55 protein-coding genes (2 of these 55 only partly in view) are annotated in these 55,824 nt (G+C 62.7%); 30 read left to right on the plus strand and 25 right to left on the minus strand.

The window, feature by feature from the left end; genetic code table 11:
- A protein-coding gene (gene yidD / locus I3J27_RS23640; protein ID WP_270160794.1) for a membrane protein insertion efficiency factor YidD crosses the window boundary here: on the plus strand, positions 1-217 show its 3' portion. Its footprint begins 119 nt before the window's first position; the window shows 217 of its 336 coding nt (coding positions 120-336); its start codon lies beyond the left edge, outside the window; it ends in the stop codon at positions 215-217.
- A 98-nt stretch (positions 218-315) separates the two neighbouring features.
- On the plus strand, positions 316-528 hold the full coding sequence (locus I3J27_RS23645) for a hypothetical protein (RefSeq protein ID WP_270160795.1): 213 nt from the start codon (positions 316-318) through the stop codon (positions 526-528).
- On the opposite strand, the gene I3J27_RS23650 is transcribed toward I3J27_RS23645, so the two are convergent.
- Together I3J27_RS23650 and I3J27_RS23655 are read right to left on the minus strand one after the other, a co-directional pair.
- On the minus strand, positions 529-1,743 hold the full coding sequence (locus tag I3J27_RS23650; protein WP_270160796.1) for a hypothetical protein: 1,215 nt from the start codon (positions 1,741-1,743) through the stop codon (positions 529-531).
- Positions 1,744-1,745: 2 nt separating this feature from the next.
- Positions 1,746-3,113 carry an APC family permease gene (locus tag I3J27_RS23655; protein WP_270160797.1) on the minus strand — a complete coding sequence of 456 codons (1,368 nt, stop codon included), beginning with the start codon at positions 3,111-3,113 and terminating at the stop codon, positions 1,746-1,748.
- Positions 3,114-3,450: 337 nt separating this feature from the next.
- Between I3J27_RS23655 and I3J27_RS23660 the strand changes: the two genes are divergently transcribed.
- Entirely contained in the window at positions 3,451-4,776 is a 1,326-nt protein-coding gene (locus I3J27_RS23660) for an alpha/beta hydrolase (protein ID WP_270160798.1), read from the plus strand.
- Between the two features lie 37 nt (positions 4,777-4,813).
- On the opposite strand, the gene I3J27_RS23665 is transcribed toward I3J27_RS23660, so the two are convergent.
- Together I3J27_RS23665 and I3J27_RS23670 are read right to left on the minus strand one after the other, a co-directional pair.
- Positions 4,814-5,191, minus strand: a complete 378-nt coding sequence (locus I3J27_RS23665; RefSeq protein ID WP_270160799.1) for a hypothetical protein — start codon at positions 5,189-5,191, stop codon at positions 4,814-4,816.
- A 90-nt stretch (positions 5,192-5,281) separates the two neighbouring features.
- The gene (locus I3J27_RS23670) at positions 5,282-6,451 is read right to left on the minus strand and encodes an MFS transporter (protein ID WP_270160800.1); all 1,170 of its coding nucleotides are present in this window, start codon (positions 6,449-6,451) and stop codon (positions 5,282-5,284) included.
- Between the two features lie 186 nt (positions 6,452-6,637).
- On the opposite strand from I3J27_RS23670, the gene thrS reads away from it, so the two are divergent.
- From thrS to I3J27_RS23685, 3 genes are all read left to right on the plus strand, one after another.
- Positions 6,638-8,680: a threonine--tRNA ligase gene (gene thrS, locus I3J27_RS23675; protein WP_270160801.1), complete on the plus strand. Its 2,043-nt coding sequence runs from the start codon at positions 6,638-6,640 to the stop codon at positions 8,678-8,680.
- 93 nt (positions 8,681-8,773) lie between these two features.
- Positions 8,774-9,337: a nitroreductase family protein gene (locus I3J27_RS23680; RefSeq protein ID WP_270160802.1), complete on the plus strand. Its 564-nt coding sequence runs from the start codon at positions 8,774-8,776 to the stop codon at positions 9,335-9,337.
- Between the two features lie 63 nt (positions 9,338-9,400).
- Positions 9,401-10,669 (plus strand): serine hydrolase domain-containing protein, encoded by a 1,269-nt coding sequence (locus I3J27_RS23685; protein ID WP_270160803.1) that lies wholly within the window; start codon positions 9,401-9,403, stop codon positions 10,667-10,669.
- Here I3J27_RS23685 and I3J27_RS23690 read toward each other — a convergent pair.
- Complete coding sequence (locus tag I3J27_RS23690) at positions 10,655-13,117, minus strand: putative bifunctional diguanylate cyclase/phosphodiesterase (protein WP_270160804.1); 2,463 nt, start codon at positions 13,115-13,117, stop codon at positions 10,655-10,657. The two genes, I3J27_RS23685 and I3J27_RS23690, sit on opposite strands and share 15 nt — an antisense overlap.
- A 695-nt stretch (positions 13,118-13,812) precedes the next feature.
- On the opposite strand from I3J27_RS23690, the gene I3J27_RS23695 reads away from it, so the two are divergent.
- The 8 genes from I3J27_RS23695 to I3J27_RS23730 all read left to right on the plus strand — a co-directional run bounded on the left by I3J27_RS23695 (position 13,813) and on the right by I3J27_RS23730 (position 21,461).
- Positions 13,813-15,057 (plus strand): site-specific integrase, encoded by a 1,245-nt coding sequence (locus I3J27_RS23695; protein ID WP_270160805.1) that lies wholly within the window; start codon positions 13,813-13,815, stop codon positions 15,055-15,057.
- A 202-nt stretch (positions 15,058-15,259) separates the two neighbouring features.
- The gene (locus tag I3J27_RS23700) at positions 15,260-15,496 is read left to right on the plus strand and encodes a hypothetical protein (RefSeq protein ID WP_270160806.1); all 237 of its coding nucleotides are present in this window, start codon (positions 15,260-15,262) and stop codon (positions 15,494-15,496) included.
- Between the two features lie 122 nt (positions 15,497-15,618).
- On the plus strand, positions 15,619-17,946 hold the full coding sequence (locus I3J27_RS23705; protein ID WP_270160807.1) for a phage/plasmid primase, P4 family: 2,328 nt from the start codon (positions 15,619-15,621) through the stop codon (positions 17,944-17,946).
- A 270-nt stretch (positions 17,947-18,216) separates the two neighbouring features.
- Positions 18,217-18,519: a hypothetical protein gene (locus I3J27_RS23710; protein WP_270160808.1), complete on the plus strand. Its 303-nt coding sequence runs from the start codon at positions 18,217-18,219 to the stop codon at positions 18,517-18,519.
- Between the two features lie 127 nt (positions 18,520-18,646).
- Positions 18,647-19,381 (plus strand): response regulator, encoded by a 735-nt coding sequence (locus tag I3J27_RS23715; protein WP_270160809.1) that lies wholly within the window; start codon positions 18,647-18,649, stop codon positions 19,379-19,381.
- Between the two features lie 403 nt (positions 19,382-19,784).
- Positions 19,785-20,435, plus strand: a complete 651-nt coding sequence (locus tag I3J27_RS23720; RefSeq protein ID WP_270160810.1) for a hypothetical protein — start codon at positions 19,785-19,787, stop codon at positions 20,433-20,435.
- A gap of 14 nt (positions 20,436-20,449) precedes the next feature.
- Complete coding sequence (locus I3J27_RS23725) at positions 20,450-20,656, plus strand: hypothetical protein (RefSeq protein WP_270160811.1); 207 nt, start codon at positions 20,450-20,452, stop codon at positions 20,654-20,656.
- Positions 20,649-21,461 (plus strand): ATP-dependent metallopeptidase FtsH/Yme1/Tma family protein, encoded by an 813-nt coding sequence (locus I3J27_RS23730; protein WP_270160812.1) that lies wholly within the window; start codon positions 20,649-20,651, stop codon positions 21,459-21,461. Before I3J27_RS23725 ends, I3J27_RS23730 begins: the two co-directional genes overlap by 8 nt.
- Positions 21,462-21,711: 250 nt before the next feature.
- Here I3J27_RS23730 and I3J27_RS23735 read toward each other — a convergent pair whose 3' ends face one another.
- Together I3J27_RS23735 and I3J27_RS23740 are read right to left on the minus strand one after the other, a co-directional pair.
- The gene (locus I3J27_RS23735) at positions 21,712-22,086 is read right to left on the minus strand and encodes a hypothetical protein (RefSeq protein ID WP_270160813.1); all 375 of its coding nucleotides are present in this window, start codon (positions 22,084-22,086) and stop codon (positions 21,712-21,714) included.
- A 540-nt stretch (positions 22,087-22,626) separates the two neighbouring features.
- Positions 22,627-22,797, minus strand: coding sequence for a hypothetical protein (locus tag I3J27_RS23740; RefSeq protein ID WP_270160814.1), 171 nt, complete (start codon positions 22,795-22,797; stop codon positions 22,627-22,629).
- A 169-nt stretch (positions 22,798-22,966) separates the two neighbouring features.
- Here I3J27_RS23740 and I3J27_RS23745 point away from each other — a divergent pair, with 169 nt between their 5' ends.
- Positions 22,967-23,254, plus strand: coding sequence for a hypothetical protein (locus I3J27_RS23745; protein WP_370691859.1), 288 nt, complete (start codon positions 22,967-22,969; stop codon positions 23,252-23,254).
- 48 nt (positions 23,255-23,302) lie between these two features.
- Here the strand turns inward: I3J27_RS23745 and I3J27_RS23750 are convergent, their stop codons facing one another.
- Complete coding sequence (locus I3J27_RS23750; RefSeq protein ID WP_270160815.1) at positions 23,303-23,467, minus strand: hypothetical protein; 165 nt, start codon at positions 23,465-23,467, stop codon at positions 23,303-23,305.
- 223 nt (positions 23,468-23,690) lie between these two features.
- On the opposite strand from I3J27_RS23750, the gene I3J27_RS23755 reads away from it, so the two are divergent.
- The 3 genes from I3J27_RS23755 to I3J27_RS23765 all read left to right on the plus strand — a co-directional run bounded on the left by I3J27_RS23755 (position 23,691) and on the right by I3J27_RS23765 (position 25,133).
- Positions 23,691-24,197, plus strand: coding sequence for a hypothetical protein (locus I3J27_RS23755; protein WP_270160816.1), 507 nt, complete (start codon positions 23,691-23,693; stop codon positions 24,195-24,197).
- Positions 24,198-24,229: 32 nt separating this feature from the next.
- A complete protein-coding gene (locus tag I3J27_RS23760) occupies positions 24,230-24,694 on the plus strand; it encodes a GIY-YIG nuclease family protein (protein WP_270160817.1) in 465 nt (154 codons plus the stop codon).
- A gap of 304 nt (positions 24,695-24,998) precedes the next feature.
- Positions 24,999-25,133, plus strand: a complete 135-nt coding sequence (locus I3J27_RS23765) for an excalibur calcium-binding domain-containing protein (protein ID WP_270172870.1) — start codon at positions 24,999-25,001, stop codon at positions 25,131-25,133.
- A gap of 852 nt (positions 25,134-25,985) precedes the next feature.
- Here I3J27_RS23765 and I3J27_RS23775 read toward each other — a convergent pair.
- Together I3J27_RS23775 and I3J27_RS23780 are read right to left on the minus strand one after the other, a co-directional pair.
- Positions 25,986-26,480, minus strand: a complete 495-nt coding sequence (locus I3J27_RS23775; protein WP_270160819.1) for a hypothetical protein — start codon at positions 26,478-26,480, stop codon at positions 25,986-25,988.
- Positions 26,481-26,527: 47 nt separating this feature from the next.
- Entirely contained in the window at positions 26,528-27,193 is a 666-nt protein-coding gene (locus tag I3J27_RS23780; RefSeq protein ID WP_270160820.1) for a hypothetical protein, read from the minus strand.
- Positions 27,194-27,563: 370 nt separating this feature from the next.
- On the opposite strand from I3J27_RS23780, the gene I3J27_RS23785 reads away from it, so the two are divergent.
- Positions 27,564-27,812, plus strand: a complete 249-nt coding sequence (locus I3J27_RS23785) for a hypothetical protein (RefSeq protein ID WP_270160821.1) — start codon at positions 27,564-27,566, stop codon at positions 27,810-27,812.
- Positions 27,813-28,736: 924 nt separating this feature from the next.
- On the opposite strand, the gene I3J27_RS23790 is transcribed toward I3J27_RS23785, so the two are convergent.
- Complete coding sequence (locus tag I3J27_RS23790; RefSeq protein ID WP_270160822.1) at positions 28,737-29,597, minus strand: LysR family transcriptional regulator; 861 nt, start codon at positions 29,595-29,597, stop codon at positions 28,737-28,739.
- Positions 29,598-29,699: 102 nt separating this feature from the next.
- Between I3J27_RS23790 and I3J27_RS23795 the strand changes: the two genes are divergently transcribed.
- A complete protein-coding gene (locus tag I3J27_RS23795) occupies positions 29,700-30,692 on the plus strand; it encodes a zinc-dependent alcohol dehydrogenase family protein (RefSeq protein ID WP_270160823.1) in 993 nt (330 codons plus the stop codon).
- Positions 30,693-30,729: 37 nt separating this feature from the next.
- On the opposite strand, the gene I3J27_RS23800 is transcribed toward I3J27_RS23795, so the two are convergent.
- Complete coding sequence (locus I3J27_RS23800; RefSeq protein WP_270160824.1) at positions 30,730-30,924, minus strand: hypothetical protein; 195 nt, start codon at positions 30,922-30,924, stop codon at positions 30,730-30,732.
- A gap of 403 nt (positions 30,925-31,327) precedes the next feature.
- Entirely contained in the window at positions 31,328-32,398 is a 1,071-nt protein-coding gene (locus I3J27_RS23805; RefSeq protein WP_270160825.1) for an RgsD C-terminal domain-containing protein, read from the minus strand.
- 246 nt (positions 32,399-32,644) lie between these two features.
- Between I3J27_RS23805 and I3J27_RS23810 the strand changes: the two genes are divergently transcribed.
- Positions 32,645-33,688, plus strand: coding sequence for a patatin-like phospholipase family protein (locus I3J27_RS23810; protein WP_270160826.1), 1,044 nt, complete (start codon positions 32,645-32,647; stop codon positions 33,686-33,688).
- Between the two features lie 5 nt (positions 33,689-33,693).
- On the opposite strand, the gene I3J27_RS23815 is transcribed toward I3J27_RS23810, so the two are convergent.
- Together I3J27_RS23815 and I3J27_RS23820 are read right to left on the minus strand one after the other, a co-directional pair.
- The gene (locus I3J27_RS23815; protein ID WP_270160827.1) at positions 33,694-34,122 is read right to left on the minus strand and encodes a CBS domain-containing protein; all 429 of its coding nucleotides are present in this window, start codon (positions 34,120-34,122) and stop codon (positions 33,694-33,696) included.
- Between the two features lie 189 nt (positions 34,123-34,311).
- Positions 34,312-35,136: a rhomboid family intramembrane serine protease gene (locus I3J27_RS23820; RefSeq protein WP_270160828.1), complete on the minus strand. Its 825-nt coding sequence runs from the start codon at positions 35,134-35,136 to the stop codon at positions 34,312-34,314.
- A 479-nt stretch (positions 35,137-35,615) separates the two neighbouring features.
- On the opposite strand from I3J27_RS23820, the gene I3J27_RS23825 reads away from it, so the two are divergent.
- Complete coding sequence (locus I3J27_RS23825; RefSeq protein WP_270160829.1) at positions 35,616-36,170, plus strand: PAS domain-containing protein; 555 nt, start codon at positions 35,616-35,618, stop codon at positions 36,168-36,170.
- A gap of 227 nt (positions 36,171-36,397) precedes the next feature.
- Positions 36,398-37,192 carry a Crp/Fnr family transcriptional regulator gene (locus tag I3J27_RS23830; RefSeq protein ID WP_370691860.1) on the plus strand — a complete coding sequence of 265 codons (795 nt, stop codon included), beginning with the start codon at positions 36,398-36,400 and terminating at the stop codon, positions 37,190-37,192.
- A gap of 272 nt (positions 37,193-37,464) precedes the next feature.
- On the opposite strand, the gene I3J27_RS23840 is transcribed toward I3J27_RS23830, so the two are convergent.
- Together I3J27_RS23840 and I3J27_RS23845 are read right to left on the minus strand one after the other, a co-directional pair.
- On the minus strand, positions 37,465-37,950 hold the full coding sequence (locus I3J27_RS23840; protein ID WP_270160832.1) for a phasin: 486 nt from the start codon (positions 37,948-37,950) through the stop codon (positions 37,465-37,467).
- A 530-nt stretch (positions 37,951-38,480) separates the two neighbouring features.
- Positions 38,481-38,867: a COG4315 family predicted lipoprotein gene (locus I3J27_RS23845; protein WP_270160833.1), complete on the minus strand. Its 387-nt coding sequence runs from the start codon at positions 38,865-38,867 to the stop codon at positions 38,481-38,483.
- 147 nt (positions 38,868-39,014) lie between these two features.
- Here I3J27_RS23845 and I3J27_RS23850 point away from each other — a divergent pair, with 147 nt between their 5' ends.
- Positions 39,015-39,521: a GNAT family N-acetyltransferase gene (locus I3J27_RS23850; protein WP_270172871.1), complete on the plus strand. Its 507-nt coding sequence runs from the start codon at positions 39,015-39,017 to the stop codon at positions 39,519-39,521.
- A gap of 109 nt (positions 39,522-39,630) precedes the next feature.
- Here the strand turns inward: I3J27_RS23850 and I3J27_RS23855 are convergent, their stop codons facing one another.
- Complete coding sequence (locus tag I3J27_RS23855) at positions 39,631-41,589, minus strand: DEAD/DEAH box helicase (RefSeq protein WP_270160834.1); 1,959 nt, start codon at positions 41,587-41,589, stop codon at positions 39,631-39,633.
- A gap of 336 nt (positions 41,590-41,925) precedes the next feature.
- On the opposite strand from I3J27_RS23855, the gene I3J27_RS23860 reads away from it, so the two are divergent.
- A complete protein-coding gene (locus tag I3J27_RS23860; protein ID WP_270160835.1) occupies positions 41,926-42,279 on the plus strand; it encodes a cupin domain-containing protein in 354 nt (117 codons plus the stop codon).
- Positions 42,280-42,296: 17 nt separating this feature from the next.
- Here the strand turns inward: I3J27_RS23860 and I3J27_RS23865 are convergent, their stop codons facing one another.
- From I3J27_RS23865 to I3J27_RS23885, 5 genes are all read right to left on the minus strand, one after another.
- Positions 42,297-42,809: a hypothetical protein gene (locus tag I3J27_RS23865; protein ID WP_270160836.1), complete on the minus strand. Its 513-nt coding sequence runs from the start codon at positions 42,807-42,809 to the stop codon at positions 42,297-42,299.
- Positions 42,810-42,920: 111 nt separating this feature from the next.
- Positions 42,921-43,334, minus strand: a complete 414-nt coding sequence (locus I3J27_RS23870; protein ID WP_270160837.1) for a VOC family protein — start codon at positions 43,332-43,334, stop codon at positions 42,921-42,923.
- Complete coding sequence (locus I3J27_RS23875) at positions 43,315-45,084, minus strand: serine hydrolase (protein ID WP_270160838.1); 1,770 nt, start codon at positions 45,082-45,084, stop codon at positions 43,315-43,317. Before I3J27_RS23875 ends, I3J27_RS23870 begins: the two co-directional genes overlap by 20 nt.
- A 114-nt stretch (positions 45,085-45,198) precedes the next feature.
- Positions 45,199-45,681: a DUF5680 domain-containing protein gene (locus I3J27_RS23880; RefSeq protein ID WP_270160839.1), complete on the minus strand. Its 483-nt coding sequence runs from the start codon at positions 45,679-45,681 to the stop codon at positions 45,199-45,201.
- 3 nt (positions 45,682-45,684) lie between these two features.
- Positions 45,685-46,836, minus strand: coding sequence for a zinc-binding dehydrogenase (locus I3J27_RS23885; protein WP_270160840.1), 1,152 nt, complete (start codon positions 46,834-46,836; stop codon positions 45,685-45,687).
- A 159-nt stretch (positions 46,837-46,995) separates the two neighbouring features.
- Between I3J27_RS23885 and I3J27_RS23890 the strand changes: the two genes are divergently transcribed.
- From I3J27_RS23890 to I3J27_RS23910, 5 genes are all read left to right on the plus strand, one after another.
- The gene (locus I3J27_RS23890) at positions 46,996-47,811 is read left to right on the plus strand and encodes an alpha/beta fold hydrolase (RefSeq protein WP_270160841.1); all 816 of its coding nucleotides are present in this window, start codon (positions 46,996-46,998) and stop codon (positions 47,809-47,811) included.
- 102 nt (positions 47,812-47,913) lie between these two features.
- Positions 47,914-49,110 (plus strand): MFS transporter, encoded by a 1,197-nt coding sequence (locus tag I3J27_RS23895; RefSeq protein WP_270160842.1) that lies wholly within the window; start codon positions 47,914-47,916, stop codon positions 49,108-49,110.
- Between the two features lie 52 nt (positions 49,111-49,162).
- On the plus strand, positions 49,163-50,329 hold the full coding sequence (locus I3J27_RS23900) for an MFS transporter (protein ID WP_270160843.1): 1,167 nt from the start codon (positions 49,163-49,165) through the stop codon (positions 50,327-50,329).
- Between the two features lie 68 nt (positions 50,330-50,397).
- Complete coding sequence (locus I3J27_RS23905; protein WP_094895511.1) at positions 50,398-51,009, plus strand: PilZ domain-containing protein; 612 nt, start codon at positions 50,398-50,400, stop codon at positions 51,007-51,009.
- A gap of 330 nt (positions 51,010-51,339) precedes the next feature.
- Positions 51,340-51,963, plus strand: a complete 624-nt coding sequence (locus I3J27_RS23910; RefSeq protein WP_270160844.1) for a transglutaminase-like cysteine peptidase — start codon at positions 51,340-51,342, stop codon at positions 51,961-51,963.
- Positions 51,964-52,086: 123 nt separating this feature from the next.
- Here I3J27_RS23910 and I3J27_RS23915 read toward each other — a convergent pair whose 3' ends face one another.
- Together I3J27_RS23915 and I3J27_RS23920 are read right to left on the minus strand one after the other, a co-directional pair.
- Positions 52,087-53,847 (minus strand): CYTH and CHAD domain-containing protein, encoded by a 1,761-nt coding sequence (locus I3J27_RS23915; RefSeq protein ID WP_270160845.1) that lies wholly within the window; start codon positions 53,845-53,847, stop codon positions 52,087-52,089.
- A gap of 456 nt (positions 53,848-54,303) precedes the next feature.
- Positions 54,304-55,824, minus strand: partial view of an efflux RND transporter permease subunit gene (locus tag I3J27_RS23920; protein WP_270160846.1) — the 3' portion only. It continues 1,563 nt past the right edge of the window; only the last 1,521 of its 3,084 coding nucleotides appear in the window; its start codon lies off the right edge, out of view; the stop codon is at positions 54,304-54,306.

Consider the following 55,824-nt stretch of genomic DNA (forward strand, 5'->3'; position numbering starts at 1 on the left):
CAACTGCCGTCACCTGCCGACCTGCTCCGTCTACGGTGATGAGGCAATCGAACGGTTCGGGCTGTGGGCCGGCGGCTGGATGACGCTGGCGCGCCTGCTCCGCTGCAACCCGTTCGGCACGTCGGGCATCGACAATGTGCCGCTCGCCGCGCCGCGAGACGCGCGCTGGTATTTGCCCTGGCGTTATGCCCGCTGGCGCGGTGTCAACGCCTCCTGAACATGCCGCCTAAGCAGCGGCGATACGCATTGCTGCCCTGAGTGGAACCGGAACTCTCCGCTCGCGTTGTTTTGAAGCTCCCACGGGAGGAAACAACAATGCGCTGGAAAATCAGCCCTCATTTTCATTTCAGGCTTGGTTCGACAAATCTCAGTTCCAAGGGGCACCACGATCCCAGAACGATGGACCTTCTCGCAATCGTCGCGTTGCTGGCGCTCGTGCTGGGCTCCGGCTGGTATCTGGGATCGAGCCTCGCCACGCCGCCAAGCACGACGGCGTTCGTCGTGCCGAGCCAGAGCGTGCATTGGTAATTAGCGGAACCAGTAGAACCGCCCGGGCGGCGGCGGGATCGGTTCGGGCGGACGCAGCCGCTTCAGGCGCAGCGGTTTTGGCGCCGGCTCGGCCGACGATGTCGCCTCGGCGCCCGGCACCGTTTCGGTCCCCGGCACCTTCACCGACAGCAGCAAGTTCGATTCATGCATGCGCCAGCGATAGCCGACGCCGAAATCGATCGGCTGGGCGCGCGTGAACAATTCGGCGTAGCGCTCCTGGTAGCGGCCGGGGAATTCGCCGATCGGCCCGAGATAGCGGCCGAACGGGAAGAACCGCCATTGCCGCGCGCTGTAGTTCGCAAGCGGAATGCCGGAATCGTCCTGGACGATGGTCGCGCTGTTGGCGAGCAGCCAGTCGCGCGCGACGGTGAAGTTGCCGGAGTGCAGCAAATAGGACGCGCTCTTGAGCAGGCTGTTGCCGGGGCCGAGCGTCTCGCAGAACTTCAGGAAGCCGGCCGCGCGCGCGCCGGAATTGGAGAGATCGGTCGAGAAATAATACAGCGTGCGCGCTTCACCATCGGCGCCCGCAAAGGTGATGCGGGTGCCGCGCGTCGCGTTCGGCCCGGGATTGTCGTTGCCGACATGCATCCCGCCCTTGTCGTCGAGCGCGACCATCTCGACATTGCGGATGGTCTTGCCGGAGCGGACCAGGAAGACATAGAGGATCGGCAAGGTGCCGTTGACCTGGTTGGCATGCAGGTCGACCTTCATCTGCTTGGTGATGAAGAAGGAGAAGCTCAGGATCGAGCCGAGCGAGCGCTCGACATTGTAGAGCGCGGCGCCGACCGAGCCGCGCGGCAGCCTTGTCAGATCGGGCACCGCGCCGACCGGCTCCAGCGCGCCGAGCACGTAGGTGCTGGCCTTGGGATAGAAGGCGTTGGCATAGAGGAAGTCCGGGCCGCTGAACAAATAGAACATGGTCGGCCTCGGTGCCGCCAGATTGACGTCGGCCCAATTGCGGATCTTCGAGAGCTGGCGCTGCTCGAGCTGCGCGAAGGCGCCGTCGAAGAATTTTGCGTGGCGCTGCCAGCCCGGCTCCTTGGTGAGCGGCACCAGCGGCGAGTCCGCCGAAGGCTGCATGCCCGCGAGGAAGCGGGCGGTGTCGTCGAACGTGACGTCGGCGGCACGTGCCGACGAGACGGCCGCAGCCAGCAGGGCAACAGCGACGGCCGCATTTCTCAAGGCTCGAAACATGTCTATTCGCGATGCGATGAATTGCCAGCGGCGACCGGCCGCCCGCGGAAAACAGCATAAATCAACAGGCCCGAGAGCATGACCAGCATCCCCGATAGCGACTGCACGGGCCGCTCGGTCAAAAGATAGTACATCATGAATCCCGTCACGAGCAGGAAAACCAGCGGCGTGAACGGGTATCCCCAGGCGCGATAGGGCCTGGGCAGGTCGGGATCGGTGATGCGCAGCTTGATGACGCCGGCGACCGTGAAGAACGAGCAGAACAGCAGCGCGAACTGGATGAAGTCGAGCACCGCTTCGAAGCTGCGCGTGAACAGCAGCAGATTGGCGACCGCGAGCTGAAACAGGATGGCATAGGCCGGCGCACCGCTCACCGAGCGCTTCGAGAATACGCGCAGGGCCGGGATGTCCTCCCCCATCGTCATCATCACGCGGGGACCGATCCACATCATCGCGCTGATCGACGAGATCAGGCCGAAACAGATCATGGCGCCGACGATCCGGCCGCCGAGGCTGCCGAAGATCGCACTGCCGGCGACGCTGGCGACATCGAGCTGGCCGGCGAGCGCGCCGACCGGCGTGGAATAGAGAAACACCGCGTTGAGCGCGACGTAGAGGACGAGCACGATCAGCGTGCCCGCGAGCAGCGCGCGCGGCAGGTCCCGCTGCGGCATGTTCATCTCGCCGATGATGTAGGTCGCGGCATTCCAGCCCGAGAACGAGTACATCACGAAGACGAGGCCGATCGCGAAGGGCGCGCTGACGATGTGCGCGAGGTCACCCGCCTGTGGCGTGAAGGCGATCGGCTGCGGCACGCCGATGACGAAGCCGGCGACCAGGAAGGCGACAATCAGCACGACCTTCAGGATGGTGGAGATGAGCTGGAAGGTCGAGGAGTGCCTGACGCCGGTCAATTGGACCAGCGAGACCAGCCACACCACGCCGATGGCGAGCGGGATCGGCGGCAGATCAGGCACGACCGACTTGGCGTATTCGCCGAACGCCATCGCCGCGAGCGCGACGGGCGCTGCGAAGCCGACCGTCGCCGAGACCCAGCCGGCGAGAAAGCCGAAGGCGGGATGATAGGCGCGACTGAGGAAATTATACTCGCCGCTCGAGCGCGGAAACATCGCCCCGAGCTCGCTATAGGAGAATACCCCGCACAGCGCGACGATGCCGCCGACGGTCCACAGCAACAGGATCGAGAAGCCGGAAGGGATGTCCTTGACCTGGAAGCCGAGGCTGGTGAAGACGCCCACCCCGATCATGTCGGCAACGACGATGGCGGTCGCGACCAGAACGGAGATTCCCGACCCGCTTCCGGTCAGCCGGCCAATCCAGGGCGCGGTACCCGCATCTGATGCCGTCATCGGGGTCCTTAACCTCAGCCGTCACGCCTCGCCGGGAGCATCGTGCAGTTTGGTCCAGTCAATTCAAGCAGGGTTAACAAGGGTTAAATGAGGCAGCGGAAATAGGTATTCCAGCACCCTTTATGCACGGCCCTGGGCGATAAACCTGCGCAAACACCGGAGAATCCCGTTTCCCTCCCCCACAATCAGGACACGATTGCATGGTCCTTTTGAGCGTTCCGGATGTGGGGAAGTTTCTCCGGACGCTTAACGTCGCCTAAACGCCGGTCGGCTCAATTGTCTCAATGAATTGCCGATGGAGCGTGTGACTTGGGTCGTGACTTGGGGTCATGGGTGGATGGTCGGGGCCGTTCCGAAACTGAGAGCTGACATTCGCGCCGATCGGACGTCGTCCGGTCTGCGCGGTCGCGCGCTCCGGCTCGCCCTGATCTCTGCCTTGGTGCCGTTGTCGCTGACGTTGGTTCAATGCGGCAAGGCGCCCAACCCGGCGGCGCTCGCGGCGAACTCGCAGGCCAACGTCCAGGTCGTCGCGAAGACCAATCCTCAGGTCGCAAGTGCAGACACGTTCGAGGATCGCTTCCCTGCGCCGCGATTCGGGGAGCGCTTCCCCTCGGCGAGCGAGAGCTTTCTGCAGCGGCAGATGTCGGACTTCGCGCCCAAGCGCGCCGCGCAGCAGCCGCCTCAGCCGGAGCAGGCGCCCTACAAGGTCGCCTCGCTCGCACCGCAGGTCCCCTACCAGCGTGCGCCGCGTGAAGATCTGACGACGCTCGTCAGCATGAAGTCGTCGGCCTTCCCCTATTTCGGCAACAACCCCGCCTCGGACGCGCCGTTCCTCAACATCTCCAAGGGCGATCGCCGCGGCCACCGCAGCTATTCCGGGCGCGTCTACTGGCAGGACGAGACCTACAGCGACAGCCGCGTGCTGATGCACGTGCCCGAGCATTTCGACGTGCGCAAGCCGGGCGTGATCGTGGTGTTCTTCCACGGCAATGGCGCGACGCTCGAGCGCGACGTGCGCGACCGGCAGCTGGTGCCGCGGCAGATCACCGATTCCGGTGCCAACGCCATCCTGCTCGCACCGCAGATGGCGGTCGACGCCGCCGATTCCAGCGCCGGCAAGTTCTGGCAGGCGGGCGGCCTCAAGCGCTTCATGGATGAGTCGGCGAGCCACCTCGCCCGCCTCACCGGCGATCCCAACAGCGCGCGCGCCTTCGCCAACATGCCAATCGTGATCGTCGGCTATAGCGGCGGCTTCCTGCCGACGGCGTGGAGCTTGGAAGTCGGCGGCATCAGCGACCGCGTCCGCGGCGTCGTGCTGCTCGACGCCGTCTATGGCGAGATGGACAAGTTCGCCTCATGGATCGCGAGCCACCGCTCCGGCTTCTTCGTCAGCTCGTACACCCGCTACACCGCCCGGCGCGACCGCGAGCTGATGAGCATGCTCAGGCAGAAGGGCATCAGCGTCTCCGAAGACATGGACGGCCCCTTGCGCCCCGGCAGCGTGGTGTTCGTGGAGACCGGCGACGGCATCACCCATCGTGACTACGTCAACCGCGCGTGGACGCAATATCCGCTCAAGGACGTGCTGGTGAAGATGTCGGCAACGCCGTCACTCGCGCTCACCCGCGTGGCCGCGACGACACCATCCGCATCGAGCCGTTGATTGGACGCAGTGATCGCTGAGCGCCCGGTCCTGCCGCTCAGGTCTTGGGCAGCTTCGGAATGCTCTCGGCAAAGCCGTTGAAGCAGGCCAGCCGCTCGTCCTCTTCCTTGAAGAAACGGCAATCGGCGTAACCCTTGGCCTTCGCCGGTTTCGGCTTCGGCGTCGGCGGGATAATGGCGTCGTAGCAGTTGAGCCGGTCCTTGGTGCCGTCATCGAGGTCGAGGCAGGCCTGGAGCCGCGCCGCGATCGATTGCGGCTTGCCCTTCGGCGCCGGAGTGGCGGTCGCAGCCGCGGCTTTCGTCCCCTTCGGCTTGACCTGCACCAGCGGCTTGTCCCCCACCATCGGTGGCTTGTCGGCTTGTGCAAACGCGGAGGCTGAATAGAGCACCGCGGCAACCGCCAGAATCATCCTCATCTCAGTCAACTCTCTTTGGTCCCCACGCCTTGCCTTCTAGCGCTCCGGCGCGCGGTTTGCCAAGCACCTGCGCACACGAAAACACGGGATTCAGGCCGCGGCGGCAGCCGGCCGCGGCCGGGTCAGGACCACCAGGATCAACGCCAGCACGACGAAGCCGACCGCGACGAAGCCGAGCGGATGCAGCAACTCGCGGGCGAACAGCAGCCCGCCAATGGCGGAGCCGACCGCCTGGCCGATATAGAGGACGGAGGTGTTGAGCGCGACGGTCGCCGATGCAAGCCTTGGTGCGGCCGCGACCAGCCGCACCTGCTGCATCGAATTGGTCGAGGCAAAGCCGAGCCCCCAGATCGCGACCGCGACCGCCATCAATCCCAGGCTCCCCGCTCCGACGGCCCAGCCCGTGATGCCCGCAAGCAGCAGGCAGGTAAACAGCAGCGAGGTTCGGTAAGGTCCCCAGGTGTCGACGATGCGGGTCGCGATGACGACGCCGAGGAAACCGCAGACACCGTAGATGCCGAACACCATGCCGATCGCATCGGGGCCGGCGTCGGTCAGCTTCTTGAGCAGCGGGCCCATGAAGGTGAACACCACGAACTGCCCCGACATCTGCAACATCGTGATCGCAAGCAGCAGCAGGATGGTCCCGTTGCGACCGACCGCGCTCCAGGTCTTCAGGTCCACCGGCGTGCCCTTCAGGCCCGCCGGCAGGCGCAGCAGCAGCAACAGGAAGCTGATGCCGCCAAGCACGCCGATTCCGCCATAGGCCGCGCGCCAGCCATAGCGGCTGGCGATGAAGGTGATCAGCGGCAGGCCGACGGCGGCCGCCAGCGACCAGCCGAGAAAGATATAGGCGATGGCGCTGCCACGCCGCGCCACCGGCACGATCAGCGCCGCCGTGCCGGCAGCCTGCGGCGTGTAGAGCGCGCCGACCGCGAGCATCATCAGGCGAATGACGAGCAGGCTGGTATAGTCAGGCGCAAAGGCCGAGGCGATATTGCCAAGGGCCAGCACCGCAAGCGTTGTCGTCAGCAGCGTCCGCCGTTCGATGCGGCTGGTCAGCCACGCCGTCAGCGGCGAGCCGATGCACAGCGTGATCGCACCGAACGTGATCAGCAGCCCTGCCGCATGGATGCTGATGCCGAGCCCCGTCGACAATTCCGGCAGCATGCCTGCCGGCGCCAGCACCGAGCAGCCCGTGACGAGATTGCCGAGCATCAAGGCGGTGGGCGTGAAACGGCCGGCGCGTGCGCTTTCCATGCAATTGCATGTAGAGGAGACATCCGACCGGTTAAAGGGCGTGGCTCGAAATAGTTGGCGCGCCGCCCCGGCTTTTGCGCGCCACTTTCTTGGAAATGCCGGATTGCACAGGCCGAATCGCCTGATATATCGCTCGTTCCCGCTTACCTGCGCTCGTTCGCAGGAGTGAGCTTCAGGAGAAAAGCAATGTCCGACCAGAACAAGTCCGAATCCGGTTTCCAATACAGCCTGAGCAATCTGAAGCCCGTGACCCCCGCCGCAAAAGTCACCCTCACCTTCCCCGATGGCGCCCGGCGCGAATACGACAAGAACATCACCGGTCTCGAGATCGCCAAGGGCATCTCGCCCTCGCTGGCCAAGCGCACGGTCGCGATGGCGCTCGACGGCGTGATCGCCGACCTCGACGATCCCATCGAAGCCGATGCCAAGCTCGAGCTGATCAATCGCGACGACCCGCGCGCGCTCGAGCTGATCCGCCACGACTGCGCGCACGTGCTGGCCGAAGCCGTGCAGACGCTGTGGCCGGGCACCCAGGTCACCATCGGCCCCGTGATCGAGAACGGCTTCTACTACGACTTCTTCCGCAACGAGCCGTTCACGCCGGAAGACTTTGCCGCGATCGAAAAGAAGATGCGCGAGATCATCGCGCGCGACAAACCGTTCACCAAGGAAGTCTGGGACCGCGAGAAGACGAAACAGGTGTTCCGCGACAAGGGCGAGGCCTTCAAGGTCGAGCTGGTCGACGCGATTCCCGGCAACGAGCCGATCAAGATCTACTACCAGGGCGACTGGTTCGATCTCTGCCGCGGCCCGCACATGACCTCGACCGGCAAGGTCGGAGGCGCCTTCAAGCTGATGAAGGTGGCCGGCGCCTATTGGCGCGGCGACAGCAACAACCCGATGCTGACGCGCATCTACGGGACGGCGTTCGCCAAGCAGGAGGACCTCGATGCTTATCTCAAGCAGATCGAGGAAGCCGAGAAGCGCGACCATCGCAAGCTCGGACGCGAGCTCGACCTCTTCCATTTCCAGGAGGAAGGTCCGGGCGTCGTGTTCTGGCACCCGAAGGGCTGGACCATCTTCCAGCAGCTGATCGCCTATATGCGCCGCCGCCTTGCCGGCGACTACAACGAGGTCAACGCGCCGCAGATCCTGGACAAGTCGCTGTGGGAGACTTCGGGCCATTGGGGCTGGTACCGCGAGAACATGTTCGCGGCCCAGTCGGCCGGCGACGAGGCCGAGGACAAGCGCTGGTTTGCGCTGAAGCCGATGAACTGCCCCGGCCACGTGCAGATCTTCAAGCACGGCCTGAAAAGCTACCGCGACCTGCCGCTGCGCCTCGCCGAGTTCGGCGTGGTGCATCGCTACGAGCCGTCCGGCGCCATGCACGGCTTGATGCGCGTGCGCGGCTTCACCCAGGACGATGCGCACATCTTCTGCATGGAGGACCAACTCGCCGACGAATGCCTGAAGATCAACGAGCTGATCCTGTCGACCTATGCGGATTTCGGCTTCACCGGCGATCTCACGGTGAAGCTCTCGACCCGGCCGGAGAAGCGCGTCGGCACCGATGCGATGTGGGATCACGCCGAACGCGTGATGGCCACCGTGCTGAGCCAGATCCAGGCGCAGAACAATCACATCAAGACCGAGATCAATCCGGGCGAAGGCGCCTTCTACGGGCCGAAGTTCGAATATGTGCTGCGCGATGCCATCGGCCGCGACTGGCAGTGCGGCACCACGCAGGTCGACTTCAACCTGCCGGAGCGGTTCGGTGCGTTCTACATCGACCATGACAGCGGCAAGAAGCCGCCGGTGATGGTGCACCGCGCGATCTGCGGCTCGATGGAGCGCTTCATCGGCATCCTGATCGAGCACTATGCCGGCAGCTTCCCGCTCTGGCTCTCGCCGGTGCAGGTGGTGGTCACCACCATCACCTCGGAGGCCGACGAGTATGCCAAGCAGGTGCTGGAGCAGGTCCGCCGCGCCGGGCTCCGGGCCGAGATCGATCTTCGCAACGAGAAGATCAACTACAAGGTCCGCGAGCACTCGCTGGCCAAGATTCCGGCGCTGCTCGTGTGCGGCAAGAAGGAGGCCGAGACGCATTCGGTCTCCATCCGCCGGCTCGGCAGCGACGGCCAGAAGGTGATGACGACGGCGGAGGCGATCACCGCCCTCGTCGACGAAGCGACCCCGCCGGACGTTCGGCGGGCGCGCGACGCCGCCTGATTCCTGAAATCGATCTAAATTCGCTTCCGGTTGCGGGCGTGCATGCTTATCTCGGCATGGCACGCCCGACGACCAGCCGAAGAGGATATCGTAGTGCCCGACGCCATCGAACTGCTGAAAACCCGCCGCTCCGTCAAGCCGCGCGAGATGACGGGGCCCGGCCCCTCGCCGGCCGAGCTCGAGACCATCCTCACCATCGGCGCGCGCGTGCCCGACCACGGCAAGCTTGCGCCCTGGCGCTTCATCATTTTCGAGGGCGATGCGCGCCAGCGCGCGGGCGAGGTGATCGCCAAGGTCTTCGCCCGCAAGAATCCCGGCGCGCCCGCGACCGATGTCGAGACCGAGCGCAGGCGCCTCACCGACGCGCCGCTGGTGATCGGCATCGTCAGCTTCACCAAGCCGCATCCGAAGGTGCCGGCGTTCGAGCAGGAATTGTCCGCGGGCGCGAGCGCCATGAACATCGTCACGGCCGCGACCGCGCTCGGCTACGGCGCCTGCTGGCTGACCGGCTGGTTCTCGTTCGACCGAGACGTTCTGGACGGGCTCGGCCTGAAGCCGGACGAGAAGCTCGCCGGCTTCATCCATATCGGCAAGCCGACCAGGCCGAGCGAGGACCGTCCGCGACCGTTCCTTTCGGAAATCGTGACGCGATTTTAATCGAAGGCTTGTTGACGCCCCTGATGTCTTGCGGCTTTGTTCCCGGCGAGGGAGGAAGCCCGGATGAAACGTCGTGAATTTCTGGTCGGGGCTGCGCTGCTGGCCGGCACGATGGCGCGGAGCCGTGCGGCCGATGTCCCTGCCCCCTCGCCCGGGGGGCTCGACCGCATCACCGACTATTTCAACAACGAGGTCACGAGCGGCCGGCTGCCGGGCGCCGTGATCCTGGTCCAGCAGCACGGCAAGCCGGTCTACCTCAAGACCTTCGGCGTGCGCGACACCAGGACGGGCCTCGCCATGACGCCCGATACGATCTTCGCCATCCACTCCATGACCAAGCCGATCACGTGCCTTGGCGCGATGATGCTGATCGACGAGGGCAAGCTTGCGCTCACCGATCCCGTGTCGAAATACATCCCGCTCTTTGCCGGCACCAAGGTGGGCATCGAGATCACCAAGCCGGACGGTCCAACGACGATCGAACTCGAGACGCCGGTCCGTCCCGTCAACATCGAGGATCTGCTGCGGCACACCTCGGGCATCAGCTACGACTATATCGGCGCCCCATGGGTCATGGAGGTCTACTCGGCCGCCAATATTTTCGAAGGCCCCTTCAACAACAGACAATTCGCCGACCGTATCGCCGGACTGCCGCTGACGCGTCAGCCCGGGACGCTGTGGCGCTACGGCCATTCCACCGACGTGCTCGGCGCCGTCATCGAGATCATCTCGGGCCAGACGCTTTATGAGTTCCTGAAAGCACGCATCCTCGATCCGCTCGGCATGAGCAGCACCAAATTCGTGCTCAGGACTCCGGAGGAGCGTGCACGGATGGCGCGGCCGCTGCCGAGCGACCCGATCCTGCTCGCCGGCGAGCGCGACCGCCTCGCCCATCCCGAATGGGAATCCGGCGGCGGCGGCCTGCTCTCGACCATCACCGACTATCAGCGCTTCTCGCAGATGCTGCTCAACGGCGGCGAGTTCGAGGGCAGGCGCTATCTGAGCCCCGCCGCTTTCAAGGCCATGACGACCGATCACATCGGCCCCGGCTCCGGCGTCGGACGCGATTACTTCTACTTTCCGGGCGACGGCTTCGGCTATGGCTATGGCATCGGTGTGCGGACCGATCCCGGCAACGCAAAACCGCCGCCGCCGGGCTCGCTCGGCGAGTTGAAATGGGACAGTGGCAGCGGCACCTATTTCGGCGTCGATCCCAAGCTCGACATGGTCTACCTGATGATGCAGCAGACCCAGAACGAGCGCAGCCGCATCACGCCCGCCTTCAAGGCGCTGGTCTACGACTGCTACCCGGAAGGACTACGCCGCCCGTGAGGCGCGCTGACCGAACTCGGCGAGCAGCTTTGCGATCTCGGCGGCCGGCCGCGCCGCGCTGAACAGAAAGCCCTGCACCTCGTTGCAGCCTTCGGCGCGCAACCAGTCGAGCTGATCCTCGGTCTCGACGCCCTCCGCGGTCGTGGTGATGTTGAGACTGCGGCCGAGGCCCGAGATCGCACGCACGATGGCGACGCAGTCGGGACGCTGCGCCAGATCCTTCACGAAGGAGCGGTCGATCTTGATCTTGTCGAACGGGAAGCTGCGCAGATAGCTGAGGCTGGAATAGCCGGTGCCGAAATCGTCCATGGAGATGCCGACGCCGAGCTCGCGCAATTGATGCAGGATCGCGAGGTTGGCGTCGGTCTCGGCCAGGAAGATCGACTCGGTGATCTCGAGCTCGAGCCGCTTCGGCGACAGGCCGGACTGCGCCAGCGCCGAGATCACGACCTGAACCAGATTGCGGCTGCGGAATTGCGCCGGCGACAGATTGACCGCAATCTTGACGTCGGAAGGCCATTTCATCGCTTCGGCGCAGGCCTCGCGCAGCACCCACTCGCCGAGCTGGGTGATCAGGCCGATGTCTTCGGCGACCGGAATGAATTCCGCAGGCGAGATCATGCCCTTGTCGGGATGACGCCAACGCAGCAGCGATTCGAAGCCGGAGATGCGATCGGACGCGATCGACACCAGCGGCTGGTAGTGCAGCTCGAACTCGCCATTGGCGAAAGCGCGGCGCAGGTCGACCTCCATGTCGCGGCGCTTCTGCGCCTGGAGATCCATCTCGCGCTCGAAAAAATGATGCACGCCGCCGCCGTCGGATTTCGCCCGGTACAGCGCCATGTCGGCATTGCGCATCAACTCTTCCGGCGTCACGCCGTCGCCCGGCGACAGCGCGATGCCGATGCTGGCGCCGATCACCATCTCCTGGCCGTCGAGGTCGTAGGGCGCTTTCAGCATGTCGATCAGCAAGGTCGCGCAGGCGCTGGCCTCGTTCGGCGAGACGTCGGCGGCGAGGATCACGGCGAACTCGTCGCCGCCAAGTCGGGCCGCGAGATTGGCGCCGCGCACCGCGGTGGTCAGACGTTCGGCGACCCGCTTCAACAGGCGATCGCCGACCGGATGTCCGAAGGAATCGTTGATGTTCTTGAACAGGTCGAGGTCGATGTAGAGCACGCCGACCCGTTTTCCCGCGGCCTGGTCGAGCGCCTGCTTCAGGCGCTCCTGGAAATATTCGCGGTTCGGCAGGTCGGTGAGCCCGTCATGGTGCGCCATGTGGGCAATCCGCGCCTCGGCCTTGCGTCGCTCGGTGATGTCGACCACCGCGACCAGATAGCCGTCGCGATCGTCGAAGGCGACGCGTCGGCCGAACGTGAGCACCTCGATCTCGCTGCCGTCGGCGCGCAGATGCCGCCAGTTGCGCGAGGAGTGATAGGTGTCACCGAGCCGTTCGAGCGCCTCGGCGTGGCTGTCCCACTCGTCCTCGGGCCAGATCTCGTGCAGCTTCATGCGCAGGAAGGTGCCGCGGCTGTAGCCGTAATGCTGGACCGCGGCATCGTTGACGCTGAGAAACTCCTTGGTCTGCGCGTCGAACACCCACATCGGCATCGGGTTGTTGTCGAACAGCAGGCGGAACGAGGCGTCGCGCCGCTTGAGCGCGGTGAGGTCGGAGATCGTCAGCGAGACCACGTCGGCGAAGGCGGTGGCGCTGAGGTGGAGATTGCGGCCATCATGCTCGATCTCGAGCTGCTCGCCGCGGCCGCCGGAGACGGCCTTGAGCAGGAATTTGATGATGTCGGGCGCGGCGAGCAAGGTGTCGCCCTCGCCGATCCGGCGCCACAACAGGCCGGCGCCCGCAGCCTTCAGCAGCAACCCCGCGCTCTTGTTGTGATGCACCACCTGAAGATCGAACGGCCTGCCTTCGGCATCGCGCAGCGTCGCCAGCGAGATCACGGCGTCGTCGGTCGATGAGAAAATCGCGTCGAGGAGATTGTACTGCGCGCCGCGCTCGTTGATGTAGGCGCCGACCAGCGTGGCGCCCCAGCGAGAGGAGGTCGGCAGCGCCAGCAGATCGTAGGTCCTGACCATGCCGTCGCGCACGCAATGCGCACTGGCCTGGTGCGGCCGTCCGTTCTGGAGCGCGCTCGCGACCGCTTCCGACAGCGCGGTGGCGCAATCGGGCGAGAGATCGGCGACCGGGATGTCCCAGCGCTCCTCGCCAAGCCATTTCTGCACGTAGCGTCCGCTGCGCGACAGTTCGAGGGCGCCGTCGTTCTTCAGCAGCGCGATGTGATCGGCGAGCCGGCCGAGGCTCCCGAGCATCACGTCTTCATAGCGCGGCAGCCGTTCGCCCGGCTTCAACGCGGCACGCCATTTGCGCTGAAGCACCGGGATGTCATCGAACATTTCGGTGGCCGGTTTTCCCGACAGTTTCTTCGCGGCACTCATGGCAGTCCCCAACGCACTTTCCCCGCGCATCCAATGCGCCGCACGCTTAATGCCGTGTAAAAGGGACGCAGGCGCGGGTTCCATTCGGCGATTATGACAGTTTTAAGTCGGCTGTTGGTTAGTGCGTGTTAGAGACTATGACAGCTCTGCAAAGGCTTGCGTGTGCCCGAACATGAGAGCTAGCAGTTTCGCTCGTCACTGCATCAACTCGTGATTGCGAGCGCAGCGAAGCAATCCAGAATCCCTCCGCGGAGACAGTCTGGATTGCTTCGTCGCAAGGGCTTCTCGCAATGACGAAGTGTGGGGTAGCGGCATCGCTCTTTGGATTTGCATTTCCAATTGCAGACACACCTTTGCTACCTCGCGGCGCATTTCGCCCGAGCTTTGCTGCATCGCCTCACCCTCGAATGAAAGAGGGCGCAGGGAAGACCGGGTGCCGGCCGGGCACCCACGGTCCACTGTGCGGAAGGTGGCAACAAGAATTTGCACAGCGGCATACAGGTGAAGCCAAAACATCCGGCCTTCCCTGCGCAGGGGAAAATAAAAATACCGACGCACATGCGCGCACGCCGACGCACTGACCACCCTATTGATATCTCGACATTTTGCGCTGAAATTGCCCGTAGCGCATGCGTCGGTGCGCCGTGGCGCGCACAGACACGATCGCGACACTTCGCGAGAACGGGGACACAATCATGGCTCGCAAAGTCAGCTTCAGCGCTCTCGAAAGCCGCAGCGCTCGCCTTCGCTTGAAAGCCCGCCGCAGACCCTACAGCGGCCCGTCGCTCGCTCGTGGCATCTCGTTGATGTATCGCCGCAACAAGACCAACGGCACGTGGGTGCTCAAGTCTAGCGATGGTCACGGCGCCTACTGGACAAAGGGCTTCGCCCTCGCCGACGACTTCGAAGACAGTGATAGCAAGAGCGTGCTGACGTTCTATCAAGCGCAGGACGCTGCCAAAAAGCTGGCGCGTGGCGATGCCGACACGGCCCCCATCACCGTTGACGCCGCCCTGACAGCTTATCGGCTCGACCTCGAAGCCCGTGGGGCTAACCCTTACAACGCTGAATGGCCGCGTCGTCGGCATCTGACCCCTACGCTGCTGGCTAGGCCCGTTCAGTTGCTCAATCCGAACGAACTGAGGAAATGGCGCGACAGCCTTCTTCCGAAAATGGCTGCCTCAACGATCAATCGGCTTTGCCGTTGCCTCAGCGCAGCCCTTGAACTGGCCAGACAGCACGACGAGCGCATTCAGAACGGACAAGCTTGGGAGGTCGGGCTGGCTGGTCTGCCGGACGCAGTCGCAGCCCGCAACGTGATCTTGTCGGATGATCAGGTACGAAACTTCGTTGCAACGGCGTACGCGCGCGGCGAACAACTCGGGTTACTGATTGATGTCCTCGCGAAGACCGGCGGGAGACCATCGCAGGTCGTGCGGCTGCTTGTCGAAGATTTTCGCGACCATCCAACTACACCGAAGTTGATGATGCCGAAGTCAGCCAAAGGCGGCGGCAGGAACCGCAGTCAGAAGAAGCAAGAGCGCTATAGCGTGAATATCACTACGCAACTCGCCGCGAAGCTGCGGTCGGCGGCACATGGCCGTAGCGACACGGCGCCGTTGCTGTTGCAGGACGATGGGACTGCGTGGGGCCAAAATCCGGGCCAGAGATATCATCGTCAGGTTGATCAAATCGTCACTGCCATTGGGCTCGATCCGGCCACCGTAACCGTTTACGCGCTGAGGCATTCGAGCATCGTTCGGATGTTGCTGAAGAACGTCCCAATTCGTTATGTTGCATCGGTCCACAACACTAGCGTTCGCATGATTGAAGCGCATTATTCGAAATATATCGTGGAGCGCGCCGACGATCTTTTTCGCAACGCGCTGTTGCATGATGAGCCTGCAAGTGGCGCCAATATCGTCGCTTTGGCGAGCTGACTGCAAGCCAAGCGCCACGGTTGTCGTCGCAGCTTCCTGCTGAACGTCCCCATCGGGGGTTATCCACAGCGAGCCGACCTAGTGTCGGGTTCGCGCGATGCGTTTGTGCGGAAGTCCACGTGTTTATCGGTAACGCTCTTTCCAAGCTCCCGCGAAACACCGCAGTGTTCAGACACACAGCAATGCACGCGGAGTTATGAGAATGCGCCCCGAAATTACCGCCCGTAAGTTGAACCATCCGACTTCGGCGATTGAGCCCGATGCCTTGAGCATTGACGAGTTCTGCGCTCGTCATCGCATCAGCCGCAGGCTCTTCTACAAGCTGAAGTCTGAAGGCTTGATGCCCGTTACGTTCAAACTCGGCACTCGCGTGTTGATCTCGCGCGAGGCCGCAGCGGCTTGGCGTCGTGCGCTTGAGGCTGACGCGACCGCCGCGTAATTGTAGAAAAAGGCAGCCTGTGCCGGGCTGCCTCAAAGCACTCAAACCATTCACTCTGCTTTCCTATGACCTAGCCACAGGTCACGGGAAACGACCAACTGCACCTTTGGAAAGGATACAACATGACTACTACCACATCTCTCGATGAGAATGCAAAGTGCCCGTTTGAGAAGTTTGCCGAGTTCGCTTTGGCCTATGACGGCGGCAAAATCTTTGAGCTGGGCCAGAAGTGGCCGACTACAGGTACGCCAGAGTGGAACGCGCTTCAGTATGCCATGCGCGGGTGGAACCCTGTCCCGCTTCCGCTTCGTCAGAAGAAGCCGATCGGCACGGATTGGCAGCACCGTGTTATCACCGGAAGCAAGGTTGTTCGCTTCTTCAGCGATCAGCCGCAGAACATTGGCGTGCAGCTCGGCCGGAAGTCGGGCGGCTTGACGGACGTTGATCTGGATTGTGCGGAGGCCGTCGCTATTGCGCGCGTGGTGCTGCCGAAGACTGGCGCGGTTTTTGGTCGCTCTTCAAAACGTGACAGCCATTTCCTTTACGTCACGTCCATCGGGGAGAACCTTGATCAGGCAACCGTGCAGTTCAAGGATCCGATGAGCAAGACCGTGCTGTTGGAGGTCCGCGTCGGCGGCGGCAACAAGGGCGCTCAAACCGTTTTTCCGGGCTCGGTGCATGATTGCGGCGAGCTTATCAATTGGGAAGAAGACGGCGAGCCCGCTCAGGTTGCGGACGATGAGCTGTTGCGGCGCGCCAAGCTGCTGGCTGCACTCTGCTTGATGGCACGCTATTGGCCGATGAAGGGCGGCCGTCACGACGCGGCCTTGATCGTGGGCGGCTTTCTTGCCCGCTGCGGCTTCGACCTGCCGCACATTAAGCTGTACGCCGAGTACATCGCGCGGGCTGCGAAGGACGAAGATTTGCGTGATCGCATTCGGACGGCGCATGATGCCGCTCTCGCCTATGAGAAGGGTGACCGCACGTACGGTTACCCCTCACTGAAGGAACTGTTCGGCGAGAAAGTTACCGGCAAGATTGCGGAATGGCTGGATTACAGTGAAGCGAACGCGCGCAATTCTGATCTGCCCTCTGAAGCGATCCACGACAATCGGGGCGTGGCGCATCTCGGTCCCGCGCACAAGTCCAATGACATCGTGACCGAAGACAGCGCCGCGCAGGAGTTCGTTGACCTGCATGGCGAAAACCTGCGCTACTGCCATACACACGCTGCATGGTTCTATTGGAATGGCATCTGTTGGAAGCCAGACAGCACGGGCCGTGCGTTCGACTTCGCCCGTAAGCTCGCTCGCCAGCTTTCGGAGAACCAAGACGAGCGCAAGCGTTACATCACCAATAAGACAAGCTTTTCGGCCGGCGTCGAGCGCTTTTCCAAACACGACCAGAATGTCGCTGTGACCAGCGAATATTGGGACCGCGATCCTTGGTTGCTGGGCACGCCCGGCGGCACGGTCGATCTGCGTACCGGCAAACTGCGTGCGAGCGTCCCGGAGGACGGCATCACGAAAATCACAGCGGTCACGCCCGCAAACACAGGCTGCCCGCTGTGGCTCAATTTCTTGAAGGAGGCGACGAACGACGATCATGAATTGATCCGCTTCTTGCAGCAGTGGGGCGGTTATGCATTGACCGGCATTACGTCGGAACATGCGCTCTTGTTCGCGTACGGACCCGGTGGCAACGGTAAGAGCGTGTACCTGAACACCACGTCGCACATTTTGCACGACTACGCGGCCGTGTCAGCGATGGAAACCTTCACGGCATCGGCCAACGACAAGCATCCGACTGACTTGGCGATGTTGCACGGAGCGCGCATGGTCACGGCTTCGGAGACTGAGGCTGGCCGTGCTTGGGCGGAAGCCCGCATCAAACAGATGACGGGCGGTGATCGCATCACAGCGCGGTTCATGCGGCAAGATTTTTTCACCTACATGCCGCAGTTCAAGCTGACGATCATCGGAAATCACAAGCCGACGCTGACCAACGTTGATGAGGCCGCGCGTCGGCGGTTCAATATCGTGCCGTTCATCTTTAAGCCCTCCGCACCCGATCGTCAGCTTCCCGAGAAGCTGCTGACAGAAGCGCCCGGCATCTTGCACTGGATGATTGAGGGCTGTCTTGACTGGCAGAAGAGCGGTCTTGTTCGGCCGAGCTGCGTGATCGAGGCTACCGAGGAATACTTCAGCGATCAGGAGGTGTTTCCGCGTTGGTTGGAGGAGCAGTGCATTACTGGCGGCACGATTTCCGAAGCCAGCAGCACGCTTTACCGTTCGTGGTCTGAGTACGCCCGCTCGGTCGGCGCGAAGCCCGGCACGCAGGCCGATTTCAAGGAAAGCATGCGGAAAGCGGGCTTTGCCTACCGCAAGCGCAACAATGTGCGTGAGTTTTGCGGCGTTGCCTTGAAGCCGGACGACGGCTCTGATGCGTGATCTGTAGTCGGTGACAGGCGTGGCAAGCGTGACGGCTTTTTCTCATTACCAGTACCACGCGCGCGCGTGTGGTCGATAAATGAAAATGGCTGTCACGGTTGTCCCGGCTGTCACTCCAAGGAGGACAGGCGTGGCAGACGTGACACGTATTTCACCAAGGTTCTTCTCAAGCCATGCCCCATGCGGGTGGCTCCTGCGCTCTCGGGCGCCGCAGGGCCAGCACTTGCTTAGGGGTTGATATTAAACCGCACCACAACTTAGGAAACAACTATGACTGCAATCTCAAGCGCGATGCCCAAAGCAGCGGATGATCCCGCCGCTGATCGCGACCCGCATGCTGCAATCAACGAGCTGAAGCAGACCATTGCCGTGCTCGCGGCGCGCGTTACACAGCTGGAACAGACGCCCGAAGAATGGTTGCCATTAAAGGCAGCTGCTCACGACGCTGATGTCGTGTACGAGACCGCACGTCTCTGGGCGAAAGCGGGGTTGATCCAAGCTCGCCGCGTGGGCAAGCGCTGGTTCGTCAACGTGGCGAGCCTGAAGGCTCGCAAGCAGGTCTTTGCGCGCTAAGCCGTGCGGCAGAAAAGATTGCGGGTCGCTACGCGCAGCTGCGACCCCATTGCGACGTATTCCGACAGTCTGGGCCTTTCATCGGTACCAAAGCCATGTATAAGCTACCACTCTAGGTGGAGCGCTAATGGTAGAAAATATCGCAAAGATCATTGAGGCTTTGGCCAAGTTGATATCGGCTTTTGCATGGCCTGCTGTCGGGGCCTATTTAATTTGGCGATTTACGCCCACCATCAAAGACTTCCTATCCAACTTATCAGAGGGATCATTAAAGGCTTTCGGCGTTGAAGCATCCGCAAAGCGCGCCGCTTCGGAAGCCATTGCGAAAGCCGACCTTGGTGGAGGTGCCGATAAAACAAAGCTGAAGCCTTCCGAGGAGAGGCCCAGCGTCGAAAGCGCGATCCGTCTTGCGGAGCTGGTCACGGATGCCATTCCTCGACGCGAACTTCAGGGCAAGCGTGTTTTGTGGGTAGATGATCGACCTGACGGTAATCGTTACGAAATGCTGGCTCTGGCGGAGTTCGGTGTTGCGATTACCATCGCCCGCAGCACAGAGGACGCGCTGAAGCTGCTGAGCGAAGCACCATTTGACCTTATTATTTCCGATATGAAGCGCGGGGATGACGAAGAAGCAGGATACGATTTCCTAGCAAAGTTGCTTCCACTCCACATCAACCTTCCGGTGATCTTCTACACGCGATCAAAGCTTGATGAGACGATCGCGAGACAGCGGGGAGCCTTTGGCGTCGCGACCAAAGCCTCCGATTTGATCATACTGATTACCTCGGCTGTCTCGCGTCGTTCGTTCGACAGTTATTGGAAGAGGCGGTCTCGCCCGTTCGATCAGGGCAACCTCTTCTAGAATTCTTGCGACCCGCGCGGATTGGCTTTCTTTCGGTGGGGCTTGTACAGCATGCGTCCCTTCGGTCGAATTTCCGATCTCGTTCCGGAGCCTCTTCACATCCACAAATGCGTCGAATACGCCGCGTGACCGAAGATCCTTCGCAGCCCGAGAACTGCATGGATAAGTCGAATAGCACCGTGCCATTCTTCTTCAGTCAGGCTTCTTGTTTACTGCAATCTGTAGCCAACGCTGGCTGACCGCCGACGCATAGTCGTTCATCGGATGAAATCCTTCCCAGTATCTGAAGGCACCGCGTCACATCGACAGATATAGGAGCCGCCGTTTGTAATAATTTGGTTTTCAACGTGTGCGACGCGCGCCGCAGCCGCTTACACTAGCTTCAACTGAAGGAGCTAGACAAATGGCATTATTCAAATCATCGAACCCCGAAAAGGTGGTGCAACGCGATATCGATGCGGCTAATGCCAATCGCGAGCGTGTGTCTGCCCGACTTGCTGACTGCGATCAGGCGGTCACCCGCCATCTGACATCTGCCAAAGACTGCGCTCTGTCCGGCGACGAGGCCGGGCTCGACGCCGCCCAAACTTCTCTTCGTGCGGCTCAGGATCGCGCTGTCACGCTGCGGAGCGCGCTTTCTGAGATCGATCGGAAGATCACCGATCTTGAGCACGCCAAGGCCGAGATGGCGGACCGCAAGCTGCGTTCTGAGACGGCGGCGGAAATTGAACTGCTCGCTCGCAAGCTCGGCGAGATTGGCTTGGAGTTCAATAGCGTGGCCGAGCGCCTGTCCGAACATACCCATCGGGCTGTGCCGATCGTTTACGAGGCGCTAGGCATCAACAATTTTGCGAAGGTTTGCCTTTCCGAGGTTCCTCAAGCGGTCGAATTGGTCAGCACGATGCTGCGCGCGCATGCCGACGCTGTGCTCGCGGGCACTGCTCCGGCCAAGTTGCCGTTGCCGGAGGAGGCGTCGGCCGAAGTGCCGGCACCCGCACCGCCGGAGGACCGCTACCGTTACTTGCCGATCCAGCCGAAATTTCTCGTCGGCTAGGAGGTACCTCGCTCATGAAATCAGCTCCCGCCGGCTGGCAGCCGCACCAGATCATCACACGCATCGATGGCTGGGTTGTCGATCCCCAGAATACAAATCGCATCCCGACCCGTGTGGCGGAGATGATCGCGCGCGCCATGCCGCAACTCTCGGACACTCGGGTTGCCACTATCCGTGCACGCATGGTCGTGCGGCAGTTGAAGGTTATCGGTCATGTCTGATGGATGCCCGGTCGAGGATGGTACTGCTGAGTATGCGACCTGTTCTCCCGGAACTGGGGCCGCCGCCGCCGAAATGGTCGTTCCTGCGGCTGGCGGCGGCCCAGATGAACCGCCCGACGAATACGACGAGTTGCTTGCCACGCTCGGCCGGACCGAAGAACAGGATCAACGGATCAGCGTGCATGAGGCCGGGCATGCCATCTGCGCGCGTTTGCTCGGTCACGAAGTTGGCGGCGTCACTGTGAACCCGGACCCGATCCATGGCTCCGAAGGCTTGTGCTGGGGTGTCGGCCATTCAGAGGCTTTCAGTGAAGGCAGCGGCGATGCCTCTGATGTTCGGGCTGTGATCAGTCCTATGATGCCGAAAGCCGGCGAAGACCGCCGGCCGGTGGCTGATGTCTTTGGCAGTGTCTACTCCAAGTGCATCGAGTTTCTGGCCGGCCGCGCTGCCGAGCGTCTGCTGCTAGAAGTTGAGCCGGCTTACCCGGTTGATGACCTCCGGCAGGCTCGCGAGCTGGCGTTGCTGATCTGCTCTAGCGATGAGGCGATCGAGACGTTTCTCGCGCACTGCGATGTCGTTGCCCGCGATCTCCTGATGCCTCACGGCGATGTGCTGATTGTGCTATCTACGGTTCTGCGCATCAGGCGAACGCTTGATGGACGTGAGATTGATGAGATCATTTCTGACGTGGTTACGCGCAAGGCGATGGCGCTTGAGCGGCGGCGTCGGGCTGAATGGCGCAAGAGCGAGCTTATGGCAGCTCGCTTTAGAGAGAAATGCGAGCCGCTAGATCGTCGGTCTTAGCGTACGTACGGGGAAGCACAGCGACCGACTAAGACTTCCTTGCACAATTCTGACTATCCGCTCATTGGCTGGATTGTCTCGCACGAGATAACCCCTTTGCACATTTACTAGCGGTCGCGGCCCGCATACAAATGACCACTATCTCGCCGTTCTCAGCAGCCGGGAACAATACGCTTTGTGCCCAGCTCAAGGATGCCCGGCTGGAAGGCAACGACATGACGGCTCGCCAGTCCTTCACGCGGCGCGAATGCTAGGCGCCGATGTTCAGCACTGCGAGGCTATGCCGGATGTCGTCGTAGTCGCCAAAGCGCTTTACAATGCTCCTGAGCCACTTACTTCCATCGCCTTCGTCGCGAAATGGCTCTCGGCCCTTCCATCGACGCATATAGTAATCTTTTCCCTCATTCGTATTGGCGTCGGAGAGGTCCAGTTGGCTGCTCAATCCGGGGGAAGCGAAGAGCAAGACGACCTTGGCGGTCTTCAAAGGACCGCCGAATGCTGCCGGTAAGCACCTTAAGTCAAACCCGTGCTTTTCGGCGCCTAGACGCCCGAAGACTTCGGCATCGTCGGGATGGATAGGCGATCCTCGCTTAATTCGCGACCAGAACTTAAAGATATCGCTCATTACTCCCTCGACTATGCCTCAGCGGCGCGGCGGAAAAAGCGCAAAGCGAATGCCACCGGCATCATCAAAGCTACGCGTCCGTGTCATTGAGCAATTCGCGCTGCATTTGCTCGACGTGTTGCAACGGCCTTTCGCGCGGCCTCGCTCCGCCGCTTTTTAATGGCGTTCGCTGCACGTGTAGCCGCGGCTTTCTTCCCCGCGTCTTTCATATATGCGTTAGTCCTCTCCCCCTTTCTGTCCTGCCAGTGAGAGCGTTGGACCTTCAACGCGGCGAGCGAAAAGAGGCCAGCGTCATACATCCAATGATGATGATTGCAGAGCCACGCAAGATTGTCTGGATCGTTGTTGGCCGCTTCGTGATCCAAATGCGCCAATTCTCTCCCAACCGTCTGCCCACACAGACAGCAGCCGGGATAAGGGTAAGCTAGTTCGGCAATTCGTCGTGCCTCAGATTGATTTCGAGAATTTTTGATTACTTCCATCCCTAATCTGCCTCACATAGACAAGAACCGTGGGTCATCGCTCGAAGATCCCCCGCAATTACGGATCATGCTTGCGAAGCTCTCGCGCGGCCAGTTCGAACTCCATTTCGCGAAGCTGCTCAATCAGCAGTGCTACGATCTCCTCGTAATCAGATCGCGATAGCGAGCTTATGCCGCGTGATGTCATCTGGTCTTGGAGAATAGTTGCCATCATGGCTTTGACGCTCATGTGCGCCCCGTCTGAAATTCGGATGGTCTTCAAAACAATCTGAAGTAGATGCGAAGAGGGATAAATATGCAATGCCCGTAGAATTACGGATGAGCGAGTTGCGCTGTATTGCAGCGCATATGGAAGGCGTGTTTGACCACGAGCACGATCGAAAGCTAGGATCACCCGATTGGTTCTTGAAGTTTATTTTATGGTGTGCGTGATGCAGAGTGCGATTGAGTTGATTGTCGAAGGCTATGCCCGGCTCGGCGATCGGCAAGCCCTAGAAGACCTTCGGATGCACAGGCGGCGGTTGGCGGTCGATCTGAAAGCGATGAAGGGCTTCGATTGCAGTGGCGCGGTCCAGCGGATCGAGGAAGATATCGCGGCAGTTGAGGCGGGCCTATCCAGCCTGTCTGATACGGTCGCAGAAGTTGGTGCGGCATCCGCTCGAAGTTCAGCTGCGCTCAGCCATTAGGGCTGCGCTGGCGCGTGGATGGTGCCAGCCTGCTGAGTTGACGCACCGCTACTTCTTCAACGTTATACCGACCGTCCGCGCCATCCGCCTTACTGAACCGGCATAGCGCCCCAGCTCGGCTGCAATCTTCGACGTACCCGCTCCTTGCCGGGCCAGCTTAATCAAACGGCGGATTTCCTGCTCAGCCCATTTCTTTGGCTTCGGTGCTTTCATGCGCGGCGCTCTAGGGCCGCAGTTAACCAGCCACCCCAAAAGCCAGCACTTGGGAAATTTACGGGTGCCTAGGAGCTTGACCATGCGCTACGTCCAAAGGTCGCACGTGGTCCTCCCGTAATACCGCTTGAAAGTGCGAGACTACTTTGAAAAATGTCGCTCAACTTCAGGTCGCGCTGCATTTTGATAAGCCGGCGGCAGTTTTGTTTTGAAGGGCATTGTGATGCAGGAAATTGAAATTGGCTACGAACTAAACCGAGCTGTGCCATTTTTCGGCGCTCGTGCCTTTGCCCGCAAGATCGTAGCGGAGGCGGATCAACTTTGGTCAAAGCTGGAAGCTGTGGAGGCTGAGCGGCGGGCGCTCCTCTCCAAGAACACTGAACTTGGAGCTACCAGCGCGCAGCTACGAGCGGAACGCGATTTGGCGCGGCAGCAACTCGAATACTTTGGAGCTGCTCCCATTCTCGATATGGACGCACGCCGGCAAGAATTGCAGAAGCGTGTGGACGCGCTTAACGAGGAACTCGAGAATGTTCGTGCGACCATCGCGGCAGAACGAGACAATTTGCGGAAAGAAGTTGAGGCCGCGCGGCAGACAATAGTCGAAACAAGAGAGACAGCCATCCTTCAAGAGATCGGCATCTACGAGTATCGCCATCCGCTCAACAAGAGATCGAGCGTGAGCGCTCAAAGCTCGCCAAGGAAAAGCAGCACTATCAGAATGCGCTAGAGATCGTAACTGCAAATGGCGATGAAGCTGGCATGAAGCGGCTTCAAGAGCAGATTGTCGAGGTTGATAGTGCGATTGAGAGTGTCGATGCTCGCGCCGCCAATACTCGCGCTGGATACGTCTATGTGATCTCTAACCTTGGGTCCTTCGGGGAAAAAATGGTGAAGGTTGGAATGACAAGACGCCTTGATCCGATGGAACGTATCCGGGAGCTGAGTGACGCATCGGTGCCGTTCAATTTCGATGTTCATGCACTCTTCTTCTCAAACGATGCTGTCGGCATCGAAAATTCAATGCATGACCGCCTGTCGGGCTATCGAGTAAATGAGGTGAACCGACGACGAGAGTTCTTCCGGGCAACCCCATTAGAAGTCAAGGCGCATCTTAGTCAGTTAACCGGGCAGCTACTGGAATTTCGCGAAATCGCCGAGGCTATCGAGTACAGGCAGACCTTACGAATGCAAACAGCAACGAACGAACTGGCAGAGAGCGAATAATCGCCGCTGCACGCGCTTAAGGACAGTGCTGCTAGTTCGTCCTCGTGATTTAGTTTGTCACCCTGATGAGTTCATGCCGCAACCTCCCAGCCCAAACCCGCTTCATTCTGACCCCGGTCCAGAACAGCGACTACGTGATTTGCAGCGGCGCTTCCGCGCGGTATCAGCGCGCCATGATCGCACTACTAAGCTGTGGTGGGCAATTGCAGCATTGAGCGTCATCGCCGTCATTTTGGTTGCCTATCCGCCTATTTGGCTCCTTATTTCGAGCCCTTGGCCGGTCACGACAACGCTTAGACACATCATGTCCGCCCCCAACTGTGAATTTGCTCGACTGGTCGGTTTGGCGCCCGCGAGGCGTGGAGAGCCCGGCTATTGGAAACACCACGATCGCGATGGGGACGGCATTGCTTGTGAACCATGGCCCGGCCGCAGGTAAGTTGGTCGCAGCTATTCCGCTCACAGCGGAAATCACCACGTCAGACGGAAGCTCCAAGATCGTTCCTCCCGATGCATGCGGCGGATCAATTTTCCTTTCCGCTCCACCCACAGCGATAGGGAACGCGCGATCCGGTAGGCACTTCAACGCATTGGCTCACCCACTGCACACGCGTCTATTGCGCCCCGTTAAGAAATTGGTGAGAGGTCAATGCCACCATTCGCGTATTAGCCGCGAGATGCGGCAGCGCATTCTAAAAGCGGTTATACTTTTCGACACGCCCGGTTGGCGGTCTCTCTTGAAGGAGAGGTCCAATGTTTAAGGGCTTCACGGTGGCAGTCGTGGCGCTGGTTGGCACAGCGCAGCTGGATCGATACCTAACCAACGGTCGGTACACCGACGCGGCCACGGAGATGCTGCGGCAAATCAGGCACGCGTTTGGATTTTAGATAATTCCTTTTAGCGCGGAGGCGCGTGATGGACATTTCATGGGCTGATCTCGATAGCAATGAACAGCGCACGATTGCGGTATTGGGAGCCGGACTTTCCATTGGATTGTGCGACCCTCTTGCCCTCCTGACGTTAAGGCGGCTTGGGCTAATCGTGGGGGTCGATTTGACGGCTGCCGGACATAATCTGCGAAGAGATGCCGTTATGAAGAGCGTCGCACGCGCGCGCTCGATCTAGGCTCTCCGCTCCTTTGCGACCCGCGACTTGCGAATGTAATAGCCGTGTTGCTGTACCGCCGATTTGATCTCGTCGCTGGCTTTGCGAACTCGTTTTCTGCTTTTGCGCCACCTCTTGCCGGAGCAAGCCGCCGGTATCGGCGAGCCTAATCTTAGAACGAGCAAGTCACTCGCGCCGTTGCGATACCCGAAGGCCCTTGCGCTGGCCGCGCTGGTCAAACAACTCGGCTGCTGTGATTTTCTCGGGAAGCTTAGCGTTTAGTCCCGCCACGAACTTCTCGTGCTGACGGAAGCCGATTTCGACTAAGCTCAAGCGCTCTTTGACATAGCGATCAGCCGATACTTTTCCGTCGTAAGGCGCGAACATCCACGTTTCGCACATTTGCGCAGCGGTATTGTAAAAGCCCTGCCATTGGTTTTGCTTGTTGTAGAAGCCGATATACGACGGAGATAATTCCTTCAGACCGAGCTCTCTCGCTAACAAGTCGTGTATCTGCGTCCAAAACTCCTTCCCGCGTTTGTCTTCGTTGCCGCCCACATAATAGGGACAAAGATCATTCAGGAGCTGATAGCTCTGCACGAGAAGGCGGCGATGCTCCTCATAAAACGTCTCCCAGATACAGGGCTGCGCGTAACGATAAGAAAAAATATCAGTTAACATTAGTCGATCTTCCTGAGCCAATGCACTCGCGGTGATCAATGAGAGGATCAGCCCGGTTTTTCACCGGTCAGTCCAGTTTCGACGAGATAATGCAGGAAGTCCTTGCCAGCCGGCGTGATCGTCACTGGACTTGTTTCAGCGATATCTGGAAAGTTGATCAAGCCAACGTTCTTCGGCCACATTACCCATTCTGAAAACATAAAGTTCTCATACAATCCGGGATGGTTCTTCTTGGTTTGCTCATACAATTCGCGCGCGTCCGAAAGACGAATTGTAGCGCCCGTATTCAGCTTCAGTAACAGCGCAATTTGCGATCCCAAGATGATGCGATAGTTAGTCTCGTGGATACGGCGGATCTGTTCAATTGCCAACCCGCGGACCAACCAAGCGATCTTGACCTCGTCCGAGGCATGTGACTGCGCCAGCGTGGCCTTAAGGTTTGTTTCGAATGGTACGATCGCCTCAGGTGCCGGGGGCGGCGGAGCTTCTTGCGATGGTGGCTGTTCTTCAACGACCGCGATCGTTTGCTTCTTTTGTTCGATTGCTAACGCAGTTGGCTCAGCGAACTCGACGGATTTGTCGCCGAAAGCCGCGCTTTTTGCCCTAGATACGAGTGAAGTCACAGTTGATCGAAACATTAGTAGCGCAGCTAGAGCGACGCCGGGCCACTTTAGGGCTTCGATTAACTTCAGGATCAGTTCGTCAACTGGCATTGCTGCTGCTCTGGGTGCGAATCGGTGAGTACAGACGATGCTACAATGCAGGGTAGTGCGGAGCCGGAGGATGATGGAGGCGCCTGTGGATAAGGCGGATGAAGCGCCGACCGGCGGCCCGGATAATCGCAATGAGCTGGGCGAACTTCCTGCCGCAAGCCGTCGAGCCTAACGCTCCAACTCTGCCAGCAGCCGGTCGCGATCCTGAAGGTGCAGTCGCTGTGTCGCGCGCATGGTGGCAAGGAACTTCAGAGCATCGGCCGTATCGTGGCCATCGCGGTCCAGCTCCCCGATCAGTGCCTCTTGCCTCGCAAGGTGTTCTACGCCGAGAGCGACGTGCAAGGTGCTTCCGCAAGATGAAGTGCGGTACATGCTGCCCCGTACCGCCCGGCGAAAGCCGCCCGATCTCAGCATTCCATTGATCCACCTCAAACGGTTTCCAGCGACTCGTCGCGACCATGCGATCAGGACCCCGTCCGACAAACCCGCGCCGCCGCCGAAACTCAAGCCCGTGCCCAAGCCGCGCGAGTGGCTGGTGGACAAGGCGCTGCGGAACATCGAAGCATACGCCGACAATCTGCGGGAACTGTTCCGGAAGCTGAAAGGACGGTTGCATTGATGCCGCAGAGCGCGATCGTGCGTGTCTGTTTTATCTTCGAGGTGGTGTGGGGTTGGTGGCATTTTGCTCTGCGTTCTCCACCGCTTCTATCAAGACGGGGCACTTTTCGTACGCCCCGGCTTCGCCCGCCTCGGTACCGCGAAGCTCCCGGCATTCTCCGCCGTCGAAGAACCACTTGGTCCTTCCAATGGCCGCGATCACTTTGCATTTGGGGCATTGAACCTGCATGTCGCTACTATGCCGCCAACGTGCGTCCGTCTTCTAGTAAACAGGTCTGCCACAACCGAACTCATCCACAGGCTGAAATTCCCGCGCGGTTCGCTACCACCGTACCCGCAGCCATCGCGCGGCGGCCCCGGGAGGGTTGGAATGCGTATGGAATGCAAAATATTTTTGGGATCGCGGATCGCGACACAACGGTGAACACAAACCCACTTCAATATTGATTTTATTGGCCTTTTCTGGCCTGATCACTCCCTGCGCAGTGGTTTGACGGCTTATGTCGTGCTCTCCCCGGGGAGCGATGCACTATTGCCCCCGTCGCCTTGCGGATGGCTGATGCGCGGACCCGGTCGGGCCGCCACATCACCGCAACACTTGACGCACAGACCCCGGGCGTCAGGACCACACGATTTCGCCGTACGCCGATCACACCGGTCGTGTGCGCGAGGTCTTTGCTCACAGTTGCCTGCCCTGCAAAACTCTTCGCGCCGATGTAATTAACGTCCACCGCCGTCCGGCCCGCGTTCGTGACGATCGCGATACGCCCCTCTTCCTTGGGCCGGAGTGCGCGCAATATCCGCCCATTCCGAATTTCTGTAAAGGCGAATATTTTCGATGATGCGCATTGACCGACCGCTCGGTGTTTTGCCCGTCGGGCAACGCGACATCTTGTAGCCCGGATAAAGCGCAGCGCAATCCGGGCTACGGAGCCGTGCCCGCCAGCTTCTCAATCACGAGGTCAAGCAGCGCGCGCAAACGCGCCAGCCGCCTGAGATCGCGGTGATAGCCCACATACGTGTCGCGGCCGGGCGGGCTCGTGCCGACGTCGAGCGCAACCAGCCGTCGGTCGCGATCACCAAGCGGACGCGGCAGCACGGCGAGCCCGCCACCGTATGCGCACAGTTCGGCCTGCGCCTGCCGGTTGTTGCTGCGCGAGGCGACCTCCGCATTCGGCAGCGTGCGCTTCAGCCAGACCGCGTCGGGCATGTCGGCGAATTCGGCATTCATGGTCACGACGCGTGCACCGCTGCCATCGCCGGCGCGCGGCGGCTTGCAGCCTTTCTTGCCATAGAGCGCGTAGGGAATATGCAGCAGTTTTCGGGAGATCACCTCGGGCTCGCCGAACGGCTTGATGCGGAAAACGAGATCGGCTTCCCGTCGCGGCAGGCTGTAGAGCCGCGCATCGGTCAGAAGCTCGACGGTCACTTTGGGATGGCGCTTGCCGAAGGCGGCGATCACCGGCGACAGCATCACCGTGCCGAACCAGTCCGACGACGACAGGCGCAGCAGGCCGTCGAGCTGCGTCTCCGCGCCCGAGGCGTGCCGCTGAAGCGCGAGCGCCTCGTCCTCGATCCGCTCGGCGTGGCGAAGCACCGCGGTGCCCTCGTCGGTCAGCACGAAGCCATCCGCCGTGCGCTGAAACAGCGTCTGTCCCAAAGACGTTTCGAGCGCGCGCAGCCGCCGTCCCATGGTCGGCTGGGTCTGGCCGATCTTTCGCGCGGCGGCACCAAGCGTGCCTTCGCGCGCAATCGCCAGGAAGATGCGCAGATCGCTCCAATCCATCGGAAGGCCTCATACAAAAACGCACGATGACCGTACATCCTTGTTTCTTTCCATGCAAAAATTCATGGGCATATTGAAGGCCGACAACGGAGCAAGACGATCATGACGAGACCATCGACGATGCGCGCGGCTCTGCTGGAGACCCACAACGCTCCCTTACGCCTCTCAACCATCTCCACGCCCGAGATCGGCCCGCGCGAGGTGCTGGTTCGGGTGCGGGCGAGCGGGGTCAATCCGCTCGACACCAAGATCCATGCGGGCGCGGCGGCGCATGCGCGTCATCCATTGCCGGCAATCCTCGGCATCGATCTCGCCGGCGTGGTCGAACAGACCGGACGCGAGGTCTCGCGGTTCAAGCCGGGCGACGAGGTCTACGGCATGACCGGGGGTGTCGGCGGCGTGCAGGGATCGCTGGCCGAATTCGCCGCGGTCGACGCCGATCTCCTCGCGCTGAAGCCGGCCAATCTCACCATGCGGGAAGCTGCCACTTTGCCCCTGATCGTCATCACCGCATGGGAAGGCCTGATCGACCGCGCGGCATTGAAGGCGGACCAGAAGGTGTTGATCCATGGTGGTGCGGGCGGCGTCGGTCATGTCGCGATCCAGATCGCGCGCGCCTTCGGAGCGGAGGTGTTCGCAACCGGCTCGGCCTCGCAGCGCGCCACCATCGAAGAATATGGCGCAGTGTTCATCGATCGCGACACCTCGGTCGAAACCTACGTTACGCAGCATACTGGCGGCCGCGGCTTCGACATCGTCTACGACACCGTCGGCGGCAAGGTGCTCGACGCCTCCTTTGAAGCGGTGCGCCGCTTCGGCCATGTGGTGAGCGCACTCGGCTGGGGGACGCACGCGCTTGCGCCGCTGTCGTTCCGCGCCGCCACCTATTCCGGCGTGTTCACGCTGCTGCCGCTGCTGTCGGGCGAAGGCCGCGCGCATCATGGGGAGATCATGGCGGAAGCCACGCGCATCATCGAGGCCGGCAAGCTCGTGCCGCTGCTCGACCTCCGGCGCTTTACGCTGGAGAGCGTCGGCGAGGCCTATGCGCTGATCAGAGACCACGCGGTCAAGGGCAAGCTGGTCGTCGATATCTGAGGTGAAGCTGGCAGTGCGGAGAGCGCTGCGGACGCCGCTAGTCCTCGCTGGACGCCGCGGAGCGGTTGCGCAAGGGAGCCTGCGACAACAGGAAGAACAATGCGCGCTCGCCATGATATTTGGCGGACGGCCGGGTGCGCTCGAAGCCATCGGCAAATATCTTGCCGGACTGGTCGCACACCTGCCATCGCCAGCCGAACCGCTTACGCCTGGTGAGGATGACTTCGAACATGCGACGAGCTTGGTCCCCTGCTCCCTGCCGGTCTCGCAGACGTACGAATCTGCTCCGGCCTCCCCCGTTTGACGGATGCTCGACATATATCGCAGCAGGATGGAAAGAGAATAAAATTGATTATCGGAAATACGTATCTTCCACCGTCTATGATGAACGCGCGCGAGGCGCGGAATAAGCCCTCGCTGCCGGTGTTTCTTGCAGCTCCAAGAGGCAGCCCGGTAGCACCGGCCGAAGTATTCAAATCGGTACACAGCGACGACGCCAGTGAGCGTCTGCTCACTTGCTGCGAAGGTAACGGGAGATGGTGGATTGGTGCGCTGTTTGAGAAGCGGCGCATTCTGTCCGCGCAAGGTCCGACGTCCGGCCGCACGCAGGCCAGGACCGGGCTGAACAGCCAGCCCTACCGCGCCACCACCTCGACCTCACCGTCGACGCCGTTCACGACGTTGAAGCCGCGCTCGTAGACCTTGCCCTCGTTCTTGGCGATGGCGCGGTATTCGCCTTCGGAGAGCACGACGCGCGGGAAGGCGCCGATCGATTCCTTGATGACGTCGCCGCCGGGGGTCAGCACCGACCAGGCGGTGTTAGCGAGCGCCTCGCCGCCCCTGTCGCTGACCAGCTTGAGCGTGATCACGGCAGCGCGGTGGGTGATGGTGACGTCGGTGAGCTTGCCGGCCTGGACGCGGATGTCCGAACGCACCACCGAATTGGCGTCGCCGTAGTTGGAGATGATGTAGTAGGTGCCCTCCGGGATCAGCACGACGTCGCCGGCGGCGACGTTGGGCACCAGCGAAGCGCGCTCGCCGGATTCGAACTGGCTGCCCTTGTAGATCGCGAACGAGATCTGGTTCTGCGGAATCCGGCTGGTGCCGACGCGGCCCTCGATGCGCAGGCCCCCTGCAGGCAGCACGAAGGATTCGCGGTCGGTCTCTGCCTTCAGGCTGACGGTGCGTACCGCGCTGACGAGGCCGAAGGCGACGTGCACGACGTAATTGCCGGGCGGCAGCACGATGTTCGGCGTGGCGTTGCGATCCTCGCGGATCAGCTTGAAGGTGCCGTTCTCGTCGGGACGGTCGGCGAACACCCGCCAGACCAGGCCGCTGGTGATCGCGGGGGTGTCCTTGCCGTATTTCGCGGTCAGCGACAGCACGCCCTGGCCGGGCACGGCGGCGTTGAGCGGCGGGGCCGCCGGCACGGTCGAGACCGCGGGTGGCGGCATGCTGGGGGTGTTGGGCTGGATCAGGGTCGGCGGCAGGCTCGGGGGGGCAGCGGTCTGGCCGGACGGCGCAAGCTGAACGGCGTTACCGGGGTCGGGCACCGATGCCGGGGGCACCGGCGGCGGACGATCGGAAAAAAGCTGCGCCTGCGCAGCATTTTGGCCGAGCGCATAGAGGAAAACAGCGAAGGTCAGCGTCGGCAGCAGCGATGCGCTGCGCCGCCATCCGATGATGCCGTCACCCCCGAGAGTCATGCCACCTGCTTTTCACCGAAAACGCGGCAAATTCAAGCCTCTGATACCCCAGGAAATACGGGCCTGCCACGTTTGACGGAACCCGGTTGACGCCTGCGTGATTAGAAGGAAGGCAATCGGCACTCGCCACACTCCTGCCCCCTGCTTCCCGAACGGTATAAACCATGCTTCGCCCTTGGTCTGGCGGAGCGGAAGTACGGTGCCTACTCTGGTGAGAGAGGGTTGCCGCAGGGTGGGAGAGTAGCGGTGTTGGACATATTGAAGGGACGGGGCGCGAACGGCTCGAATGGCGAGAAGGTCGGCCTCGGCGCCACGCGCCGGCCAGTCATTGGCCTTGCCCTCGGCGGCGGCGCCGCCCGCGGCTTCGCCCATATCGGCATTATCAGGACCCTGGTCGCCAATGGCATCGTGCCCGATGTCGTGGTCGGCACCTCGATCGGCGCCGTGGTCGGCGGCCTCTATGCGGCCGGCCGGCTCGACACGCTGGAGGAGTGGGGCCGCAGCCTGCAAGGGATGCGCAACATCCTCGGCTATCTCGACATCCGCCTCAACGGCTCCGGCCTGATCGGCGGCGAGAAGCTGGCGACCCGGCTCGAGGCCGCCTGCGGCCAGACCCTGATCGAGGATCTCCCGATCAAGTTCGCCGCCGTCGCGACCGAGGTCCGCACCGGCCACGAGATCTGGTTGACGCGCGGCCGCGCAGTCGACGCCATGCGCGCCTCCTACGCGCTGCCCGGCATCTTCTCTCCCGTCCTGATCGGCGACCGCTGGCTGGTCGACGGCGCGCTGGTGAACCCGGTGCCGGTCTCGGCCGCGCGGGCGCTCGGCGCCGAAATCGTCATCGCCGCAAATCTTTCCAGCGACATCTTCACCTATTCCACCACCATCCATTCGCACGGCGCGGTGCCTGAACCGGACGTCCCCGTGGCCGAAGAGCCGACGTCCAAGCGACTCTTTCCGAGATTCTTCTCGCCTGAGAAGACGGTGAAGCGCGAGTTCTTCGGCGGAGGCGGCAGCCGGCCCGGCCTCTCCTCGGTGATGGTCGACGCCTTCAACATCATGCAGGACCGCATCACCCGCGCCCGCCTCGCCGGCGATCCGCCTGATCTCCTGATCACGCCGCGGGTCGGCCAGTTCGGCTGGTTCGACTTCCATCGCGGCGAGGACCTGATCGCGCACGGCACCCGCGCCGCCGAGCGCGCGCTGGAGTCGATCCGGGAGGCGATCGAGGTGCTCGCGCCGGCGCCGGCGGGCAACGCACCCAAAGCGGAATCCAGCGCTGACGAGTGAGCCGCTCAGGCCGTCTTGATGTAGTCGCGCAGGGCTTCCTGCTCGGACTCGTATTCCTGAACGCGGCGCTTGACGATATCGCCGATCGAGATCAGGCCGACCACCTTGCCGCCGTCGATCACGGGCAGATGGCGGAACTTGCCGGTGGTCATCATCTCCATGAGCTCGGCGACCGTGTCGGTTTCCTTGCAGGTCACGACCTTGCGGGTCATGACCTGAGAGACCGGCTCCTCCAGCGCGCCGGCGCCGCGCTCGCCGATCACCCGCACGATGTCGCGCTCGGACAGGATGCCTTCCAGCCGGCTCTGGTTCATCACCAGCACCGCGCCGATCTTCTTCTCGCCGAGCAGCTTGACCGCGGCAGCCAGTTTCGCGTCCGGCTCGACGCTCATGATCTGGTGGCCCTTGGTGTTGAGAATGGAACGTACCGTCATTGTCGCCTCCTGAATCGGAGCCGCCCGCCTTTTGGCGGTCCGGACTTGTTCTTCGAGTCTTCAACTAACAGTTTCAGCGCCGGTTTCACGCTCGGGCGCTTTGCGAAGCATTGCCGCTAACGGCATGTCGCTTCGGAACATTCTTCAACGGAATGATGGATGAATTCGGGCCGCGCCGCAAGCGCCGCTTCAAATTCGGTCGGAAACGTCCCGTGATGACGCATCCGCAGCATCGTCGTTTCGCACGCGCGGCACGGGATCGAACAGCGCGAACAGCAACAGGCCGGCGAAGAAGCCGCCGATATGCGCCTGCCAGGCGACGCTGGTGGTTTCGGAATCGATGCCGATCGCCCCGACGCCGAAGATGATGTTGACGCCGAACCAGACGCTGAGGAAGCCGACCACCCGCCCGTCGCGGAGCGCGCGCGACAGCGGCAGCGCCGGAACCCTTGCGGCGGTATCGGCGTCCGATCGGCTGAACGACAGGAAGCTGCCGCGAACGAAGGCAAAGCGGATTGCGGCTGCCATCGCGCCCGACACCGAGGCCGAGGCGCCGATCATCGGCGCCACCGCATGCTCATGGGTGACGAGATGGGCGAGCGCGCCGGCCGCCGCCGTCACCGCGAGAAACAGGAAGAACCTGATGGCGCCGAAGCGCCGCGCCAGCGCGCTGCCGAACGGCAGCAGCCACAGCACGTTGAAGCCGAGATGGGTCAGATTGGCATGGAGCAGCGAATAGGTGACGAAGGTCCAGACCTTGGCGCCGGCGCCGCCGGGGATCTGCAAATTGAGCAGCGAGGAATCGTAGCGCTTCGGAATGAAGCCGAAGACGTCGATGGTCCAGTTCTCGAGCTCCGGCGGCAACAGCACCCGCAGATGAATCACGGCCAGGAGCAGGATATAGGCCGTCAGCGCCACCGGCAGCGTCAGGATCGGCTCGCGCGGGGCCTCCTCGACGACGGCCGGCACCTCGTGCGGAGGATCTTGCGGCGGAGAATTTTGCGGGGAATCCAAGGCAGCTTCGCTTTCAGCGCGATCGGAGCGACAGGTTTAACGACAAGCCTTAACGACAAGCCTTGGAGATAGTCGCCTTTGCCGGCCTTGCGCAAGTGCACAAAAGGAAAAGGCAGGGCCCCTGGGAAAGCCCTGCCTGTCCGTGTCGGCCTTCCGGTGCCGGAGGAATGAAGGTGTATCCCCACCCCTCCCCGGCCCGTGGCCAAACTGTTTGACGCCCTAAGTACAGGCCCCGCCGAGAACCTGGATGAAAGCGGCGAGGCTTGCGACCGCGATCACCATAGCAGCGGTGCGCGAGGTGCAAAGCGCATAGTTAATTTAACGTTAACGACGCAAAGACCGGCTTAAGGGAGCCGAAAACGCCCCTGCGGCATGGACGCTGCAGATCCCCTCCTACACAACAACGAAAGGGATCGCGGGTGCGCTGAAGCGGGACAGGTCTGTCCCGCGAGGTTGCGCCCCGGGGTAAGCGTCCAGTCATGAAACATCCGTCGAGCCGCGCGTTCTTCGCGTATTGGGACAAGAAGCGCGGCACTGCGCGGGCCCCTGACCGGGCCGACATCGACCCGGCCGCCGTCCGCGGACTGCTCGGTGATATCTTCGTGCTGTCCTGCGAACCCAATCTCGGCTTCCCCTTCCGCGTCGCCGGCACGCGCGTCTGCGCGCTGGCAGGGCTCGACCTCAAGGATGCGAGCTTCGCGGCGCTGTTCGACGAGGCCAGCCGCAGCGAGATCGAGGAGATCACGGCCATCGTCGCCGACGAGACGCTGGGTGCGATCGCCGGCGTCACCGCGGCGCGCGAAGACGGCAGCAAGGCGCATCTCGAGCTGCTGCTGCTGCCCTTCAATGCCCGACCCCACACGCCGGTGAGCGTGACAGGCGTGCTCGCGCCGTTCGACGACGAATGCGGCGCGCTTGGAAGCTTCACCCTCACCTCCTGGCGCTATCTGCACCAGCCGGAGAAACTGCTGCCGCGCGCGATCCGCAAATTGCAGATCGCACGCGGGCTGATGGTGTATGAGGGGCTGAGGTAGAGCAACGCTCGTGTCGTGCGCACAGCGTGTGCAAACGGCCCGCTCATCATCGCTCGATCAGATGGCGGACGTACGCGCCGGCGCGCGGACTTGCAATGCATCGCTGGAACCTTACCTACGATGGTGGGTTTTCCCATCTTGCCGGGCAAGTGCCTGCACGGCAACGCGGCCCGGCCGGAGACGACGCTTTAGCCAGCCGCCGGGCCTCCGTCGAGGGACGATTACCCGTGATGGAGCACGCGACCAGAGTTGGTAATCGCCTGTTAGCTGCGTTACCGCCGGCCGACTTCGCCTTGCTTGCACCGCATCTGCGGAAAGTGCCTCTTCTACACGACGCAGTCCTGGTCCGGTCGGGCGACCGGATCGAACATCTTTACTTCCCCTGCAGCGGCGCGATCGCCCTCATCATGGAGCTGCCGAACGGACAGACGGCTGCAACCGCCGTCATCGGCAACGACGGCGCCGTCGGTCTCATGACGGCGCTCGCCCCCGTCCGCTCGCCCATGACAGCGGTTGTCCGCGTCGCCGGCACCGCACTTCAGATCTCGCCCGCGCGATTTCACACGGCGCTTGAACGCAGTCCCGCCGTCGCAAGCGTGGTTCAAATTCTCAGCCGGGCGCTGCTCACGCAATTCCAGCACGTCGCTGCCTGCAATGCGCTCCACTCCGTCGAAGCGCGCCTCGCGCGCTGGCTGCTTCATATTCACGATCGGGCCGAGGGCGGCGGTGACGTGCTGCCCCTGACGCAAGAGACGCTGTCCGAACTGCTCGGTGTCCGGCGCACCACCGTCACGCACGTCGTGAGCGCACTTCGCACGTCAAGGGCGCTGAAATCCAGTCGGCGCGGCCAACTCGAGATCGACAGGCGGCGGCTCGAGGTCGTCGCCTGCGAGTGCTACAAGGTGATGAGCCGCAGGATCGATCGGATCGTTTCGCAGGATGCCGTCAGGCTGCTTCACGCCGCGCCGGCACGAAACGGCTGCCCGCCCCCGGCCTTCCCGTTCGCCAAGACGGATTCGTAGACCCACGCCTCTCTGGCGAACCACTCGTGCGTCGCCGCGCAAATTCCGCAATAAGTCCGCGAAAAGAACACTGCACTGCACCGAAATCTTTCGCGATCCATCTCGATGCCCGTTGAAATGGCGCGGCCCGTTTCCGGGCATTTGATCATCACCATACCCATCCCGATTTCCTCCAGCTTGGCAGCACCTCACGGTATCCCGCCATCGGCCGGACGGCGTCTCTTCTGGCGAAGACGCTCGTCCGGCCGATTCACGCGGCCGGTAGCCTCGATTCAAGCAGCCCTATGCAGAACCCGGTTGAAGCTCTTCTTGATCGGCTCGGCCGTCTCGGTCGCGACCTTCTGGGCAAGGTCCCAAAGCTCCCGGTTTTGACCGGAAGCCGCTTCAAAGGTCTTGCGGGCGTGGGTGGTGGAGAGGTTCACGACATCCGCAAACGACCTCGCATCCGCGAGATGGGACAGGAATTCGAGCGCGGAGCTGGAATTGATGTTTGATATTTCGATGACCTTGGTGCCGTAATCGGCGGCACGCGTCGCATTGGTCGCACAGGCCTCGCGGAGAGCTTCGCTGATCTCCTCGGAAGCCGCCTTCATCTGCTCGAAATTTGCCTTGGCCCGCGCGGCGCCTTGCTCGGCGAGATCGCCGAAGATCGTCTGCATGTTGAAAAATGGCATATCGAACTTGAGCTTTGCACCACCGTTCGCCGTCCCGCTCAGCGCAGTGGCATTCGTCTCGGCTTTCACATTGGCATCATTCATCGTCATTCATCCTTTCACGCGAAACCAGATAATGGATTGAAGACCCCCAGAAGCTCCCCAGGTGCGGGCCGCACCGGGAAACCAGTGCCCCTATTCTCAAAATGGAGGGATGCCGCTGATGAGCTGCTCTCGCCCCTTGCCGAAGCCAACTATGACCAACCCAAATCGGGCCTTCGGTTCGCTTTCAGACTCTCGACTTGAATAAATTCGATTCAAGCGACGATGTGACACGGGCCGTGCTTTTACGTCTTTGAAGTTGTCGCAATCGTCTTCACCAACTTGAGATCAGTTCCGGCGAGCGGTTCGAAGACGCCGTGCCGGTGCCCTCCAGGTGCGCGGCGAGGCCCCGCCCGTTTCCGGATGGCACCCGTTACTGACCGACTGCGAGTTGATGCACCCGCTCTGCAGCGCACCGCATTGAACGATAATTCACATCGCCAACAAAGCGCTGCGCTGCGTCCGAGGCACGAGACGGGTGGCGTCTCGTCAATTTCAGACACGATATCGCATTCCCGCGACGGTGTGTCCGCTCACGGCATCGCCAGATGCCAGGCGCCGTTCAGAAAGCCGTCGCCGGTGATGTCGCCGGGCTTGGTGTCCTTGGCGAAGGTGTAGAGCGGCTTGCCCTTGTAGGCCCACTGCTTCGAGCCGTCGTCACGCGTGATGATGGTGTAGCCGTCGGCGGCGGCATCGCTGGCCTCGGCCTTCAGCACCGGCCAGTTGGTCGCACACGGACCGTTGCAGGCCGATTTGCCGTCGACATCCTTGTCGAAGGTGTAGAGGCTCATGCCCTTGGGGTCGGTGAGGACGCTGCCCTTGTCGGTCTTGCCGGTCTTGGTCGGGGGCGCGGCGAAGGCTGCGGGAACGATCGCGAGCGATAGCGCGAGCGTAAGCGCGAGGCGGATCGAGGACGTCATGATATCTCCTGTCATGCAATTGGCTTGCATGGGATAGGACGCCGCGCGGCCCGCGGTATTCCTGAAACGGCGGCAAAGATATTTTTCGCTGCGCGCATCAACGTGGCGGAATAAACTGGGATGATTGAGACGGACCAACAGATCGACATGACCAAGCCGCATTGGCGTCCCGCGCGCATCTCCGACCTCGCCGCAATCAGCGCGATCGCAGCGCGCATCCATCCCGATCTGCCCGAGCGCGCCGAGGTGTTCGCGGAGAAGATGCGGCTCTATCCCGATGGCTGCCGCGTGCTCGTCGTGAATGATGCGATCGCCGGCTACGGGCTCGCGCATCCGTGGAAGCAGCATCAAGTTCCGCCGCTCGACGGCTTCCTGCAAACACTGCCCGAGGATGCGGACTGCCTCTATTTGCACGACGTCGCCGTGCTGCCCGGCTTCCGCGGCGGCATTGCGCGCGACTATGTTGCCGATATCGAGAAGCTGGCACGCGCATCACGCATCGCGACGCTCGCGCTGGTCTCGGTCTACGCCACGCGGCCGCTGTGGGAACGTCTCGGCTTCCGGCCCGTCACGGCGGATGCGGACCTCCGCGCAAGGCTCGCATCTTATGGCGAAAGCGCGACGTACATGCTGCGCGCCCTCGCTGCGAAGTAAGGCCCCTGCCCGGCGCGGCGGAGGTGGCGGCCGCTGAGCGCGCACCCGACCTTCCAGATGATGCCGCCGGGGCAATCCGGCGGTATCATTGCCGTCCCATGGCGGCGGTTCAGCCGCGATGCTTTTTCTTCTTCGGCTTCTTTCCGCCCGCGCCCTTGACCGGCCACGGCTTGACCGATGGCTCGGCGTGACCCGGCTTGTTCTTGTGCTTCTTCTTTCCAAAAGAAGGCGCATCGTCGAATTTCGGCGCGCGCTCGCCGCGCGGCTTGAATTCACTCTTGTCGCGCGGGCGATCATCGCGACGCGCGCGATGATCGCTGTCGCCGCGCTCACCCCGCGGCGGATGTGACCGCTCTTCCGGAGCCGCCTGCCGTTGCAGAGCGTCCGCCATCGGCTCGAGGCGGATATTGTCTTCCTTGTCCGGACGCTTGATCTTCGCGGCGAAGGAGTCCGCAACCCGCCCGGAGATCTCGAACTCTGTCGTCGTGTCCATGATCTTGATGGCGCCGATGTCGCCCTTGTCGATGCCGCCACGACGGCAGATCATCGGCAACAGCCAGCGTGCCTCCGCGTTCTTTCTTCGTCCGATGTTGGCCCGGAACCAGACGCTACCTTCCGCCATGCCATGTTTCGACGACGATTTCCCCGATTTGGGTCGGGGCCTTTCGGGCCGATCATCGCCGCGCGAACTGCGGGCATCGTCGCGCGGCGCACGGACATTGTCACGGCCGCGATCGTCGCGCGGCCGGCTGGTGCGCTCACCGGGATCGATGATGTCCTCGGGCGACGGCAGTCGCGCGCGATAGAGCCGCGCCAGCGCCGCGGCGATATCCTCGGCCGACCGCTCGGCCAGCAAGGCCTGCGCCAGCACCAGATCGTCGGCGGTGGTCTCCTCCGTGAACAGCACGTCCTTCATGCGCTCGTGATCGAGCTTACGGATTTCCTCCGCCTGCGGCGCCGTGCCCCAGGCCGCGTCGACGCCTGCGAGATTGAGCAGCAGCTCGGCGCGCCGCCGCCGCGCCGGCGGCACCAGGAGGACGCTCGTCCCCTTGCGGCCCGCGCGCCCGGTGCGGCCCGAGCGGTGCTGCATCACCTCCGCGTCGTTGGGCAGATCGGCGTGAATGACGAGATCAAGGCTCGGCAGGTCGATGCCGCGCGCGGCGACGTCGGTCGCGACGCAAACGCGGGCGCGCCCGTCCCGCAGCGACTGCAGCGCCATGGTGCGCTCGTTCTGGGTCAATTCGCCTGACAGCGCGACGACGGAAAAGCCGCGCTCCAAGAGCGCTGCCTGCAAATGCCTGACGTGATCGCGCGTGCTGCAGAACACCAGCGCGCTCGGCGCCTCGTAAAGGCGCAGCACGTTGACGACCGCGTGCTCGGCATCGGCGGGCGCGATCCGGATCGCGCGATACTCGATGTCGGCGTGACCGCCCGCATCGCCGGCGACCTCGATCCGGAACGCCTGCTGCTGATACTGCTTGGCCAGCGCGACGATGCCGCGCGGAAACGTCGCCGAGAACAGCAAGGTGCGGCGTGTCTCCGGCGTGGTCTCGAGGATGAACTCCATGTCCTCGCGAAAGCCGAGATTGAGCATCTCGTCGGCCTCGTCGAGGACGACCACCTTCAATTCCGAGATGTCGAGACGGCTTCGGCGCAAATGATCGCAGAGCCGGCCGGGCGTGCCGACGACGATATGGGCGCCAGCGGCCAGTTCGCGCTGCTCGCGGCGCGGATCCATGCCGCCGACACAGGAGACGACCCGCCCGCCCGTATGCCCGTAGAGCCATGCAAGCTCGCGCTGAACCTGCATGGCAAGCTCGCGGGTCGGCGCCACGATCAGCGCCAGCGGCGCACCGGCCTGCGCAAACCGCTCGGCGTCGCCGAGCAGATCTTTGGCCATGGCGAGGCCATAAGCGAGGGTCTTGCCGGAGCCGGTCTGGGCCGAAACCAGGAGGTCGCGGCCCGCTGCTTCGTCTGCAAGCACGGCGAGCTGAACGGGAGTCGGGGAATCATAGTTTCGCTCAGCCAACGCACGGGCGAGCGGCGGGGTCAGGGCCGGAAAAGACACGGGATGGAAAACCTTGGTTAATTCAGGCGCGGAACGGTGAACCGAGGGGCCGGAAACGCCGCATTCGCGGCAGAAGGCCCAATCACACGCGTGACGATTTGATTTGGACGCTCTTTACGCCAAGAGCGGGCAAATCACCATGCCTATGATGCATAGCGTTGGCTACAGGGTGAACATGCCCGCAGGTGCTCCAATCCGCGGTTTGGCGCCATTTTATTTCGTTCGGAGAGCTTTTGGAGCGGATCAGCAGATTTTGGCGGCCACCTGGCTTAACCTGCCGGCGATCGGACGTGCCGGAGATGCACGCAGGACTTCTCCAGCCGAGGCAGGTGAACCATGGCCGACAGCATATCGCTTTCCGACAAGCTCGCGACCTTTCAGGACTATTGGTCGCCGCGCACGGTCACGACCTTCAACGATTGCGACGTGATGGTGGTGAAGGTGAAGGGCGAGTTCACCTGGCACAAGCATGACGACACCGACGATTTCTTTCTCGTGCTGAAAGGCCATCTGGACATCGAATTGCGGGACCGCACGGTGACGCTCGGTCCGGGCGAACTCTATGTCGTGCCCAAAGGTGTCGAGCATCGTCCGGTGGCACGCGAGGAGGTTCATCTCATGCTGATCGAGCCGACCGGCACACCGAACACGGGTGACGAGGCCACCGCCGCAGCACGCAAGCTCGCATAGAGGCTAACGCGCCGGTCCTAATCCCTGGAGGTCGCCAGCCTGTTGAAGCTCCCGACCAGCTTGGCTCTCGCCCGCGCAACGGCGTCCTTCACTGCGAGGCTCAAGGCGCGGATGGCCCGCCAGGCTTCGGTTGCCTGGAGCCACGCCTTCATTTCGGCGAACTTTCCGTAGGCCCAGGCGAACGCCGGAATCCGCATCAGCTTGTCGCGTGTGAGATGGAACAGGCGCTCGACCAGCACGAGCTTGAGCAGTTCGCCGACGATGAAAGTCACCGCGCCGCTCAGGACCTGTCCCGTCGCGGCGAGGTAGGCGGCCACCGGCTTGATCGGCTCCAGAATGATCACGGGCACGGAAAACAGGGCGAGCGACGGATAAGGCGGCAGCGACCTGATCCAGGCACGCAACCGCCTGAATTCCAAATTCCGGCCGATCCAGCGCGCAATCGGCCTCGCCACGGCCATGAACACCGCATCCACCAGGAAGTAGATGGCGGCCAGGATGTAAGTGACGGGTTTCAGGATTCGCTTCACGACACCTCTCCCGTGAATTGAAAGCCGGAACTGGGGCCTAAGTTTCACCTCGGCGTGAATAACTCGTGGATTCCCAATGGAACTTTCTGGGCATCGGCCCGCCTCCCACACTCAGATCTCCGCATAGACCTCCAACAAATTGCCGTCGGGATCGCGGAAGAACAGCGTGCGATGCCCGAACGACTGGTTCGTCGGCGGCGACAGCAGCGCCACGCCGTGACGCACGAGCTCGTCGGCGCAGGCATCGACTTCAGCGGCCGATACCTTGAAGACCAGCTGCAGAGAGGCGGTACTTGGCGGGATAGGCGCATCAGCGGCGGTGCGGCTCGGCCTTGCCAGCGCCAGCGTGTTGCTGCCGAGGCCATATTCGATCCAGTTCGGCGACAGCTCGCGCAGCAAGGATAGAGCGAGCACATCCTCGTAGAAACAGCGCATCGCGGCCATGTCGCGCACGAAGATCACGGTGTAGTCGATCGCGCGGATGGCGCTGAAGGGGGAGCGGGGCCTACCTGACTGCGGCTCCATCGCGGTCCCCTTCCTGCGCGACGCGGTCGGCGACGAAGACGCCGTTTGGCTGGTGAAAGACCATCTGGTCAATTCCGCCATCTTCTCCGCGAAACTCGACAGCAAAACCGTCCAGTTCAGCAATGCGAAACCGGCGGCCCTGCTGTGGTTCGAGACGATAGGCCGGCTGGAAGTCGGGCTTCAGAGTCAGCCGGCCGACAGCGTCGAGCGTCACGTGGTGGTTCATATTGCCGCTCCTGAAATGCCCGGCGCAGCGCTCCCGAAACGCGGGATCCGTGCATTCGCCGGCGGCGCATCGCTCGAACACGATATCCCTGACCATTGGCTCCAGGGGCGCAGACAGGTGCACGATATTGCCCTCACGGTCGGTGTGGAACGTGATGGAAAGATTGTCCGGCAGAAGTCGCTCGATGGCCTCCGGCGTCACGAATGTTTCGTAATGCCGATGCGCGAGTGCGGCGTTCATCCCGCGCCACGACCAGTGCAGCGCGCCGTCCTGCATGCGGATCGACATCACGCCATAGGCTGGATGCGCGTAGTCGGCGGCGTAGGCGGACAGCGCGTGCGCGGGCTGCGTATCCTTGTGACGCGCTCTCTCCCGTGCCTCCTTGTCGGCCGGGATATGTGCGATGAAGTCATCGCGAATCTTGTGGAAGCGCGCGAACCAGTCAACGGGCTCGCGGCCGCACAACCGATCGACGATGTACCATGTCAGGATCTGCGGCACTGCGCTCGGACTGCGATTGGTGAGAACGGCAACACCGATGCCGGCATTCGGCACCAGCGTCATCAGCGAGCCCCAGCCAGTCCAGCCGCCGCCGTGCCACATCAGCCGATCGCCACGATAGGTGTTGGACTGAAACCCCAATGCGTAATGGCCGTGGCCGAACTCGGGAAATTCCGACTTCCCGACATGAGCCAACGGCGCATGCAATTGCTCCACCAGTGCCGCCGGCAGCAGGCGCTCGCCCTCGAACTCACCTTGCCCGAGATGCAGCCGCATCCAGTTTGCGAGATCAACCACCGACGTATTGATGGCACCGGCGGCCGTGGTGCGGATCGGCAGCCGCAGCGCCGGCAGCCGCGTGTCGACATGGATCATGTACGGTCGCGCCGCCTCGGCCCCGGCTTCGAGCTCGTCCAGCGAGAAGCCAACCGCCATGCCGAGCCGATCGGTCAGGCGTTCCCGCACAAAGGCCTCAAAGCTCTTCCCGCTCAGTCGCTCGATCAGGAGACCGGCGGCATTGTAGCAGAGGTTGTTGTATTGCCACGTGGTGCGAATGTCGCGGCTCAGTTCGAGGTGCCGCATCAGCGGCAGCATCTCGGCCGGAGCCAGGTCACCGGGCAGATGAAGCCAGTCGTGGCGCGGAAGCCCTGATTGATGGGTCAGCAGGTCTCGAATGGTGAGGCGCTCGCCGGCGACGGCGTCATGCAGACGAAACTCGGGAAGATAGTCGCGCACCGGCTTGCTCCAATCGAGCAGACCTTCGTTATGCAGCAATGCGATCGCGGTCGCTGTGAAGGATTTCGTGATCGAGCAGATGACAAATTGGGTGCGTGGCGTCATCGGCAGATTGGCCTCGACATCACGCTGGCCATAGGCGCGCATGAATGGAACCCGGCCGTTCCGGACGATGGCGAGCGCCGCGCCCGGGACCTTCCAAACGGCCATCGCTTCCGCGGCAAGCCGATCGATATCGGGAATGAGAGACGCGAGCGCGGAATCTGGGGTGTCGGTAGATGTGTGCATGGTACACGGGCATCCTTGCGAGGTGCGAAGGCTAGCCGCATCAACGTCAAATGGAAACAGGCAGCGGACGTTTCTAGCGCAGAATTGAGATCTCGGTCATGAGGCCTGAGAGACTTATCGCAGCAGGCCGCCCCCATAGCGCAGCTCATAGAGCGGCGCGCCATCATGCCGTGCGATCGTCTCGACACCATGAAAGCGATCGAGCGCGCCCTCGATCTCGTTGCGGTAGACCATACCGTCCTGCTCGAACATGCGCGGTCCCCGATAAGGCTCCTCGACGCGCACGCCCAGCAGCGCCTGGCGCAGGAATTTGTAGATCGCGAGGAAGGTGTCACGATCCGTGATCTCGGCGCGGGCGCCGCCGCTGTAGCTCATCGACCAGATCATGCGCTCATCCCGCAACACCGTCTCCTGCCCGACGAAGAATCCCATCCCGAAATAGATATCGCGATAGGCATAAGGTGGCGCGCGGTGCTCGAGCTGTTTCGAGCCGGCGAGCAGCGGCATGGCCACGGTGGCGTCGTCGTCGAGGCCCGCATAGGTGCGCCGCTTGGCTTCGACCAGGAACGCTGCGAGATCGTGGGGGATTGATGCCATCGGCTATTCCACCAATTCCGGCCACGGCACGATGGTCGACTTCACCGTCTTCATCGCCATTGCGTCCCTCACCGCCTGCGCGACGCCTTCTTCCGTGAACGGATAGATCGTCTGCATCTTCAGCCACGGATACTTGTCACGCGTGCGGTAGAGCATGTCGACGCCGAGCGGCAGGTCGTTGCCGGTAAAGCCCCAGGATCCCAGCACGTTGAGGTCCTTGGTGCAGATGCGATGCCAGGAGGTCTCGATCGGGCCGGCATCGGTGAACTGGCCCATCTCGACATAGGTGCCGCCGTCGCGCAGCATCTCGATGCCTTCGGGGCCGGCCGAGGGGTGGCCGGAGCAATCCATCACGAGATCGGCGCCGAAGCCGCCGACAATCTCGCGGACGCGCGCGATGCGCTCCTGCGGCGACTTGATCTCCTCGATGTTCACCGTTTCCTCCGCGCCGAACTCGCGCGCGAGCTTGAGCCGCGGTTCTTCCGGGGCACCAACGCAGATGACGCGCCCTGCCCCCATCTCCTTCGCGGCCGCGACCGCGAGAATGCCGATCGGGCCCGAGCCCTGGATCACCACCGTGTCGCCCCAGGAAAAACCGCCGGCGCGGCTGGCGCGGTTGAAGGCGCGGATGCAGGAGGTCAGCGGCTCCGACAGCGCGCCGAGGCGCAGCGACATGTCGTCGGGCAGCTTGTAGATCTTGGTGCCCGGCAGCATGTCGAGATCGACATAGACATATTCGGCCCAGCCGCCCCACATGTGCGGCGCCTTGTCGAAGCCGAGATAGCGGCCGTAATAGACCGGCGTCAGGCATTTGTTGGCGGTTTGCGGATAATGGATGCAGTAATAGCAGCGGCCGCAGGGCATCAGCGGCGGGATCATCACTTTCGAGCCGACCTGCAATGGCTTGCTCATGAAGTCCTCGGTGAACTCATCGCCGCATTCGACGATCACCCCGCCGAGCTCGTGACCGAGCGTGAACGGCCAGGGCAGCGGCTTCGGCCAGTGTCCCTTCAGGATATGCAAATCGGTGCCGCAAACGCCGCAGGCGCCGACCTTGATCAGCGCGGCCCTCTTGCCGACCTTCGGCCACGGCACGGAGCGGATGACGGGCTCCGAGCCCGGCCCCGCGTGGGTGCAGACGCGGATCTGGTTCATGGCGGCTTCCTCGCTGCCCGTCTGTTGTGATTGATGGTGCGGGCTGGGTCGAAGCGTATGTGAGATGGGTACGGGTGCCAAGTCGAAGTCCTGCAGCGGAGACAGTCACCCCGGATTACGCTCCGCTCCATCCGGGCTACGATGGCGTATAATGCCTGAATGACAAGCTGGATTCGTGGCACCTGTACGGCAAATGATATCGACATCCATTATCTCCGGACTGGCGGCAACAAGCCCGCGCTGATCGCGCTGCATGGGCTGACTGGAAGCGGCGTCTGCTGGACGCCGCTGGCGCGCGCTCTCGAAGATCGCTACGACGTCATCATGCCTGACGCGCGAGGACACGGCGCGTCGAGCGCGCCGGCTCGCGGGTATCTGTACCAAGATCTCGCGAACGACGTCACCGGTCTCATCCAAGCGCTTGGACTTGCCTCTCCGGTCCTGCTCGGTCATTCCATGGGCGGCATGACGGCGGCCGCCGTTGCGAGCGAGGCGGGTACGGCCATTCGCGGCGTTATCCTGGCCGATCCGACGTTTCTAAGCCTCGAGCGCCAGCGCGAAGTTTACGCGAGCGACGTCGCCGAGCAGCATCGCCGGATTTTCGGTCGAGACAGAGATGAGGTGCTGGCCGAGGCGCGGCAGCGGCATCGGCATCGTTCGCTCGAGCTGATCGAGCTGATCATCGATGCGAGGCTGGGGACCGAAATGCGTGCCTTCGAAGTTCTCACGCCACCGAATCCGGACTATCGCGAGCTGGTTAGCGCCATCTCTGTCCCAAACCTGCTTGTCATTGGAGACAGTGGCGTCGTCGCTGTCGAGACCGCGCATCAGCTGCAGGCGCTCAATCCACGCCTTCGCTATGAGGTGATCGCGAACGCAGGCCATGGGCTGCCCTATGACAGGCCGGATGAGTTTGCGGCGGTGGTCAGGTCATTTCTGGAGACGGTGGATGCCCCACACATCCAATTGTCTTGAGCGCTCGCCAGCGAACGTGTAAGGCCCCAAACGTCCTTTCCAGGTGCCCGCTTGAACCCCCTCCCGCAAAATCCGATTGCCGCGTCCGGATCGTTCGCGGCGATGAAGTCCGTGCCGTACCGGCTCCAGTTCATCGCCTATGTGCTGGCGATGATGGCCGATAATATCGAGCATGTGATCAGCTATTGGGTGGTGTTCCAGAAATTCCACTCGCCGACGCTGGGGGGCTTTGCCGTGCTGTCGCACTGGCTGCCGTTCCTGCTGTTCTCGGTCGCGGTCGGCGGGCTCGCCGACCGATTCGATCCGCGCCGCATCATCCAGTGCGGCATGCTGCTGTTCATTATCGCCTCGGCGGGATGGGGTTTCTTCTTCATCACCGACACCATCGAGATGTGGCACGCGATGCTGCTGCTGGTGATCCACGGCTGCGCGGGCGTGCTGTGGCAGACGCCGAACCAGCTGCTGCTCTACGACCTCGTCGGCCCGGCCGATCTTCCGAGCGCGGTACGGCTGAACGCGATGGCGCGCTATCTCGGCATTCTGGTCGGGCCCGCCGTCGGCGGCGTGATCATGCTGACGCTCGGCACCTCGCACGGCATCATCTTCAACACGCTGTTCTACCTGCCGATGCTGCTGTGGCTGTTCTGGGCGCCGGTGCGCGACAGCAGCGTGGCGGTGCGACGCTTCGCGGTGCGCGGGATCGCCGACATCATGTTGACGATACGCGCCATCGGCACCCAGCCGGTGCTGACGGCGATGACATGGCTCGCCGGCCTCACCTCCTTCATGATCGGCAACGCCTATCATGCGCAGATGCCGGGCTTTGCCGGCGATCTCGGCCATGGCGATCCCGGCGTCTCCTACAGCGTGCTGCTGGCGGCCGACGCAGCCGGTGCGCTACTCGCCGGCATCGCGCTGGAATCCTGGGGACGGCTCAAGGGCACGCCGCGCACCGCGATCACGCTGGCGATGCTCTGGAGCGTGGCGCTGCTCGGCTTCGCCGTGGTGCGGATCTATCCGGTCGCGATCGTGCTGCTGTTCTTTGCGGGCTTCTTCGAGCTGTCGTTCAACACCATGGCGCAGGCACTGGTGCAGTTGAATGCACCGTCCGACATCCGCGGCCGCGTCGTCGGGCTCTACAACATGGCGGGGCTCGGCATGCGCGCCTTCAGCGGCATCACCGTCGGGCTATCAGGCGCGGCAATCGGCATTCACTGGTCGCTCGGCCTGACGGCCGCGGTTCTGCTGGCGCTGCTGTGTCTTCTGTATCAGCGCGCGACGAGGAAGAAGGCCGGTTGACTCGGGCCTCTCATCGCCCCACCCTCGATACAGGGCGTGGGGAGATGAGGCATTGCGCAATCGCTGGGCCATTCTTGCAATCCTGTTTTTCGTTCGCCTCACCATCGCATTCCAGTTCCAGAGCGTGGCCGCAGTCGCGCCGCTGCTGGAGACGACATTTGGCGTCGGGCTCGCCGATATCGGCATCCTGATCGGGCTCTATTTCACGCCGGGCGTGGTGCTGGCACTGCCGGGCGGCGCGATCGGCCGCACGCTCGGCGACAGGCCCACGACGATCGCCGCGCTGCTGCTGATGACGGCCGGCAGCCTCGTCATGGCCGCCACCGACGTCTGGGGTTGGCAGCTGGCGGGCCGGCTGGCCTCAGGCGCGGGCGGCGTGCTGCTGACGGTGCAGCTGACCAAAATGTGCACCGACTGGTTTACAGGCAAGGAGATCGCGACGGCCATGGCGATCTTCGTCAACTCCTGGCCCGCCGGCGTTGGGATCTCGCTGCTGGTGCTGCCATCGATCGGCATCACATACGGCGCGGGCACCGTGTTCCTCGCCGCCGCCGCGCTGACCGCGATCGGCATCGTGCTGATCATGCTCTACCAGCCGCCGCCGGGAGCCACAGCCAGTGCGACCGGCTCGGCGCGGCTCGATCCGCTTGCCCTGCTGGCGCTGATCGTCGCGGGGGCGATCTGGGGCCTCTATAATATCGGCTTCGCCATGGTCTTCTCGTTTGGCCCTTCCCTGCTCGCCGAGCGCGGCTGGAGCATTGCCGCTGCGGGCTCGGCGATCAGCGTCGTGATGTGGCTGTCGGTGATCTCGGTCCCGGCGGGCGGGTATCTGGCCGATCGCTTCAAGCGGCCCTTTATATTGGCGGTCGCGGCCAGCCTGGTGGTGGCCGCCCTGCTGGCCTGGCTGACCCGGTCCGATGCCGTGATCACGATCCTGGTGCTGATCGGGCTGATCGGCGGCCATCCGGCCGGGCCGATCATGAGCCTCGCCGCCCGCGTGCTCGCGCCGGAGACACGAGCGATCGGGATGGGCGTGTTCTACACGATATTCTATGCCGCGATGATGCTGGGGCCGGCGGTGGCCGGCCGGCTCGCCAAATCGGCCGGGACCGCCGCCGCCGCACTCGATCTCGGCGCGCTGACGGTGCTGGCCTGCCCGCCCCTGATGTGGCTTTTCGAACGCATTGTTTCTGTTCGTCACCGCCGCACCCAATCCTAACGCGGCATTAACCCTGTGCACCTTAGGGTCGTCCCGGACTCCGCCAGGCGGGGAGTCGGGTTGTGAAAATGGCGTTGGCGAACAAAAAATTTCTTCCGGCCGCCGAGGAACGTCGGCGTTTCCAGCGGGTGAAGGTTCACCTGCTCGGCCGCTACATGCTGCCGGACCGCCGTGAATTCCCCTGCCAGGTGATCAACATGTCGCCGGGGGGCCTCGCGCTGCTGGCGCCCGGCATCGGCAATGTCGGCGACCGCGTCGTCGCCTATCTCGACCATATCGGCCGCGTCGAGGGCAAGATCACCCGCATCATCGACAATGGCTTCGCCATGACGGTCGGTGCGACGCCGCGCAAGCGCGACAAGCTCGCCGCGCAGCTGACCTGGCTCGCCAACCGCGACATCCTCAACCTGCCGGAGGATCGCCGCCACGACCGTATCGTGCCGCGCAATCCGATCGCGGTGCTGACCCTCGAGGACGGCACCAAGATGACCTGCCGCATCATCGACCTCTCGCTGTCGGGCGCGGCGATCGCCGCCGAGAACCGCCCCCCGCTGAAATCGACGGTTCTGCTCGGCCGGGTCCAGGGCCGCGTGGTCCGAAACCTCGAAGACGGCTTCGCGCTGGAGTTCGTCCACGCACAGCCGATCGAGACACTCGAAGAGAGCGTTACCGCGCGGTAAAGCGCGACGACGCCAAAACCACTGAATTTCCAGCGTGAAGGCGGCCTCCGCGATGCGGACGCCGCCTTTTTCATGGCTTGTGACTGGCCCCGCGCGCGTTAACGGCAGGGGTGCGCATGCGCGCAAACAGCCCTTCCGCCAGCGTTTGCGGGTTAACAGATAAAATTTGAATCAATTGCAGTCATTTCAAATTTTACGAGAATTCGATTCAAGTATAGATCGAATTCGCCGCGCCTTTTACTTGCATTCGTCTCGACTTGACTTGGTCGACTTAGCGGCAACTCAAAAGCTCCATGCGCAATGTGGTCCCAACAAGAAACGGGGGCCGCAATGTTTGATTTCAGGGGACAGGGGAAGGGACTGGCGCTGGCCGCCATGCTCTTCGGGATCAGCACGGCAGCGCAGGCCGGCGAAGGCCGCCTGCTCTACGCGAGCCTCGGCGACACCACGCGTGCGCCGATCGGCTGGGTCGAGTTCTGTGCGGACAATGCCGCTCAGTGCCAGGGCGCACCGACGCAAGCGCGCGACATCGTGATGTCGCAGGCTGCATGGCGCGACCTCGTCAAGGTCAATCGCTGGGTCAACGAGACCGTCAAGCCTTTGACCGACCAGGAGCACTGGGGCGTGATCGAGAAGTGGTCGCTGCCGACCGACGGCTACGGCGACTGTGAAGACTACGTGCTGCTGAAGCGCAAGATGCTGATCGACGCCGGATGGCCGCGCGAGGCCCTGCTCATCACCGTCGTGCGCGACAAGAAGGGCGAAGGACACGCGGTGCTGACGGTGAAGACCGACAAGGGCGAATTCGTTCTCGACAATCAGAACGAGAACGTCGTTGCCTGGACGGAGACCGGCTACCGCTTCGTCAAGCGCCAGTCGCAGAGCGATCCCAATGTCTGGGTCTCGCTCGGCGATACCAAGCCGGCGGTCTCGACCGCCAGCGCAAGAGATTAGTCAGAACGCAACAACGAGTTACGCGACCCGGTCACATCCCCACCCCTCCCCGTCCCAGACCGGTTCGCGCGCGGCCAGCCATCCCCCAATGGCTGGCCGCAACTTTTTTTGAGGTATGCGCGATCAGTTCTGTGACGACCACGGCACGCGCGCGGCGGTGAAATCGCGCCACGTGCCTTGCAAGGCCGGCTGTACGCCGACCGATGCGCGCGCCTGCCAGCCGGCGATTGCCGCAGCCGCAATCGCGCTGTCGGGTTCGGCGCCGAGCCCGTCGAGCAGCGATGCCGTGACCGCCATGTCGTTGAAGGCGCCGAGCTCCTCCTGCAAGCCGGCGAGCCGGCGCGAGAATTTTCGCGCGGATTTGCGGTCCGCGAACAGCGGCAGCAGGAATTCGCTGAGATAGCGCAGCCGCTTGGTCGCGAGCCGCACCCGGTGCAGCTCATCCGCGGAAAGCGACTTGAAGCGCCGGCCGCGCTTGAGCACCTTGGCGTATTGCGCCGACAGGATTCGCTGCGCGAAATTGACGGCAGGCTCGGCGAGCTGGCCGAGATCTTCGGCCGCGACGTCGTTGCGCCAGCCGCGCGTCTCGATCCAACCGCCGAGACCGATCAGGAACATTGCGCAGCGGCGATCGGCGAGCGCACCATGCGCCTTGCGGTAGGCGTCCGACTGGCGCCCGGCCACGGCGCGGCCCAGCGCGTCGAAGCCGGCGACCGACGGACAGGCCTTTGCGATCGTCGGCAAGGTCTCGAGCTGGAACACGTCCCAGTCGCGCGCGGCGGACAAATCTTGCGCCAGCCATTTGGCCTCCGACCGCAGCGCATCGAGATTATTGAGCGCGCCGACCGATGCCATCAGGTCGAGCGCCGATCGCAGCCGGCGCAGCGAAACGCGCAGCTGATGCACGCCTTCCGGATTGCGTCCGTCTTCCGCTGCCGGCAGCGACTGCAGCAGATGCAGGAAGCAGGAGCGCAGGATCGTCGCGAAGGCCTCATCCAGCGCGATCGACGCATCGAGGCGAAGTTTTCGCGGGCGTCGCGCCGCCGGCGGCTGGTCGGCCGCGAGGTCGAAGCCGCGCGCCGACTTGGTGCGGATCGACGGCTTCACCGCCCCGTGCTCCGCAAGCCGCAAGGCAACCTCGTAGATCGTGCTCGCGCTGCCGCTCTTCAGCTCGAGCTCGATCTCGCTCACCCGTAACGACCGACCGCCGGCGGTCAGCTCGCCCTGGTCGAAGGCGATCTCGACCGTGCCGGACGGCAGATCGATCATCCGCGCGTGGCGGTGGACGTCGGCGGTGAAGACGGCTTCGAGCGGCTGCGTTTCGAGATGGCTGCGAAGCTTCTCAGGAATGAAGGGCATCGCCAAAGCGAGATCGGGCGCAAGCGACGGCACGCTCGCCTCCCACTCGCCGCGGCGCAGCGGATCGTCCGTGGCATCCGTCTTCACCGTCTGCACGAAGCGCGCGCCGCTCTGGCGCACGCGCAGGTTCAGGCCGTTGCGCCGAAGCAGGCGTCCGGATGTGTCGTAATAGACTGACTTGAGATGTTTTCGCACGCCCTTGTTGCGCGCATTGGCCGCGACGACAGGCGCGGCGTTGAAATGCGCCATCCGATCGGCATCGACCAGCAGCTTGAGCTCGATCTCGCCGGTGGAAGGTGCGGCAGCGTTCGACTGAGCTGGTTCCGGTACGGCTGTCGCCTCTTGCGATGGCATCGGATCGATCACGGCGCCCTCGGCAATCGCAGGTTCCGCGTCCGGCGCAGCGGGCTCACGCTGCCTGAGGAAGCCGGCGAGAGCTTGCGTTCTCTTATTGTCGTTCGGAACAGGATTGCCATCCGGCGCGCTCGGAGTTTTGCGGGCCGGTGTTGTATCTGACTTTAGCATTGACGGTGACATGACAATTTGATGACAGGGCGACAGCATATAGCCGGTGCGGCCCGAGAGGAATAGTCACGTTACGCAGCAATGCATTGTCGTCCACACGGCGTGCCAAGCGCAGAAATCCGGCAAGGACTGTCACAATTTGGCCTGGCATTACGAAATAGGCTGCTTCAGAGATTGGCAAGTGATCGAATTGATAGCGAATCTCGCCGTTCTCGAAACCGAGATAACCGTGTCAACGAGCTTGACTCATGCTAGCCGAGAAATTCTTTCTGGTTCTGGAGACGCTTAGAAGCCACGCCTCCGACGAGCGGCCGCAGATTGTGACAGGCCCTGCAAACCGCGGCACGGTCCCGGAGCCTGCGACCCGGGCGCGACGAAGGCCACCGGTTCCCGACGATCAGAGTTAGAAACGTTCTTCGCTTCGCGCGTGGACCATCCCCCTCAAATCGCTGGCTTCTAACGGCTCGCCGCAACTTGTTGGGCTGAGGCCTCCGCTGGCTCGGCTCCCATCGCGGTCGGCCGCGCGATCAGGGCGTAGGCGACGGGCACCACGAACAGCGTGAACAGCGTGCCGATCGACAATCCGGTCGCGATCACGAGACCCATGTTGTAGCGCGACACCGCGCCTGCGCCGCTCGCCGTGATCAGGGGAACGACGCCGAGCACCATCGCCGCGGTGGTCATCAGGATCGGTCGCAGTCGGATCGTGGCCGCCTCGATGATGGCTTCGGTCAGTTCCTTCCCGGCCGCGCGCAGCTCGTTGGCGACCTCGACCATCAAGATGCCGTGCTTGCTGACCAGACCCATCAGCGTGAGCAGCCCGACCTGGGTATAGATGTTGAGGCTCGCGCCGCCGATGCCGAGGCTGATGAAGATCAGCGCGCCGGCGAGCGACATCGGCACCGACACCAGGATGATGACGGGATCGAGGAAGCTGTTGAACAGCGCCGCCAACGCCAGGAAGATGATGATCACGGCGAAGGCGAAGGTGGTGACGAAGCCCCCCGATTCCTGCTCGAGCTGCCGCGAGGCGCCGCCGAAATCGACGGAATAGCCGACCGGCAACGTCTTTGCGAGATTCTTCAGGGTCGCAAGCGCGCTCCCCATGGAGACACCGGGCATCGCGACGCCCGAGATCGTCGCCGCGTTGATCTGCTGGAAGTGGTTGCGCGACTGCGGGATGGTCTTGCTCTCGAGATGCGCCACGGTGGACAACGGCACCATCGAATTGTCGCTGGCGCGAATGTAGTAGCCGAGCAACTGGTCGCTGGTCAGCCGCTCGTTCTGCCGGGCCTGCGGAATCACCTTGTACGAGCGGCCGTCCAGGCTGAAATAGTCGAGATAATTACCGCCCAGCATGGTCGCGAGCGAACCGCCGAGATCGCTCATCTTGAGGCCGAGATCGCCGGCCTTGTCACGGTCGAACATGACCATGGTCTGCGGCTTGTCGACCTTCAGATCGGTGTCGAGGAAAATGAACTGGCCGCTCTTGAGCGCCTCCGCCATGAAGTTCCGCGAGACCTCGTCGAGCTCGTTGAAGGAGCCGGTCGTGCCGATGACGAACTGGATCGGAAGCCCGTTGCTCCCGGGTAGCGGCGAGGGTTGAAACGCGACCGACCGGGTCCCGGCAATGGTGTTGAGCAGGTTCTGGAACTCAGGCTGCAACGTCTTGGTGGTTGCGCTGCGCTGATCCCATGGCTTGAGCACCCAGCCGCTGATCACCTGGGTCGACGTGTCGATCTGGAAGACCGTCTGCGTTTCGGGCCGCCTGGCCACGAGCTCATAGAGCTGCTCGCCGTAGAATTGGCGCTGCTGGAGTGTCGCCGAGGGCGCGGCCGTGGACAGCGAGAGCACGACGCCCTGATCCTCGTCCGGCGCAAGCTCGCTGGTCGATGTCGCGTAGAGCCAGGGGATGCCGGCAAGCAGCAGCAGGGCGAAGACGACCACCACGGGCTTCATGGCAAAGACAGCCTCCAG

The organism is Bradyrhizobium xenonodulans, from assembly GCF_027594865.1.
GTDB lineage: Bacteria > Pseudomonadota > Alphaproteobacteria > Rhizobiales > Xanthobacteraceae > Bradyrhizobium > Bradyrhizobium xenonodulans.

What these genes read in the sequence shown, in the direction of transcription:
- I3J27_RS23645 (WP_270160795.1), top strand. Translation starts at nt 316, where the DNA reads ATGCGCTGGAAAATCAGCCCTCATTTTCATTTCAGGCTTGGTTCGACA.
- I3J27_RS23650 (WP_270160796.1), bottom strand. Translation starts at nt 1,743, where the DNA reads ATGTTTCGAGCCTTGAGAAATGCGGCCGTCGCTGTTGCCCTGCTGGCT.
- I3J27_RS23655 (WP_270160797.1), bottom strand. Translation starts at nt 3,113, where the DNA reads ATGACGGCATCAGATGCGGGTACCGCGCCCTGGATTGGCCGGCTGACC.
- I3J27_RS23660 (WP_270160798.1), top strand. Translation starts at nt 3,451, where the DNA reads ATGGTCGGGGCCGTTCCGAAACTGAGAGCTGACATTCGCGCCGATCGG.
- I3J27_RS23665 (WP_270160799.1), bottom strand. Translation starts at nt 5,191, where the DNA reads ATGAGGATGATTCTGGCGGTTGCCGCGGTGCTCTATTCAGCCTCCGCG.
- I3J27_RS23670 (WP_270160800.1), bottom strand. Translation starts at nt 6,451, where the DNA reads ATGGAAAGCGCACGCGCCGGCCGTTTCACGCCCACCGCCTTGATGCTC.
- thrS (WP_270160801.1), top strand. Translation starts at nt 6,638, where the DNA reads ATGTCCGACCAGAACAAGTCCGAATCCGGTTTCCAATACAGCCTGAGC.
- I3J27_RS23685 (WP_270160803.1), top strand. Translation starts at nt 9,401, where the DNA reads ATGAAACGTCGTGAATTTCTGGTCGGGGCTGCGCTGCTGGCCGGCACG.
- I3J27_RS23690 (WP_270160804.1), bottom strand. Translation starts at nt 13,117, where the DNA reads ATGAGTGCCGCGAAGAAACTGTCGGGAAAACCGGCCACCGAAATGTTC.
- I3J27_RS23695 (WP_270160805.1), top strand. Translation starts at nt 13,813, where the DNA reads ATGGCTCGCAAAGTCAGCTTCAGCGCTCTCGAAAGCCGCAGCGCTCGC.
- I3J27_RS23700 (WP_270160806.1), top strand. Translation starts at nt 15,260, where the DNA reads ATGCGCCCCGAAATTACCGCCCGTAAGTTGAACCATCCGACTTCGGCG.
- I3J27_RS23705 (WP_270160807.1), top strand. Translation starts at nt 15,619, where the DNA reads ATGACTACTACCACATCTCTCGATGAGAATGCAAAGTGCCCGTTTGAG.
- I3J27_RS23710 (WP_270160808.1), top strand. Translation starts at nt 18,217, where the DNA reads ATGACTGCAATCTCAAGCGCGATGCCCAAAGCAGCGGATGATCCCGCC.
- I3J27_RS23715 (WP_270160809.1), top strand. Translation starts at nt 18,647, where the DNA reads ATGGTAGAAAATATCGCAAAGATCATTGAGGCTTTGGCCAAGTTGATA.
- I3J27_RS23720 (WP_270160810.1), top strand. Translation starts at nt 19,785, where the DNA reads ATGGCATTATTCAAATCATCGAACCCCGAAAAGGTGGTGCAACGCGAT.
- I3J27_RS23725 (WP_270160811.1), top strand. Translation starts at nt 20,450, where the DNA reads ATGAAATCAGCTCCCGCCGGCTGGCAGCCGCACCAGATCATCACACGC.
- I3J27_RS23730 (WP_270160812.1), top strand. Translation starts at nt 20,649, where the DNA reads ATGTCTGATGGATGCCCGGTCGAGGATGGTACTGCTGAGTATGCGACC.
- I3J27_RS23735 (WP_270160813.1), bottom strand. Translation starts at nt 22,086, where the DNA reads ATGAGCGATATCTTTAAGTTCTGGTCGCGAATTAAGCGAGGATCGCCT.
- I3J27_RS23740 (WP_270160814.1), bottom strand. Translation starts at nt 22,797, where the DNA reads ATGAGCGTCAAAGCCATGATGGCAACTATTCTCCAAGACCAGATGACA.
- I3J27_RS23750 (WP_270160815.1), bottom strand. Translation starts at nt 23,467, where the DNA reads ATGAAAGCACCGAAGCCAAAGAAATGGGCTGAGCAGGAAATCCGCCGT.
- I3J27_RS23755 (WP_270160816.1), top strand. Translation starts at nt 23,691, where the DNA reads ATGCAGGAAATTGAAATTGGCTACGAACTAAACCGAGCTGTGCCATTT.
- I3J27_RS23760 (WP_270160817.1), top strand. Translation starts at nt 24,230, where the DNA reads ATGAAGCGGCTTCAAGAGCAGATTGTCGAGGTTGATAGTGCGATTGAG.
- I3J27_RS23765 (WP_270172870.1), top strand. Translation starts at nt 24,999, where the DNA reads ATGTCCGCCCCCAACTGTGAATTTGCTCGACTGGTCGGTTTGGCGCCC.
- I3J27_RS23775 (WP_270160819.1), bottom strand. Translation starts at nt 26,480, where the DNA reads ATGTTAACTGATATTTTTTCTTATCGTTACGCGCAGCCCTGTATCTGG.
- I3J27_RS23780 (WP_270160820.1), bottom strand. Translation starts at nt 27,193, where the DNA reads ATGCCAGTTGACGAACTGATCCTGAAGTTAATCGAAGCCCTAAAGTGG.
- I3J27_RS23785 (WP_270160821.1), top strand. Translation starts at nt 27,564, where the DNA reads ATGCTGCCCCGTACCGCCCGGCGAAAGCCGCCCGATCTCAGCATTCCA.
- I3J27_RS23790 (WP_270160822.1), bottom strand. Translation starts at nt 29,597, where the DNA reads ATGGATTGGAGCGATCTGCGCATCTTCCTGGCGATTGCGCGCGAAGGC.
- I3J27_RS23795 (WP_270160823.1), top strand. Translation starts at nt 29,700, where the DNA reads ATGACGAGACCATCGACGATGCGCGCGGCTCTGCTGGAGACCCACAAC.
- I3J27_RS23800 (WP_270160824.1), bottom strand. Translation starts at nt 30,924, where the DNA reads ATGTTCGAAGTCATCCTCACCAGGCGTAAGCGGTTCGGCTGGCGATGG.
- I3J27_RS23805 (WP_270160825.1), bottom strand. Translation starts at nt 32,398, where the DNA reads ATGACTCTCGGGGGTGACGGCATCATCGGATGGCGGCGCAGCGCATCG.
- I3J27_RS23815 (WP_270160827.1), bottom strand. Translation starts at nt 34,122, where the DNA reads ATGACGGTACGTTCCATTCTCAACACCAAGGGCCACCAGATCATGAGC.
- I3J27_RS23825 (WP_270160829.1), top strand. Translation starts at nt 35,616, where the DNA reads ATGAAACATCCGTCGAGCCGCGCGTTCTTCGCGTATTGGGACAAGAAG.
- I3J27_RS23840 (WP_270160832.1), bottom strand. Translation starts at nt 37,950, where the DNA reads ATGAATGATGCCAATGTGAAAGCCGAGACGAATGCCACTGCGCTGAGC.
- I3J27_RS23845 (WP_270160833.1), bottom strand. Translation starts at nt 38,867, where the DNA reads ATGACGTCCTCGATCCGCCTCGCGCTTACGCTCGCGCTATCGCTCGCG.
- I3J27_RS23850 (WP_270172871.1), top strand. Translation starts at nt 39,015, where the DNA reads ATGACCAAGCCGCATTGGCGTCCCGCGCGCATCTCCGACCTCGCCGCA.
- I3J27_RS23860 (WP_270160835.1), top strand. Translation starts at nt 41,926, where the DNA reads ATGGCCGACAGCATATCGCTTTCCGACAAGCTCGCGACCTTTCAGGAC.
- I3J27_RS23870 (WP_270160837.1), bottom strand. Translation starts at nt 43,334, where the DNA reads ATGGAGCCGCAGTCAGGTAGGCCCCGCTCCCCCTTCAGCGCCATCCGC.
- I3J27_RS23875 (WP_270160838.1), bottom strand. Translation starts at nt 45,084, where the DNA reads ATGCACACATCTACCGACACCCCAGATTCCGCGCTCGCGTCTCTCATT.
- I3J27_RS23880 (WP_270160839.1), bottom strand. Translation starts at nt 45,681, where the DNA reads ATGGCATCAATCCCCCACGATCTCGCAGCGTTCCTGGTCGAAGCCAAG.
- I3J27_RS23885 (WP_270160840.1), bottom strand. Translation starts at nt 46,836, where the DNA reads ATGAACCAGATCCGCGTCTGCACCCACGCGGGGCCGGGCTCGGAGCCC.
- I3J27_RS23890 (WP_270160841.1), top strand. Translation starts at nt 46,996, where the DNA reads ATGACAAGCTGGATTCGTGGCACCTGTACGGCAAATGATATCGACATC.
- I3J27_RS23895 (WP_270160842.1), top strand. Translation starts at nt 47,914, where the DNA reads ATGAAGTCCGTGCCGTACCGGCTCCAGTTCATCGCCTATGTGCTGGCG.
- I3J27_RS23905 (WP_094895511.1), top strand. Translation starts at nt 50,398, where the DNA reads ATGGCGTTGGCGAACAAAAAATTTCTTCCGGCCGCCGAGGAACGTCGG.
- I3J27_RS23910 (WP_270160844.1), top strand. Translation starts at nt 51,340, where the DNA reads ATGTTTGATTTCAGGGGACAGGGGAAGGGACTGGCGCTGGCCGCCATG.
- I3J27_RS23915 (WP_270160845.1), bottom strand. Translation starts at nt 53,847, where the DNA reads ATGCTAAAGTCAGATACAACACCGGCCCGCAAAACTCCGAGCGCGCCG.